The following is a 56,643-nucleotide window of genomic DNA, read 5'->3' as shown; positions in this document are numbered from 1 at the left end:
GGGGCCTACGTACGGATTCGCCACAGTTTTCGTACGTAGCCCCCACACTCGCGGCGCCCACAGGAGAACCCATGCGAATGGCCGCCGCGGTCGCGGTGCTGGTCTGGCTGGCCGCGCTGAGCGGCTGCGACGTCCGGCGGCGCCGGTTGCCGAACGCGCTGACGCTGCCCGGGGCCGCGGTGATCCTGTCGGCGGCCGCGGTGGCCGGGCGCGGCTGGCCCGCACTGGCCGGGGCGACGGCGCTGACCGCGATCTATCTGCTGGTGCACTCGCTCGCCCCGGCCGGGATGGGTGCCGGGGACGTCAAGCTGGCTATCGGCCTGGGGGCGCTGGCCGGCTGTTTCGGCGCCGGGGTGTGGTTCCTCGCGGCGGTGGCGGCACCGCTGCTGACGACGGTGTTCGCGGCGCTGTGCGGTGCGCGGACGGTGCCCCATGGTCCGTCGATGTGCCTGGCCACCGCCGCCGCGATCGGCCTGGTTCTCGGGATTTAAGCCCGCGCCGGGCCCCGTGGGAGAATGTCCGGGTGTTGCGTTGGATCACCGCCGGGGAGTCGCACGGCCGTGCGTTGGTGGCCATGCTCGAAGGCATGGTCGCCGGCGTGGAGGTCACCTCCACCGATATCGCCGACCAATTGGCCCGCCGCCGGCTCGGTTACGGCCGCGGCGCCCGGATGAAGTTCGAGCGCGACGCGGTGACCGTGCTGTCCGGGGTGCGCCACGGCATCACGCTGGGTGGCCCCATCGCCATCGAGATCGGCAACACCGAGTGGCCCAAGTGGGAGACCGTGATGGCCGCCGACCCGGTCGACCCGGCCGAGCTGGCCAACATCGCGCGCAACGAACCGCTCACCCGGCCGCGGCCGGGCCACGCCGACTACGCCGGCATGCTCAAGTACGGCTTCGACGACGCCCGGCCGGTGCTGGAGCGGGCCAGCGCCCGGGAGACCGCCGCCCGCGTCGCGGTGGGTACGGTCGCGCGGACCTTCCTGCGCCAGGCGCTGGGCGTGGAGGTGCTCTCCCACGTCATCGCGATCGGCCCGTCGGCGCCCTACGACGGCCCCCCGCCGCGCCCGGAGGACCTGCCCGCGATCGACGGCAGCCCCGTGCGCGCCTTCGACAAGGGCGCCGAGGAAGCGATGATCGCCGAGATCGAGGCGGCCAAGAAGGACGGTGACACCCTCGGCGGCGTGGTCGAGGTGGTGGCGCTGGGCCTGCCGGTGGGCCTGGGCTCGTTCACCAGCGGCGACAACCGGCTCGACAGCCAGCTCGCCGCCGCCGTGATGGGCATCCAGGCCATCAAGGGCGTGGAGATCGGCGACGGCTTCGAGACGGCGCGCCGGCGGGGCAGCCGCGCGCACGACGAGATGTATCCCGGCCCCGACGGCGTGGTCCGCTCGACGAACCGCGCCGGCGGCCTGGAGGGCGGCATGACCAACGGCCAGCCGCTGCGGGTGCGCGCCGCGATGAAGCCCATCTCCACCGTGCCACGCGCGTTGGCCACCGTCGACATGACGACCGGCGACGAGGCCGTCGCCATCCACCAGCGCTCGGACGTGTGCGCGGTGCCCGCCGCCGGCGTGGTGGTCGAGGCCATGGTCGCGTTGGTCCTCGCCCGCGCGGCGCTGGAGAAATTCGGCGGAGACTCGCTCACCGAGACCCGCCGCAACATCGAGGCGTATCAGCGCGCGGTCGCCGACCGGGAAGCGCCGGCGGCCCGGGGGACCGCGTAATGGCGCCCAGGGCCGTGCTCGTCGGGCTCCCGGGCTCGGGCAAGTCCACGATCGGGCGGCGACTGGCCAAGGCGCTCGGCGTCGAGTTCCTCGACACCGACGCGGCGATCGAGCAGCGGACCGGGCGCAGCATCGCCGACATCTTCGCCACCGACGGCGAGCAGGAGTTCCGCCGCATCGAGGAGGACGCGGTGCGTGCCGCGTTGGACGACCACGACGGCGTCGTGTCGCTCGGCGGCGGCGCGGTCACCAGCCCGGGCGTCTGCGAGGCGCTCGCCGGCCACACGGTCATCTATTTGGAGATCAGCGCCACCGAAGGCGTGCGTCGCACCGGGGGCAGCACCGTGCGCCCGCTGCTCGCCGGCCCAGACCGCGCGGAGAAATTCCGCGCGCTGATGGCCTCGCGGGCCCCGCTGTACCGGCGCGTGTCGACGATCCGTGTCGACACCAACCGCCGCAATCCCGGTGCGGTTGTGCGCTACATCGTGTCTCGGCTGCAGACGCCGGAGAACGCTCACGCGGAGGCCGCCACATGAGCGCCCCAGTCACCGTCGAGGTGGCCGTCGACCCGCCCTACCCGGTGGTCATCGGCACCGACCTGGGCGACCAGCTCGTCGAACTGCTCTGCGACCGGCACCGGGTGGCGGTCGTGCACCAACCGGTGCTGGCGCACACCGCGGAAGCGATCCGAAGCCGCTTGGCGGACAAGGGCGTTGACGCGCATCGCATCGAAATCCCGGACGCCGAAGCCGGCAAGGACCTGCCGGTCGTCGGATTCCTCTGGGAAGTGCTCGGCCGCATCGGCATCGACCGCAAAGACGCGGTGGTGAGCCTGGGCGGCGGGGCGGCCACCGACGTCGCCGGATTCGCGGCGGCCACCTGGCTGCGCGGCGTCGACATCGTGCACATCCCCACCACGCTGCTCGGCATGGTCGACGCGGCCGTCGGCGGCAAGACCGGCATCAACACCGACGCGGGCAAGAACCTGGTCGGCGCCTTCCACCAGCCGCTGGCGGTGCTGGTCGACCTGGCGACCCTGGAAACGTTGCCGCACAACGAACTCGTCGCCGGAATGGCCGAGGTCGTCAAGGCCGGGTTCATCGCCGACCCGGTGATCCTCGACCTGATCGAGGCCGACCCGCACGCCGCCGTGGACCCCACCGGTGACGTGCTGCCGGAACTGGTCCGGCGCTCCATCGCCGTCAAGGCGAAGGTGGTCGCCGCCGACGAGAAAGAGTCGGAGCTGCGCGAAATCCTCAACTACGGCCACACATTGGCGCACGCGATCGAACGCAGGGAACGCTACGAGTGGCGCCACGGCGCCGCGGTGTCGGTGGGCCTGGTCTTCGCCGCGGAGCTGGCCCGCCTCGCGGGCCGGCTCGACGACGCGACCGCGCAACGCCACCGCACCGTCCTGTCGGCGCTGGGCCTGCCCGTCGCCTACGACGCCGACGCGTTGCCGCAACTGCTGGAATACATGGCCCAGGACAAGAAGTCGCGGGCCGGTGTGCTCCGCTTCGTGGTGCTCGACGGGCTGGCGAAGCCGGGGCGGCTGGCCGGGCCCGACCCGTCGCTGCTGGCGGCGGCGTACGCGGGGCTGTCGGAGGAAGAAGGGGCCCGATGACCACCACCGTCAACGTCATCAACGGTCCGAACCTGGGCCGCCTCGGCCGCCGCGAACCCGAGGTCTACGGGGACACCACGCATGACGAACTGGCCGCGCTCGTCGAGCGGGAGGCCACCACTCTCGGCCTGAAAGCCGTTGTGCGCCAAAGCGATAGCGAAGGGCAGCTGCTGGACTGGATCCACGCGGCCGCCGACGCGGGCGAACCGGTGATCCTGAACGCCGGGGGCCTCACCCACACATCGGTGGCGCTGCGCGACGCGTGCGCCGAGCTGCGCGCGCCCCTGATCGAGGTGCACATCTCCAATGTGCATGCCCGCGAGGAGTTTCGGCGCCACTCATACCTGAGCCCCGTCGCGACGGGAGTGATCGTCGGGCTGGGAATCCAGGGCTACCTGCTCGCCCTGCGCTACCTGGCGGAAGCGGCCACGGGCTAGTCCTTCTTCGGTGCCCCGCCCAGCTGCGTGGCGTCGTCACCGGCGTCGGTGCGTATCACCTCGGTCTTCGGCTCGTGGTCGGCCGCGGTGTGGATCGTCTCGGTCGGCGCGTCGCGCTCGGCCGTGGCGACCGAAGCGGTCCGCTCCTCGTGCTGGGCTCCCGCGGCGGGAATTTCACCGGTCGGCGCGTCGTCACCGCGCACCGCGGAGAACACGTCGGTGTCGGCGCGCTCGTCGTCCGTCCCCTTCTGCCGGGGCGGGGGATTGCGGTCCACCCGCCAGCGGCCGACGGTCACCCCGATGATCCCGGGCAGGAACACGCACAGGGCGGTGAACGCCGCGAACGTCGTCACCTCGTTGATCAGCCCACCCGTGTAGACGCCGTTGTACACCAGCGAGATGAGCCAGGAGACGGCCCCGCTGAGGATGCCGGCCACCAGGCCGGCCAGCAGCCACGTCATCGCCAGGTCGCGCCGCCGGTCCGGGTCGGGGTTCGCGATCGCGTCGGCCCGGCCGTCGAACACCCCCCACACGGCCACGCCGATGATGAACACCAGGAGCAGCACCACGCTGAAAAGCCCGGCCTGCGTCTGCCACGCGTTGATCAACGCGCCTTGGACCAAGCGAACGACAACCATCGCCGCGGCGTAGACCAATCCGCGCAGCATCCAGGACCTCATGGGCAATCAGCGTAGCGAGTACCGTCAAGGGTCGTGACACATTCTCAGCGTCGGGACAACCTGAAAGCGCAAATCAGTGCCAGCGGACTGGACGCGATGCTGGTCAGCGACCTCAACAACGTGCGGTACCTGTCGGGTTTCACCGGGTCGAACGGTGCGTTGCTGGTGTTCGCCGACGATCGCGAGCCAGTGCTGGCCACCGACGGCCGGTACCGCACCCAGGCCGCCGAACAGGCGGTGGGGCTCGAGATCGCCATCGAGCGAGCCCTCGGGCGCTATTTGGTCGGCCGCGCCGCCGCCGACGGGGTCGGAAAGCTGGGCTTCGAGAGCAACGTGGTGACCGTCGACGCATTCGACGCCCTGACCAGCGAACTCGGCGAGCGCAAGGCGGCCACCGAACTGATGCGTGCCGCCGGGACCGTCGAGGCGCTGCGGGAGATCAAGGACGACGGCGAGGTGGCGTTGCTGCGGCTGGCCTGCGAGGCGGCCGACGCCGCGCTCGCCGACCTGGTGGAGCGCGGCGGCCTGCGGCCGGGCCGCACGGAACGCGAGGTGAGCCGGGACCTGGAGGCGCTGATGCTCGACCACGGCGCCGACGCGATCTCGTTCGAGACGATCGTGGCCGCGGGGCCGAATTCGGCGATCCCGCATCACCGCCCCACCGACGCGGTGCTGGCCACCGGCGACTTCGTCAAGATCGACTTCGGCGCGCTGGTGGCCGGCTACCACTCCGACATGACCCGCACGTTCGTGCTGGGCAAGGCCGCCGACTGGCAGCTGGAGATCTACCAGCTGGTCGCCGACGCGCAGCGGGCCGGCCGCGAGGCGCTGCGGCCGGGCGCGAGCCTGCGGGACGTCGACGGCGCCGCGCGCCAGCTGATCGTCGACGCGGGCTATGGCGAGCAGTTCGGCCACGGTCTGGGACATGGCGTGGGGCTGCAGATCCACGAGGCGCCGGGAATCGGCGCCACCTCCACCGGCACGCTGCTCGCGGGTTCGGTGGTGACCGTCGAACCCGGCGTCTACCTACCGGGCCGCGGCGGCGTGCGCATCGAGGACACCCTGGTCGTTCCCGACGAGGCGGCGGCGGCCCGCGGGCACGAGCCGGAACTGCTGACCAGGTTCCCCAAGGAGTTGGCGGTCCTCGGCTAGGTCACGCGCGGCGTCGGGCGGGCCGGCGCCCAGGGGTAAAGTCGGGTGGCGTGAACGGGGTGGAGCCAATCGAACGTGGCCTGGCGCGCCTGCGGGACTTTCGGTGGGACTTGAACGCCCAGCCGTTGCGGGAGCTGCGGCTCGAGGTCGACATCGTGTATTTCACCGTCCCGGTGCCGTTTTCCGGCGGGAGGAAGCTCAGCGTTCCCTTCTTGACGATGATCAAGCGGGTGCCCCCTCCGCCCCCCGGACCGGCCGAGACCGGCCCCTAACGCGGGAGCGGAAGGCGGGCTCCCCGCCCGCCACCCGACGCGCGGGCACCGGCCGCCTCCCGCTCTAGACTGACGAACAAATTGCAGACAGTCGGCAAACGACTGTCCATCCTCTAGGAGATACACCGAACCGTGGCAAGCACCGCCGATTTCAAGAACGGACTGGTGCTGGTGATCGATGGCCAGCTCTGGCAGATCGTCGAGTTCCAGCACGTCAAACCCGGCAAGGGACCCGCCTTCGTGCGCACCAAGCTCAAGAACGTGCTCTCCGGCAAGGTCGTCGACAAGACCTACAACGCTGGCGTGAAGGTGGAGACGGCCACGGTCGACCGGCGCGACACCACCTACCTGTACCGCGACGGCTCGGATTTCGTGTTCATGGACAGCCAGGACTACGAGCAGCATCCGCTGCCGGAGTCGCTGGTCGGCGACGCCGCCCGGTTCCTACTCGAGGGCCTTCCGGTGCAGGTGGCGTTCCACAACGGGGCGCCGCTGTACATCGAGTTGCCGGTGTCCGTCGAGATGGAGGTCACCCACACCGAGCCGGGCCTGCAGGGCGACCGGTCCAGCGCCGGCACCAAGCCCGCCACCGTGGAGACCGGGGCGGAGATCCAGGTGCCGCTGTTCATCAACACCGGCGACAAGCTGAAGGTGGACACGCGCGACGGCAGCTACTTGGGGCGCGTCAACGCGTGAGCAGGCCCGTCAGGGGACGCCATCACGCCCGCAAGCGCGCCGTTGACCTGCTGTTCGAGGCCGAGGCCCGCGGGCTGGGCGCGGCCGAGGTCGTCGACGTGCGCACCGCGCTGGCCGAAGCCAACCCGGACGTGGCGCAGCTGCAGCCCTACACGGTCGCGGCGGCCCGCGGGGTCGGCGAGCACGCGGCCCATATCGACGACCTGATCAGCTCGCACCTGCAGGGCTGGACGCTGGACCGGCTGCCCGCCGTGGACCGCGCGATCCTGCGGGTCGCGGTGTGGGAACTGCTCTACGCCGACGACGTGCCGGAGCCGGTCGCCGTCGACGAGGCCGTGCAGCTCGCCAAGGAACTGTCCACCGACGACTCGCCGGCCTTCGTCAACGGCGTGCTGGGCCAGGTCATGCTGGTGACGCCGCAAATCCGGGCGGCCGCCGCGGCGGTCCGTTCCAGCGCGGCCGGCGCGCCGGAGAACGAGGAACCCCAGGGGTGACCCGGCTGGAGCTGCGCGCCGTCATCGCGGGCTTGCTGGCCGCGACCGTCGTGCTGGGCGCCGTCGTCTGCGCCGCCCTCGGGTGGACGATCGTCGCGTCGGCCCTGTCGATCTACGCGCTCGCGGTGGGCGCCTGGCTGTACCACTGCGTCGAACGGCTGGTCGTGGCCCGCCGCATCAGCACGGTGCGCGGCGCGGCAAAGCCGCTGCAGCCCCTGCTGCCGGTGATGGCGGCCCTCATGGGCCTGACGCAGGCCGTGGTGCGATCGCTGTCCGATGTCACCGAGTTGCCTGCCCGGCGCTGGGATCTTCCGGTGCTGCGCTGGGTGGACGGCACGCGCGCCAACCGGCGGGTGGTCGACGCCGACGAGGTTGACGACACCGATCACTGAATCGACCTGAGGCGAAACGATCACGTGGGCCGGGCGGCGGGGTGAGAATACAAGTCGCTCAGAAGAACAGGTGAGATCATGACTCGATACACCACCCAGCCGCGGCGACTCCGCGTCTCCGCGCTGGCGGCGGTGGCCAACCCGTCCTACGCCCGCATCGATACCTGGAACCTGCTCGACGACGCGTGCCGGCACCTCGCCGAGGTCGACCTGGCCGGGCACGACAAGACCCACGACGTGGCACGGGTGAGACGGCTGATGGACCGCATCGCCGCCTACGAGCGGTACTGGCTGTACCCCGGCGCGGCGAACCTGGCGACCTTCCGCGCACACCTGGAGAGCCTGTCCACGGTGCGGCTCACCGAAGAGGTTTCCATGGCCGTGCGGCTGTTGAGTGAATACGGCGACCGCGCTGGGCTTTTCGATACCTCCGCGCCGCTGGGCGATCAGGAGCTGGTGGCCCAGGCCAAAAAACAGCACTTCTATACCGTGCTGCTCGCCGACGACGCGCCCGCGACGGCCCCCGACTGCCTGGCCGAATGCCTGCGGGCGCTGCGCAACCCCTCCGACGACGTGCAGTTCGAGATTTTGGTGGCCCCGAGCGTCGAGGATGCGATCGCCGCGGTCGCGCTGAACGGCGAGATCCAGGCCGCGATCATCCGCGACGACCTGCCGCTGCGGTCCCGAGACCGGCTGCCGCTGATGAACACGCTGCTCGGGCCCAATGAGGCCGCCGAGGGCGCGGTCATCCCCGACCGCGCCAACGACTGGGTGGAGTGCGGCGAATGGATCCGCGAGCTGCGGCCCCACATCGATCTGTACCTGCTCACCGACGAGTCGATCGCGGCGGGCGACGACACCGAGCCCGACGTCTACGACCGAACGTTCTACCGCCTCAACGACGTCACCGACCTCTACAGCACGGTGCTCGCGGGGCTGCGAAACCGGTTCTCCACACCGTTTTTCGACGCGCTGCGCGCGTACGCGGCGGCGCCGGTGGGGCAGTTCCACGCGCTGCCCGTCGCGCGCGGCGCCAGCATCTTCAACTCGAAGTCGTTGCAGGATATGGGCGAGTTCTACGGCCGCAACATCTTCATGGCCGAGACCTCGACCACCTCCGGCGGCCTGGACTCGTTGCTCGACCCGCACGGCAACATCAAGAAGGCGATGGACAAGGCCGCGCACACGTGGAATTCCAACCACACGTATTTCGTCACCAACGGCACCTCGACCGCCAACAAGATCGTCGTGCAGTCCCTGACCCGGCCGGGCGACATCGTGCTGATCGACCGCAACTGCCACAAGTCGCACCACTACGGGCTGGTGCTGGCCGGCGCGTACCCGCTATACCTGGACGCGTATCCGTTGCCGCAGTTCGCCATCTACGGGGCGGTGTCGCTGCGCACCGTCAAGCAGACGCTGCTCGACCTCGAGGCGGCCGGCCAACTGCACCGCGTGCGCATGCTGCTGCTGACCAACTGCACCTTCGACGGGGTGGTCTACAACCCGTTGCAGGTCATGCAGGAGGTCCTGGCGATCAAGCCGGACATCTGCTTCTTGTGGGACGAGGCGTGGTACGCCTTCGCCACGGCGGTGCCGTGGGCCCGGCAGCGAACCGCGATGGTGTCGGCCGAACGCCTCGAGAAGATGCTGGCCGCGCCGGAATACGCCGCGGAATACCGGAAATGGGCCGCGGAGATGGAAGGGGTCGACCGGTCCGAGTGGATCGACCGCCCGCTGCTGCCCGACCCCGCCAAGGCTCGGGTGCGCGTCTATGCGACGCACTCGACGCACAAGTCGCTCTCGGCACTGCGGCAGGCGTCGATGATCCACGTGCGCGACCAGGACTTCAACGCGTTGAACCGGGATGCCTTCGGTGAGGCGTTCTTGACCCACACCTCGACGTCGCCGAACCAGCAGCTGCTGGCGTCGCTGGACCTGGCGCGCCGGCAGGTCGACATCGAGGGTTTCCAGCTGGTCCGGCAGACCTACGACATGGCGCTGGTGTTCCGGCATCGGGTGCGCCGAGACCGGTTGATCAGCAAGTGGTTCCGCATCCTCGACGAGTCCGACCTGGTGCCCGAGGAATTCCGGGCGTCGTCGGTGAGCTCGTATCGCGAGGTCAGGCAGGGGGCGCTGGCCGAGTGGAACGAGGCGTGGCGGTCCGATCAGTTCGTGCTGGACGCGACGCGGGTGACCCTGTTCGTCGGCAAGACCGGGATGAACGGGTACGACTTTCGCGAGAAGATCCTGATGGAACGGTTCGGCATCCAGATCAACAAGACCTCGATCAACAGCGTGCTGTTGATCTTCACCATCGGCGTCACCTGGTCCAGCGTGCACTACTTGCTGGACGTATTGCGCAGGGTGGCAACCGATTTCGACCGCGCCGAGGACGCGGCCAGCGTCGCCGACCGGGCGTTGCAGGAGCGTCGCGTCGAGGAGATCACCCAGGACCTGCCGCACCTGCCGGATTTCAGCGAGTTCGACGTCGCCTTCCGGCCCGTCGACGCGTGCGTCTTCGGGGACATGCGGTCGGCCTTCTACGCCGGCTACGAGGAGTCCGATCGCGAGCATGTCCTCATCGGCATGGCGGGGCGGCGGTTGGCCGAGGGCAAGACGCTGGTGTCCACCACGTTTGTCGTGCCCTACCCGCCGGGCTTCCCGGTGCTGGTGCCCGGGCAGGTGGTTTCCAAGGAGATCATCTACTTCCTGGCCCAGCTCGACGTCAAGGAGATCCACGGGTACAACCCGGACCTCGGGCTGTCGGTGTTCACCGAGTCCGCGCTGGCGCGCATGGAGGCGCAGCGCAACGCGGCGCTGGCTGCGGTCGGTACCGCCTATCCCTCGTTCGAGTTGCCGTCGGACGCCTCCGGCATGAACGGGGCCCGCAACGGTGACCGGGCGGCGGTGAGCGAAGAGGCCTGAGCCGTCAGGCCCCTTCGTCGGCGGCGCCGGGGTGCCGGCCCGGACGCTGCGGCAGGACGATGAGCAATGCCACGATGATCGCCGCGATCACCGCCGAGGCCAGCGGGCGGCTCCAAGCCAGGCCGCCGTCGGCGACCGGCTTGTCGATGAAGTCGCCGACGGTCGCGCCGAGAGGCCGGGTCAGGATGAACGCGACCCAGAACAACGTGACCCGCGATACGCCGGTCCAGTAGTACAGCGCTACCACCACGGCCAGTCCGGCCGCGAACACCAACGCGCCTCGCTCGTAACCGAATCCGCGGGTGTCGGCGAGCCAATCGCCCAGCGCGGTACCCAGGGTCTGCGAGAAAGTGATCGTCGCCCAATAGAACGCCTCGACTTTGGGCGTCGAGACGGTGGTGACCGATACGGTCCCCTCGGACCAACGCCAGAGGCCCAAGGTGACCAGGAGGCAACCCAGGAGCAGCAGCGATCCGCCCGTATACCCGATGCCGAGCGATCGGTCGGCGAAGTCGGCCAGTGTCGTGCCGAACGTCGTCGACGCCACGATCGTCGCCCAGTACAACGCCGCATGGAAGCGCTTGGCCAGGATCTGAGCCGCCACCAGCGCCACCAGCGCGGCGCCGAAGAGCGCGACCCCGGCCGCATACCCCCAGTTCAGGGTCATGGTGACGGTGTCGCCCCCGGTCTCGCCCAAGGTGGTGGCCAAGATCTTGATGATCCAGAATCCCAGGGTGACCGCCGGGACCTTGGTCAACGCCTGCGGCGAAACGTCACTCATCCACTGTCATCTTCCGATGTCGTTGTTCATGCATTTGTAGGGTAGTCGCGTTCGGAAAACGCTGAGTACGCGCATAAGAAAATGTTCGTGCTGTGAATCGGCGTCTCGCCGTGGCCGTTCCGCCGCGCGAGTAATTCGTCACGTGCAGAACAATATTCGCAGTTCGGTCTTGCCTGGAGCGGGTGCGGATGCTGAGCGCTTATTATCAAAACCCTTGGCGTTCAATAAGTTACAGGTCCGCCGCGGGGTCACGGTGGCCGGTGAACGACGAAGGCCGTGCCACCATGGAACGCATGATCACCGAGTTCGCCGGACCGTTCTGGAGCGGGCGGGCGCTGGGCCTGCACAACACGACCCAACGGTTGACCGCCGCCGCCGGGCCCCCGCTCTTCGGTGCGCTGATCGTGGCCTCCGGATACCCGGCGGCCTGGGCGCTGTGCGCGTTGTTCCCGCTGGCGGCCGTACCACTGGTGCCGACGCCGTCGCACCCGCCGGGGCCGTACGATGCGCCGCCGGGGCCCGGCCGCGATCCCGGGCTTCTCGGTGTTTCCTGATCACCCGTGCCCCAACGGTTCGGCTCACCACGATCGGAAAAACCACGACGGCGCCCGGGTGGCGCAATACCGCGCCGGCCCCTGGTTTTGGCTGGTCGCCGCTGAATAGGGCCCGGCGCAATGCGCCGGGGCGCCGTTGCTGGCCCCCGTCGCTCGACCGAAAAGCGCCGATGAGCTGCGTTAGCGTGGCCGCGTGGCGCAACCGATCAACACTGGACCCCGGGCCGACCGCGCCCGCCGGGTGGCCGACGTGTTGCGCCAGCAGATCCACGCCGACGCCTATCCCGACGGGTTGCCGGGCGAGCAGGATTTAGCGGCCGAATTCTTGGTGTCGCGCAACACGATTCGCGAGGCGCTCGCGGTGCTGAAGCACGAAGGACTGATCGACCGCGGGCCCAAGGTCGGCACGCACGTCGCCCAGCGCAAGTACTCGCACGGGCTAGACGCGTTGCTGGGGCTGAAGGAGACATTCAAGAACCTGGGTGAGGTGCGCAACGAGGTGCGCGCCGCGATGCCCGTCACCGCGCCGCCGTCGGTGGCCCGCCGGTTGGGGCTGGCGCCCGGCGAACACGCCGTCTTCATCGAGCGCCTGCGCTACCTCGGCGACCTGCCGCTCAGTCTTGATCTGACCTACCTGGCCCCGGATATCGGGGAACAGGTACTGCGCCACCCGCTGGAGACCAACGATGTGTTCGCGCTCATCGAAGAGGTCAGCGGGCAGCGGCTGGGCTCGGCGTCGCTCGCGCTGGAGGCCATCCCCGCCGACGCGCATTCGGCGGCCACCCTGCAGGTGCCCGACGGGGCGGCGCTGCTCATGCTGGAGCGGCTCACCAGTCTCGCCGACGGCACACCCGTTGACTTGGAATACATCCGGATGCGTGGCGATCGAATCACCATGCGCGGCAGCCTGATAAGGAGCGATGCATGACGCTGGTCAACAACACCCGGGCCGACGTGCCGGTGACGATCGACGAGTCGTTGTGTATCGATGGCTGCACCCTGTGCGTCGAGGTCTGTCCGCTGGACGCGCTGGCGATCAACCCCGACACCGGCAAGGCGTTCATGCACGTCGACGAGTGCTGGTACTGCGGCCCCTGCGCGGCCCGCTGTCCGACCGGCGCCGTCACCGTGAACATGCCCTACCTCCTCCGCTGAAACCCGAAGCCATCATGAAAAAGCAAGTCTTCCGGCTGCTTTCGGTGGCGCTCACGCTCGCCGTGTTCGCCACCGGGTGCTCGCTGGAATCGTTCTCGCAATCCTCCGGCGTGGTCAACGTCGTGGTGGGATACCAGTCCAAAACCATCAACACCGTCACCGCCGGCACGCTGCTGCGTGCGCAGGGCTACCTCGAGCGCCGGCTCGCCGACATCACCACCCGCACCGGCACCAAGTACGCGGTGCGCTGGCAGGATTACGACACCGGCGCCCCGATCACCGCCCAGATGCTTGCCGAGAAGATCGACATCGGCTCGATGGGCGATTACCCGATGCTGATCAACGGGTCCAAGACCCAGGCCAACCCGCTGGCCCGCACGGAGATGGTCTCGATCACCGGCTACAACCCCAAGGGCGCGCTGAACATGGTTGTGGTGGCGCCGGATTCGTCGGCGACCGTGCTCGCGGACCTGGCCGGCGCGAAGGTGTCGGCCAGTGTGGGCTCGGCGGGCCACGGCACGTTGGTGCGCGCACTGGGTAGGGCCGGCATCACCGGCGTCGAGGTGCTCAACCAGCAGCCCCAGGTCGGCGCGTCCGCGCTGGAATCGGGTCAGGTGAACGGGCTTTCGCAGTTCGTCGCGTGGCCCGGGCTGCTGGTGTACCAGGGCAAGGCCAAACTGCTGTACGACGGGGCCGAGCTGAACCTGCCCACGTTGCACGGCGTGGTGGTGCGGCGCTCGTATGCGTCCGCACATCCCGAGGTGCTGGCGGCGTTCCTGCAGGCGCAACTGGACGCCACCGACTTCCTCAACGACAAGCCACTGGAGGCGGCGCGCATCGTCGCCCAGGCCAGCGGGCTGCCCCAGGAGGTGGTGTACCTCTACAACGGTCCCGGCGGGACGTCGTTCGACGCCACGCTCAAGCCGTCGCTGATCGACGCGCTGAAAAGCGATGTGCCCTACCTGAAGTCGATCGGCGACTTCGCCGACCTCGACGTCGGGAAGTTCGCGGTGGACGATCCGCTGCGCGCGGTGTTCGCCGCCCGCGGGCTGGATTACGCCGCCACCCGGGCGCGGGCGGCGAACCCGTCCCTGCTCGCCGGTGACCCGGCGCTGGCCAGCGAGCTGTGGCTGGACGGGGCCGACACGACGCAGACGGTCGCCAGCCCCACCGGCTTGCTGCGGGCGGTCGCCGACGCCACCGCCCGCGGCCAAAAGGTCCGCGCGGCCTACGTTCCCGACGCCGAGCTCGGCACCCGGTGGTTCGCCGACAAGGCGGTCTGGGTGAAAGACGGCCAGAACTATCTGCCGTTCGGCACGCAGGCCGGCGCGCGCCGGTACCTGGTGGCCCACCCGGGCGGCGTCGTCATGAATTACCAGCAGGCACTGGGAGGTTCGGTATGACCGTCGAAGCAGTGGCCGACCAGGTCCCCGGCGTGATCGCGACGCCCGCGCTCACGCAACCGCGGCGACGCGCCTCGCCCTGGGGTTCGCGCCTGCTGCGGCTCGCGTCGGTGCTCGCCGCAATCGGGTTGTGGCAGTTGCTCACCGCGGGCAAGGTGCGGCTGCTGTTGCGGTTCGACACGTTGCCCACCGTCACGCAGATCGTGCACGCGCTGCAGCGCCGGCTCGGCTCCTACGAGTACTGGCTTGACCTGGCGCAGTCGTTGATCCGCATCCTGACCGGCTTCGGGCTGGCGGCCGTGATCGGCGTGGCGACCGGTGTGCTGCTGGGCCGTTCGCGCCTGTTCGCCGACCTGTTCGGTCCGCTGGCCGAGTTGGCGCGACCCATCCCCGCGATCGCGATCGTGCCGGTGGCGATCCTGCTGTTCCCGACCGACGAGGCGGGCATCGTGTTCATCACTTTCCTGGCCGCCTACTTCCCGATCATGGTCAGCACCCGGCACGCCGTGCGGGCGCTGCCCACCCTGTGGGAGGACTCGGTGCGCACGCTGGGCGGCGGCCGCCGGGAGGTGCTGACCCAGGTGGTGCTGCCCGGCATCCTGCCGGGCGTGTTCGGGGGGCTGTCGGTCGGCATGGGCGTGGCCTGGATCTGCGTGATCTCCGCCGAGATGATCTCGGGCCGTCTCGGCGTCGGCTACCGCACCTGGCAGGACTACACGGTGCTGGCCTACCCGCAAGTGTTCGTCGGCATCATCACCATCGGCGTCCTCGGGTTCGCCACGTCGGCGGCCGTCGAGCTGGTGGGCCGTCGGGTGACTCGCTGGTTGCCTCGCGCACAGGAAGGTTTGCGATGACCACTGCGACACAAATCGGAACCAGCCTTGAGCTCGAATCGGTTCGGTTGTCCTACACCGGAACTCCGGTGATCGACGGGTTGACCCTGACGGTGCGCCCGGGGGAGATCCTGGTCGTGACCGGGCCGTCGGGTTGCGGCAAGTCGACCCTGCTGCGTGCCCTGGCGGGGCTGCTGCGCCCCGACGAGGGCCGGGTGCTGGCCGACGCCGTCGAGGTCACCACCACGTCGGGTGACCGGGGCATGGTGTTCCAGGACAACGCGCTGCTGCCGTGGCGGACCGTGCGGTCCAACATCGAACTGGCGCTGCGGCTGCGCGGCGAACCCCGCGCCACCCGGCGCGCGCAGGCCGAGCGCTGGATCGAGGAACTGGGGCTCGCCGGTTTCGGCCACTTCCTGCCCAAGAGCCTGTCCGGCGGGATGCGGCAACGGGTTCAGCTGGCCCGCGGCCTGGCGGGGGCGCCCCGCGCGGTGATGATGGACGAGCCGTTCGGCGCGCTGGACACCCAGACCCGGGCCGCCATGCAGCGGCTGTTGATCGACACCTGGCGCACCCATCCGACGACGATCGTCTTCGTCACCCACGACGTCGACGAAGCGCTCGCGCTGGGCGACAGGATCGTCGTGCTCGGTCGCGCCGGCGAGCCGGTCCGCGCGTCGATCGACGTGCCCGATCCGCGCGGCGACCTGCCAAGGGACGGGTTGCGTGCCGAAATCATTGCCGCCCTTGGTCATGTGGTGGCGGCATGATGGAGATCCCGGACCCGGCGACCCCCATCCGCCTCGACTGCGACGTGCTGGTCATCGGCGGCGGCACCGCCGGCACGATGGCCGCACTGTCCGCGGCCGAGAATGGCGCCCAGGTGCTGCTGTTGGAGAAGGCCCACGTGCGCCACTCCGGCGCGCTGGCGATGGGGATGGACGGCGTGAACAACGCCGTCATCCCGGGCAAGGCCGAGCCCGAGGACTACGTCGCCGAGATCACCCGCGCCAACGACGGAATCGTCAACCAGCGCACCATCTATCAGACCGCCAGCCGCGGATTCGCGATGGTGCAGCGGCTGGAACGCTACGGCGTGAAATTCGAGAAGGACGAACACGGCGAGTACGCGGTGCGCCGGGTGCACCGTTCCGGCTCCTACGTGCTGCCAATGCCGGAAGGCAAGGACGTCAAGAAGGCGCTGTACCGGGTGCTGCGGCAACGGTCGATGCGCGAGAAGATCCGCATCGAGAACCGGCTGATGCCGGTGCGGGTGCTGACCTCCGGCGGTCGGGCCGTCGGCGCGGCCGCTTTGCACACGCGCACCGGCGAATTCGTCGCGGTCGGGGCCAAGGCGGTGATCCTGGCCACCGGCGCGTGCGGTCGGCTGGGCTTGCCCGCCTCGGGATATCTGTACGGCACGTATGAGAATCCGACGAATGCCGGTGACGGGTACGCGATGGCCCTGCACGCCGGCGCGGAATTGTCGGGAATCGAATGTTTCCAGGTCAATCCGTTGATCAAGGACTACAACGGCCCGGCGTGCGCGTACGTGGCCAACCCGTTCGGCGGCTACCAGGTCAACGCGCTCGGTGAGCGGTTCGTGGACTCCGATTATTGGTCGGGTCAGATGATGTCGGAGGTGAAGAGCGAGATCGACTCCGCCCGCGGACCGATCTACCTCAAGGTCTCCCACCTGCCCGACGAGACGCTGACCGCGCTGGAGAGCATCCTGCACACCACCGAACGGCCGACGCGGGGCACCTTCCACGCCAACCGCGGCCACGACTACCGCACCCACGACATCGAGATGCACATCTCCGAAATCGGGTTGTGTAGCGGGCATTCGGCGTCCGGGGTCTGGGTCGACGAACACGCCCGCACCACGGTGCCCGGGCTGTACGCCGCCGGCGACCTGGCCTGCGTCCCGCACAACTACATGATCGGGGCATTCGTCTTCGGCGACCTCGCCGGCACCGACGCGGCGGCCGCCTGCGCGGAAACCGCTGCGCCGCAAGACCTCCCGAACGACCAGCTGCACGAGGCGCACGAGCTGATCTACCGGCCCCTGCGGCATCCCGACGGGCCGCCCCAGCCGCAGGTCGAGTACAAGCTGCGCCGGTTCGTCAACGACTACGTGGCGCCGCCCAAGTCGGCGGCCAAGCTGTCCATCGCCGTGCGCACCTTCGAGCGCATGCGGGCCGAGATCGCGGAGATGGGTGCGCGAAACCCCCACGAGTTGATGCGCGCCCTCGAGGTGTCCTTCATCCGCGACTGTGCCGAGATGGCCGCCCGCTCCTCGCTCACTAGGACCGAATCGCGCTGGGGCCTCTACCACGACCGCGCCGACCTGCCCAGCCGCGACGACGCTCAATGGGGCTATCACCTCAACCTGCGCAAGGGCGCCGACGGTGCGATGGTGTTCCTGAAACGGCCGGTCGCCCCGTATTTCGTGCCGGTCCCGGAGCTGGACGGCCTGCCGCCGACGGACCAGACCGTGCGTGCGGTGGAGCAGCCGCCGCTGGTCGGCGGGCAGGCCCCGGCCACCGCCCGGTCCCGGATCGCCCCGGCCGCAGCGTCATTCGAACCGCCGTCGCCGCGCATCGCCGAGGTCCTGGCCCTCGAGGAGCCGACGATCGCCGGGCTGCGGCCGTATCTGATCGACGCCGACCCCGGCGTGCGCCGCACGGCGGTGGCCACGCTCACCGAACACATCCCCGACGGATACGCTCCCGCCCTGCTCGCCGCGCTGGACGACGCCGACGCCGCCGTGCGGCGCACGGGCGCCGAGGGGATCCGCGAGCTGGTCGAGGTGTTACCCGAGCCCGCCGGCGTCCAGCCGCGCTTGAGCTCGCGGGACGTGGTGGTGCGGGCGGCCGCGCTCTACGTGCTGGCCGCACGGCGGGTCGGCGACCCGGAGGACTACCGCCGCGCGCTCACCGATCCCGACCATCGGATGCGTATCGAGGCCGTGCGGGCGCTGGTGTCGGTCGACGACGTGGCCGGGGTGGTCACCGCGACCGGCGACGAGAGCCGCGAGGTGCGGATCGCGGCGGCCGCCGGCCTGGCCACGCTGCGCGGCGGCGGCGAGGCGGTCAGCGCGCTGATCGCCGACCCGGACCCGTTGGTGCGCGCGGCCGCCCTGGCAGCACTGGGCGAGCTCGGGTGCCGCCCAGCGGATTTCGCCAACGTGAAAGCGGCGCTGCGGGCCCCGGCGTGGCAGGTGCGGGAGGGTGCGGCGCGCGCGCTGGCGGGCGCGCCGGCCGACGTCGCGGTGCCGGCGCTGGCCGAGGCGCTCGCCGACGCGCACCTCGACGTGCGCAAGGCGGCCGTGCTGAGCCTGACCCGCTGGGCCGGCGAACCCGCCGCGCGCGACGCGCTGAGCATCGCCCTCAAGGACGGCGACGCCGACGTGCGGGCCTACGCCCGCCGCGCGGTGGACCGCGCGCGATCGGGTGTGCGCTGAGGGCTTCCGGTGTGTGTCCTGGGCGGCGACGCGCCGGTGAGTCGCGCCGTGAACGCACACTGGAAGCGGTACGGACCGGGACAACGCCCGTGCCGGCGCCCTAGTGTCCCGCGCTCTGGCCACCATCGATGTGGAGAACTTCGCCGGTGACGAACGGCGCCCCCTCCAAGTATTGGACGCCCCGGACGATGTCGGCGATGGCGCCGACCCGCCCCTGCGGATGCATGTCGGCGAAGACGCCGGCGACGTCAACTCCCGCGTGCATCGGGGTGTCGATGACGCCGGGGGAGATCGCGTTGACCCGCACACCGCTGCGGGCGTATTCGATCGCCAGCGCTTTGGTGACCGCGGCAAGGCCGCCCTTGGAGAGCGCGGTCAACGCCGACGGAATGCGAGCGTCCGGCCGCTCCACCAGGGCTGTCGTCACGTTGATGACGTGGCCGCCTGTCCCCTGGGCGAGCATTTGACCGAATACTCGTTGCGATAGGTGAAAGAAGCCGCTCACGTTCGTTCCCATGACCTGGCCGAAGTCCTCGCACGTGTACTCGGTGAACGGCTTCGCGAGGAAGATCCCGGCGTTGTTGACGAGGGTATCGATGCGCCCAAAGCGGGACATGGTCTCGCCGACGATCCGTTCGGCGGTCGACGGGTCCGCGACGTCACCGGGGACCGCGAGGACTTCATGCGTCGACGATGTCCCGATGCTCCTGGAGTTGGCCGTTACGGCGTAGCCCATCGCGCAGTATGTTTCGACCAGTGCCGCGCCGATTCCGCGGGAGGCGCCGGTGATGACCGCAACCTTCTTCTCTTGATCAGGCATCTGCCCTTCAATCCTTTCTCGCGGGAATGCTCCGACACGGCGCGAATAGGGTGCTCATGCTTCACGGCATCAGATCGGCCAGGATGTCCTTAGCTGAGCCGGATTTCGCTTCGTGGAAGGCGGCGCCGGCCCATAGGCTCGTCCCGTGCGGGTCCGCGATCGTCACGGCGGCGGCCTGGATCGGCAAGGTCAGGTGCGCGACCTCTGGGAACCCGAATACCGCGTGGTGGTCGTGATCCTTGATGAAACGGTTCTTGAGCGATCGGGCGTAGCGCCCGGTAAACGCCCGTGTGAGGACCGTTTCGGTGAACTGCGGATCACGCAGCGCCGCACGGTGCACGGGGTTGGTCCCGGCTTCATCGGCCAGCAGGAGCGCCGTTCCGAATTGGGCCGCGGTGGCGCCAAGCTCAAGGATTCGGGCGACGTCGGTGGCTCTCGCCAGCCCGCCCGCGGCCACGACGTGGCAATCGACCGCGGCCGACACTTCGCGCAGAAGGTGCTCTAGGGGTAGGGAACTCGGGATGGCGCGCGCGTCGAATGTCGCCCGGTGGCCGCCGGCGTTCGGCCCCTGCGCCACCACGGCGTCGACACCGCAAGCAACGGCCAGCGACGCCTCGTCGACGCTGGTAACCGTGCCGAGCACAAAGATGCCGGCTTGGCGGAGCCTGCGGCACACGTCCGGGCCCGGTAGACCGAACGTGAACGACACCGCCTCCGGCCGCAGCTCACACAGCAGGTCCAACTTCGCCTGCCAACCGAAGTCGTCGTGGCGCGGGACGCCGAGATGCGTGGCATAACGTCCGACCTCCGGCGACAGTCGGCGGGCGTATGCGGCCACCCCGCCGGGATCGCAACAGGCCTGTTGCGGCACAAAGATATTGATGCCCAGGGCACCGGACGTCCGGCGCCGCGCCGCGGTGAACGCCTGCTCCAGAGCAGTGGCCGAAACCATGCCGCCGGCCAGGAATCCGAGGCCGCCGCTGTTGGAGACCGCAGCAGCCAGCGCCGGTGTCGAAGGACCGCCTGCCATCGGCGCCGAGACGGCGGGAATCCGCAGATCGGTCAGAGCGAAACGATTTGTCACGGGTGTGTCCCTTCGGCGCCCAGCGCGGCTAGACCCGATGCTCGGATCTCAGCAATTGAGCGGCACGTTCGCCGATGATCACGCACGGCGCCATTGTGTTTCCCGTCGTAATGCGAGGCATGACGGACGCGTCGGCGATGCGCAGGTTCTCAACGCCGTGCACCTTCAGTTCGCCGTCGACCACCGACATCGGATCGCGCCCCATCTTCGCGGTGCCGCATTGATGCCAGAAGGTCCGGGTTGCGTTGCGCACGAACGATTCCAGCTGATCGCCGTGCAGGTCGCCCGGCATGACCTCGCGCTTGACATAAGGCCTCAATTCCGCGGAGTTGCCGATCTCGCGGGACAGCGCGATGCAGGCCAGCGCCGCGTCGACGTCGGCGCGTTCCGCCAGCGCGTTGGTGTGGATGCGCGGCGGGGACAGGGGATCGGCGCCCGACAGCCGGACCTGCCCGCGGCTGTGGGGGCGCGCGATCGCGGAGAACAACGTCCACCCGGATTCCGGAAGTCCGTATTGGGCGATGTTCTCCGGGGTGGACAGCGGCGCCTCGGCCTGCCAGATGAAGATGTCCGGGGCGTCGCTTGCGGCGCCGATCCGCTCGAACACCACCACTTCCGAGCCGTTATTGCGCAGGGGCAGTGCGCCATCGGGGTATTCCCAGACGCAGTCGAACGCGGTGTGATCCTGAAGATTCTTCCCGACTCCGGGCAAATGATGCTCGACGTCGACGCCGGATTCGCGGAGTTCATCACGGTCGCCCAGACCCGACAACATGAGAACCTTCGGCGTGTTGATCGCGCCCAGCGAGAGCACGACCTCCGCGGCCGCCGAGATTCGGTGCGTCTGCCCGCGGTAGATGATCTCTACGCCGCGTGCCCGGCGTCCCTCGACGATGACGCGGGTCACCATCGCACCGGGCAGCACGGTCAGGTTCGGGCGATCCATCAGCGGGTAGGTGTACGTGCGGAATGCTGACAGCCGCTGCCCGCCGCTGAGCCGCAAATCGCCCAGCGCCACACCGCGATCGGACTCCATCATCCGGCCGTTCGCGTTCTCGTAGTGCGGTACACCAATAGCCTTGGCTCCGTGCAGCATTGCCAGAGCGACTGGATGAGGATCGGGTGCCGGTTGAACGAATACCTCACCCCCGGTGCCCCGAAAAGCGGGATCGGGATCGCCGTGCCAGTCTTCGATCCGGCGATAGATGTCCAGAATCGACTGGTAGCTCCATCCCGGGTCACCGGACTCGGCCGCGAATAGATCCCAGTCTCGGGCGTGCCCGCGCGACCACACCATCGCGTTGATGCTGGACCCTCCGCCGAGCACCTTGCCCATTGACATCTGCAGGCGTCGGCCACCGAGGGCCGGTTCGGACTCGCTGGTATAACACCAGTCTCTGTCGGTGCCGATGTTCGTCGGCCAGGCGGTGGGGTCCACGACCGGCGGCCCGCTGTCCGCCCCGCCGGCTTCCACGAGAAGGACCCGAACAGCCGGGTTTTCGGCCAATCTGCGAGCAACCACCGAACCCCATGAACCCGAGCCACACACCACGAAGTCGTAGACGCCGCGCAACGCGGCGCGCAGGTTGCGCTGGTTGGCCTGCACCTTGCGATCGAATTCGCGATCGGTATAGCGGGCGACGTCTTCGGCGTCTGTCTCCGGGACGCTGAAACGTGTTGTCATCAAACGACTCCGTTCGTCGCGGCGACGCCTCGTCATGCCACTGCACTGGGTGGGCCGTTCGGTCCTTGAGTACCTTGCGAATCCAAAGCTAGGCATGCCGAAGACCTCCGTCACGCGTCTGTCCGCTCAGCGGACAGCGACCGCCCAAGAGGCCAAGGTTTGCCCAAATGCGGCTTGTCCGACGCCCGACACGGCGCGAAACAGACTTCCGCCGTTGGCTATCCGGTTACGCTGATAGCTGTTCGGCGACGCGGTCGGCGGCTCGGCGGATGAGGGTCGCGAACCGGCTGGAAGGCCGGTCGACCGGTGTCGAGATCTGCAGTGCGGCCTCGGTACGTCCGCCCACCCGAATGGCCGACGCATAACACGTCAATCCCGAATACACCCGCTCGTCGTCGTGGGCCCACCCGTCGACCGGGTTGGCGCGTTCGGGAGCGGGGCTGGGGTCGAAGACCAGGGCGGCCGCGGATGTGCTCGGCATCGCGATGCCGGAGTAGATCCGCGTGGGCAGAGCCAGTCGGCCCGGCACCACTTCGAGCGCTGTGCTGCCCTGTTCGGTGGGGACGACGAGCGAGATCGTCGCGCCGGTACGGTTGCGCAGCGCGTGCATCATCTGCAGGCCCTTCGCGCGGAGCGCGGCGTGTGGGTCCCCGCGGCGCGCGATGTCCGACAGTAAGGGGGCGGGCACGTAGTGTCCGTCGGGCAGGCGTTCGACCGCGCCGACGGCCTCCAGCTGGGACAGCAGACGGTAGACGGTCGATCGCGGAATCCCGGTGATACGCGCCAGGTCGCTGTGTTGGTGGCCGCGGCCGGTCTGCGGCAACGCCTGCAGGAGCCGGAATGCACCGTCGAGTACTCCGCGCCCAGCGCTCCAAGCTTCCCGGGGCTGCTCATCGGGCTTGCCGCCGCGCCGCGACGACGATCTCTCGCGATCCGTCACTTCACCTCACTAGGGACCTCACTAGGGGGCCATCATTTTGAGTGAACGCCACCAAGCCCCCGAATAGTTCGACATGCACTGGGCCAGCAGCGGCGATCAGCGCAAGATCCTCGCGTAGAGCAGGCTGTCCTGCGGCTCGAGCCCCAGGTTGGGGTAGACCGCGTGGCGGGCCAGCCGCCCCTCCAACACGAAGCCGGCGCGCTCCAGCAACTGCGCCGAGCGCTCGTTGTCCACGTTGCACGTGGCCCATACCCGGTACACCGCCCGGTCGCTGTCGAGCGCGGTCAGCAGCATGTCGAGCACCTCGGCCATCAATCCCTTGCCCCACCACCGTCGGCCCAGGCAGTAACCGATCTCGACCGAGTGCGGCACCGGGCGCCGGCAGCTGGTCAGCCCGACCACCTCACCGCTGTGCCGCAATTCGATCGCCCACGTCCGCTCGTCGGGGGTGGCGTTGAGCTTTTCGGTGATCACCCGCCGCGTCGCCGCCACGTCGGGATGCGGCGCCCACATCAGGTACCTGGTGACCTCGGGATCGCGGGCGACCCGCTGGAACAGCGCGCCGGCATCGTCGAGCACCGGCCGGCGCAGCACGAGGCGGGGTCCGGTGATCCGGTCGGGCGGGTAATCGGCCACGTCAGAGGCCGAGCGCTTGATAGGTGCGTCGGACGAATTTCGGTTGCGCCGATTGCAGTTTCGCCAGCGACGTGTTGCCGGCGACCGCCGCTGCCACGTCCGCGGACATGTCGGGCAGGTTCTGCACCAGGTACAGCAGCACCAGATCCGCCGTCGGGTCGGCCTGCCACCACGTCCCATAGGCGCCCGGCCAGCTGAACGTCCCGAGCCCGCCCGGGCCGAACAGCGGTGCGCTCCTGGCGGGGTCGGTGACCACCGACAGGTTCAGGCCGAAGCCGCGGCCGACCCAGTAGGGCGCCCCGAGGAAGTCGTGGCGCTTCTGCTCGTCGGTGAGCCGGTCGGTCCGCATCAGCCGGGCCGACTCGCGGGAGAGCACCCGCACGCCGTCGATCGTCCCGTCGCCGAGCAGCATCCGCACGAACCGCAGGTAGTCGTCGGCGGTCGACCACAACCCGCCGCCGGCGTTGCAGAACGAGGGCGGCTTGATGTGCGGCGGCCCCATCGCGTCGTGGTGCAGCTGGCCCTGCCCGTCGAGCCGGTACATGGTGGCCGCGCGGCGGCGCCCGTCGGGGGACACGAAGAATCCGGTGTCGGGCATGCCGACCGGGCCCAGGACGCGCTCGTCGAGTACCTGGTGGAACGGCTTGCCTTCGATGCGTGAGGCGATGACGCCCAGCAGGTCGATGGAGTGGCTGTAGGTGAGGCGGTCGCCCGGCTGATGCACCAGCGGCAGCTTGGCCAGCTCGGCGAGCCAGGCGTCCGGGCCTTGGTTGAACGGCAGCCGCACGTAGGCCTTGGCGATCGGCCCGGACACCGAGAAGCCGTAGGCCAGGCCGCTGGTGTGGGTGAGCAGGTCCTCGATCAGGATGGACCGCTGGGCGGGGTGGGTTCGATCCAGCGGGCCGTGTGGGTCGTCGAGCACCCGGACGTCGGCCAGCTCCGGCGCCCAGCGCACGACCGGGTCCTTCAGCGTGAGCTTCCCCTCGTCGACCAGGCTCATCACCGCCGCGACGGTGACCGGCTTGGTCATCGACGCGATTCGGAACAGCGTGTCGCGCCGCATCGGCAGGCCGGCGTCCACGTCGCGGTAACCGATTTCGTTGACCTGCAGGACTTCTCCGCGCTGCCAGACCATCGTCAGCGCGCCGGCGAGCAGGCCCGCATCGCACACTTCGCGAATGGAGGCCGCATTGACGTCGAGATTCACCCGGTCAGGTTAGCTCCGGACCGCGCGGGGCCCCGGCCAAGGCCTCGTCCACGGTGGGGTAGAGGTCGATGAACTGGTCGAGGCCGACGATGCGCAGCGGCCGGCTGGTGGCCGAGCCGTCGGCCGCCACCCGCAGCGAGGTCGGGCTGTTCTCGGTCAGGCGATGGACCTCGACCAGCACGGTGATGCCCGCGGAGGACAGAAAATCGACCTCGGTGAGGTCGATGACGAGCACCGCGGGCGTGCCGGCCAGGGCAGCGTCGATATGGGTGGCGAGCGACGGCGCGGTGATGATGTCCACCACGCCGCTGACCTGCAACACCACCGCATCCCCGGCATCGCGGCGGGTGACCCAGAATTCCTCGCTCACGAATCGAACGTACTTTCTTCTCCGCGGCGGCCGATTACCCGGGCCGAAATACCGCGGTCGCGGCGAGCGGCGGGTTCGGTCAGCTTGGTCAGCGCCGCTGCGCGCGGAGGTACCAGAACGCCATCTCGACTTCGGCGCCGTCCACGTCCCGGCGCATCGTCGCGGGCTCCAGCGACTCGATGTCCCAGCCCGCGCCGCCGAGGACGTCCCGCAGCGTCCGCTCCGAGACCGCCGGCCGCGGCCACCGCTCGTCGGGGGCGTTGGCGTCCGAGAAGCAGCTCATCAGCAGCGTGGCGCCGGGCCTGGTCGCGCGGTGTACCGCGGCGGCATAGCTGCGTTTGCCGTCGTCGTCGAGGCAGTGGAACATGCCGCTGTCGATGACGGTGTCGAAGGCCTCGGAGTAGCCCTCCAGCTTGGTGGAGTCGGCCACCGCGAACGTCACGTCGACTGCGGCCTCACGGGCGCGGCGCTCGGCGGTGACCAGCGCGGTGGGGGAGATGTCCAGCCCGGTGACGCTGAAGCCGTTTCGAGCCAGGTAGATGGCGTTGTCGCCGAGCCCGCAGCCGATGTCCAGGACCTCGCCGTGAACCCAGCCGCCGCCATGCCAAGCGACGACACTGTCTTTGGGCGCCTTGGTATCCCACGGCGGCGTTGCCATGGGTGGGATGCCTTCGCCGGGGCTCTCGCCGCGGTAGAGCGCGTCGAAGTCCATTCGTTGCAATCGGGAGAATCCGGAGCCCGTCACTTTCGCCAGCGTAGCGCGACGACGTGGCGCGGTATCAAGGCAAAATTTCGTGACGGTTTCGGTTGAGCAAAGGTACTGCAGCGCGCCGCGATGCGCGGGTCGATAACGCCTGCTTGGCTCTAATGTTGGCGGCATGGCCGAACTGAAGAACCACGTGAAGCGCTGGCGCACAGCCCTTCACGTATCCGTGTCGGCACTGATCATTGCCACCCTCGGACTCGCCGTCACCCCCGTGGCGCGTGCGGCCGCGCCCGCCGCGGCGACGCTGTCGGTGGAGCATGCGTGGCAGACCGGTTTCATCGCGAACTTCACCGTCACCAACTTGAGCCTGGTGCCGCTCACCGATTGGCGGATCGACTTCGACATGCCGGCGGGACAGTCCGTCCTGCACACCTGGAACAGCAACGTCACGCAATCGGGCACCCACTTCGTTCTCACCCCCGTGAACTGGAATCGCAGCATCGCACCCGGTGGGTCCGCCACGGGTGGCATGAGGGGCGCGCTGATCGGAGCCTTCACGCCGCCCTCGAATTGCGTGCTCAACGGGCAATACCCGTGCACCTAGAGGCGGCCGCGCACTAAGGCTCTCACCGAGATAGAGCGCGCCGACTCCCGGCGAGACGCCTGGGACCGGTGGGGCGCAGCGGCCTTCCGGCCCGGCCGCGCTCGTGCCCCGCGCCGACGCTGCACTGCAGAGGTGCTACGCTGCCGTGCAGTCGACATCCTTTAACGATCCGTCCCGCGAGGCGGAGAAGGAGGTCAAGTCTCGCATGGGTGCTGTGGACGAGGGCGGCTTGAGCCGCGGGTCCCGGGAACTGATGTCGGCGGCCGACGTGGGCCGCACCATTTCCCGTATCGCGCATCAGATCATCGAAAAGACGGCGTTGGACGGCCCCGACGCGCCGCGGGTGGTGCTGTTGGGCATCCCGACCCGCGGGGTGATCCTCGCCGAGCGGCTGGCCACCCACATCGCCGAATTCAGCGGCGTCGAAGTCGGCCACGGCGGGCTCGACATCACCTTGTACCGCGACGATTTGATGCAGAAGCCGCCGCGGCCGCTGGAGGCCACGTCGATCCCGGCCGGCGGCATCGACGACGCGCTGGTGATCCTCGTCGACGACGTCCTGTATTCCGGTCGCTCGGTGCGCTCCGCCCTGGACGCGCTGCGCGACGTCGGCCGGCCCCGGGCGGTCCAACTTGCCGTGCTGGTCGACCGGGGCCACCGCGAACTCCCGCTGCGCGCGGACTACGTCGGCAAAAACGTGCCGACATCGCGCACCGAGAGCGTGCACGTGCTGCTGAGCGAGCACGACGGCCGCGACGGGGTGGTGATCTCCCGATGACCCGCCACCTGCTGGCCGCCGGCGACCTGACCCGCGACGAGGCCACCGCCATCCTTGACGACGCCGACCGCTTCGCCCAGGCGCTGGTGGGCCGCGAGATCAAGAAGCTGCCCACCCTGCGCGGGCGCACCGTCATCACGATGTTCTACGAGAACTCCACCCGCACCCGGGTGTCGTTCGAGGTGGCGGGCAAGTGGATGAGCGCCGACGTGATCAACGTCAGCGCGGCGGGATCGTCGGTGGGCAAGGGCGAGTCGCTGCGCGACACGGCGTTGACGCTGCGGGCGGCCGGCGCCGACGCGCTGATCATCCGTCACCCGGCGTCGGGCGCGGCACACCTGCTCGCCGACTGGACGTGTGCCGACAACAACGCCGGCCCCTCGGTGATCAACGCCGGGGACGGCACCCACGAGCACCCGACGCAGGCGCTGCTGGACGCGCTGACCCTCCGCCAGCGCCTCGGCGGCATCGAGGGCCGGCGCGTCGTGATCGTCGGCGACATCCTGCACAGCCGGGTCGCCCGCTCCAACGTCATGCTGCTGAACACCCTGGGCGCCGAGGTGGTGCTGGTCGCGCCGCCCACGCTGTTGCCGGTCGGCGTCGACGGCTGGCCGGTCACCGTCACGGGCGACTTCGACGCCGAGCTGCCCGCCGCCGACGCGGTGCTGATGCTGCGGGTGCAGGCCGAACGCATGAACGGCGGCTTCTTCCCGTCGGTGCGCGAATACTCCTCGCGCTACGGTCTTTCCGATCGCCGGCAGGCGATGCTGCCCGGCCACGCCGTCGTGCTGCACCCGGGTCCGATGCTGCGCGGCATGGAGATCGCGTCGTCGGTGGCCGACTCGTCGCAATCGGCCGTGCTGCAACAGGTTTCCAACGGTGTGCATGTGCGCATGGCGGTGCTGTTCCATGTCCTCGTCGGCGCGGAGTCGGCCGGAAGTGAGGGGGCGGCGTGAGCGTGTTGATTCGCGGGGTCCGGTTGTACGGCGAGGGCGACCGGGTCGACGTGCTGGTCGATGACGGCCAGATCGCCGACATCGGCGCCGGCCTCGACGTCCCGGTCGATGCCGACGTCATCGACGCCACCGGGCAGGTGTTGCTGCCCGGGTTCGTCGACCTGCACACGCACCTGCGCGAGCCCGGCCGCGAATACGCCGAAGACATCGAAACCGGCTCGGCCGCAGCGGCTCTGGGCGGCTACACGGCCGTGTTCGCCATGGCCAACACCAATCCCGTCGCCGACAGCCCGGTGGTCACCGACCACGTGTGGCACCGCGGCCAGCAGGTCGGCCTGGTCGACGTCCACCCCGTCGGCGCCGTCACCGTCGGGCTCGCCGGCGCCGAGCTCACCGAGATGGGCATGATGGCCTCCGGCGCGGCGCAGGTGCGGATGTTCTCCGACGACGGTGTCTGCGTGCACGACCCGCTGGTGATGCGCCGCGCCCTCGAGTACGCCACCGGCCTGGGCGTGCTGATCGCCCAGCACGCCGAGGAACCCCGGCTGACCGTCGGCGCCGTCGCCCACGAGGGACCCACCGCCGCCCGGCTCGGGCTCTCGGGATGGCCGCGGGCCGCCGAGGAATCGATCGTCGCCCGCGACGCGCTGCTGGCGCGCGACGCCGGCGCCCGCGTGCACATCTGCCACGCGTCCACCGCGGGCACCGTCGAGCTGCTGAAATGGGCCAAGGATCAAGGCATCTCGATCACCGCCGAGGTCACCCCGCATCACCTGCTGCTCGACGACGGCAGGCTGGCCAGCTACGACGGGCGCAACCGCGTCAACCCGCCGCTGCGCGAGGCGGCCGACGCGGTGGCGTTGCGTCAGGCCCTGGCCGACGGCGTCATCGACTGCGTGGCCACCGACCACGCCCCGCACGCCGAGCACGAGAAGTGCGTGGAATTCGCCGCGGCGCGTCCCGGCATGCTGGGCCTGCAGACCGCCCTGTCGGTCGTGGTGCACACGATGGTGACGCCCGGGATGTTGACGTGGCGCGACGTCGCGCGGGTGATGAGCGAAAATCCCGCCCGCATCGTCGGGCTGCCCGATCACGGCCGCCCGCTGGAGGTGGGGGAGCCGGCCAACCTGACGGTGGTGGACCCCGAAGCCACCTGGACGGTGGCCGGGTCCGATCTGGCGAGTCGGTCGGCCAACACGCCGTTCGAGTCGATGGAGCTGCCCGCCACCGTGACGGCGACACTGCTGCGGGGCAAGGTCACCGCGCGAGACGGGAAGTGCCCGGCATGAATTCAGGCACGCTGGTGGGGTCGCTGATCTTCGCGGCCGTGCTGGTGGTGGTGATCGCGGTGGTGATCCAGCTGATGATGCGCAGCTGGCAGCGCCGCTCGGAGCGGCAGGCAGAGCTGATCGGCGACCTGCCCGGTGTGCCCGACGAGGTGGGTGCGGCGCTCATCACCACCCGCGGCCACTATTGCGGTTCCATGATGGCGCCGGGCTGGCACGACCGGATCGCCGCCGGTGATCTGGGTTTCCGCAGCAGGGCGGTGCTGACCCGTTATGTCGGTGGGATCATGGTGGAACGGCAACGGGCCCAACCGATCTGGATTCCCCAAGACTCGATCACCGGTATCCGCATCGAGCGCCGCATGGGCGGTCGGGCCGTGGCCCGGATCGGGGTATTGGCGATTCGGTGGCGGTTGCCGTCGGGGGTCGAGATCGACACCGGCTTCCGGGCGAATCACCGCGACGAATACACCGAGTGGCTGGAGTCCCAGCAGGAGGGAGCCGCGTGAACAAGAAAGCATTGCTCGTGCTCGAGGACGGGCGCGTCTTCACCGGCACGCCGTTCGGCAAGGTCGGCCAAACACTCGGTGAGGCCGTCTTTTCCACCGGCATGTCCGGCTACCAGGAGACGCTGACCGACCCCAGCTATCACCGGCAGATCGTGGTGGCCACCGCTCCGCAGATCGGCAACACCGGCTGGAACAACGAGGACGCGGAGAGCCGCGGCGACAAGATCTGGGTCGCCGGCTACGCGGTGCGCGACCCGTCGCCGCGGGCGTCCAACTGGCGCGCCACCGGCACCCTGGAAGACGAGCTGGTGCGCCAGCACATCGTCGGGATCGCCGGCATCGACACCCGCGCGGTGGTGCGCCACCTGCGCACCCGCGGCTCGATGAAGGCGGGGGTCTTCTCGGGTGAGGCGCTCGCCGACCCCGCCGAGCTGGTCGAGCGGGTGCGCGGACAGCAATCGATGCTCGGCGCCGATCTCGCGGGAGAGGTCAGCACGCCGGAGCGCTACATCGTGGAACCCGAAGGGCCACAACGCTTCACGGTTGTCGCGCTGGACCTGGGGATCAAGACCAACACGCCGCGCAACTTCGCCCGCCGCGGGGTTCGCAGCCACGTGTTGCCGTCATCGACCACCTTCTCCGAGATCGCCGACATCTCACCCGACGGCGTGTTCCTGTCCAACGGACCCGGCGACCCCGCCACCGCCGACCACGTCGTCGCGCTCACCCGCGAGGTGCTGAGCGCCGGGATTCCGTTGTTCGGCATCTGTTTCGGCAACCAGATCCTGGGCCGCGCGCTGGGCCTGTCCACCTACAAGATGGTGTTCGGCCACCGGGGCATCAACATCCCGGTGATGGACCACGCGACCGGGCGGGTGGCGGTGACCGCGCAGAACCACGGCTTCGCGCTGGAAGGCGAGGCCGGCCAGTCCTTCGACACCCCGTTCGGCCCGGCGGTCGTCAGCCACACCTGCGCCAACGACGGGGTGGTCGAGGGCGTCAAACTCGCCGACGGGCGGGCGTTCTCGGTGCAGTACCACCCCGAGGCCGCCGCCGGACCACACGACGCGGAATACCTGTTCGACCAATTCATCGAGCTGATGGCCGCCCAACAGAGCGAAGGGGGGCGCTAGTGCCGCGTCGCACCGACCTGCACCACGTGCTGGTGATCGGCTCGGGGCCGATCGTCATCGGCCAGGCGGCCGAATTCGACTACTCCGGCACCCAGGCCTGCCGGGTGCTGCGGGCGGAGGGGTTGCAGGTCAGCCTGATCAACTCCAACCCGGCCACCATCATGACCGACCCGGAGTACGCCGACCACACCTACGTCGAGCCGATCACCCCGGCCTTCGTGGAGCGGGTGATCGCCCAGCAGGCCGAGCGTGGCAACAAGATCGACGCGCTGCTGGCCACGCTGGGCGGCCAGACCGCGCTCAACACCGCGGTCGCGCTGCACGAGAACGGGGCGCTGGAGCGCCACGGCGTCGAGCTCATCGGGGCCGACATCGACGCCATCCAGCGCGGCGAGGACCGGCAGATGTTCAAGGACATCGTCGCCAAGGTGGGCGGTGAATCCGCCCGCAGCCGAGTGTGTTTCACGATGGAGGAGGTCCGCGAGACGGTCTCCGAGCTCGGCTTGCCGGTCGTGGTGCGGCCCAGCTTCACGATGGGCGGGCTGGGGTCGGGCATGGCGCGATCCGTCGAAGAGGTCGACCGAATGGCCGGCGCCGGCCTGGCGGAAAGCCCCAGCGCCAACGTGCTGATCGAGGAATCGATCTACGGCTGGAAGGAATTCGAGCTCGAGCTGATGCGCGACGGCAACGACAACGTCGTCGTGGTCTGCTCGATCGAGAACTTCGACCCGATGGGCGTGCACACCGGTGACTCGGTCACCGTCGCGCCGGCGATGACGCTGACCGACCGGGAATACCAGCGGATGCGCGACCTGGGCATCGCGATCCTGCGCGAGGTCGGGGTGGACACCGGCGGCTGCAACATCCAGTTCGCGATCAATCCGGTCGACGGCCGGCTGATCGTCATCGAGATGAACCCGCGCGTGTCGCGGTCCAGCGCGCTGGCCTCCAAGGCCACCGGCTTCCCGATCGCCAAGATCGCCGCGAAGCTGGCCATCGGGTACACCCTCGACGAGATCGTCAACGACATCACCAAGGAAACGCCGGCCTGCTTCGAACCCACCCTCGACTACGTCGTCGTCAAGGCGCCGAGGTTCGCGTTCGAGAAGTTCCCCGGGGCGGACGCAACCCTGACCACCACGATGAAGTCCGTCGGCGAGGCAATGTCGTTGGGCCGCAACTTCATCGAGGCGCTCGGCAAGGTGATGCGGTCGCTGGAGACCACCCGCGCGGGTTTCTGGACCAAGCCGGACGATCCGGCGGGGGTCGGAAACGGGCCGGCCGACGTGCTCGACCGGCTGCGCACCCCGACCGAGGGTCGGCTCTACGACATCGAGCTGGCGCTGCGGCTGGGCGCGTCGATCGAGCAGGTCGCCGAGGCCAGCGGGGTCGACCCGTGGTTCGTGGCCCAGATCGGCGAGCTGGGCACGCTGCGGGCCGAGCTGGTGGACGCCCCGGTGCTCGACACCGACCTGCTGCGGCGGGCCAAGCACAGCGGGCTGTCCGACCGCCAGATCGCCTCCCTGCGGCCGGAACTGGCGGGCGAGAACGGCGTGCGCTCGTTGCGCGAGCGGCTGGGCATCCACCCGGTGTACAAGACCGTCGACACCTGCGCGGCGGAATTCGAGGCCAAGACGCCCTACCACTACAGCAGCTACGAGCTCGACCCGGCCGCCGAGACGGAGGTCGCCCCGCAGGCCGAGCGGCCCAAGGTGCTGATCCTCGGGTCCGGGCCCAACCGCATCGGCCAGGGCATCGAATTCGACTACAGCTGCGTGCACGCCGCAACCACGTTGAGCCAGGCCGGATTCGAGACCGTGATGGTCAACTGCAACCCCGAGACGGTGTCCACCGACTACGACACCGCCGACCGGCTGTACTTCGAGCCGCTGACGTTCGAGGACGTCCTCGAGGTGTACCGCGCCGAACAGCAGTCGGCCGGTGCGGGGCCCGGCGTGGTCGGCGTCATCGTGCAACTGGGCGGCCAGACCCCGCTCGGGTTGGCGCAGCGCCTGGCCGACGCCGGGGTCCCTATCGTGGGCACCCCACCGGAGGCGATCGACCTGGCCGAGGACCGCGGCGCGTTCGGCGACGTGCTGGCCGGCGCCGGCCTACCGGCGCCGAAATACGGCATGGCAACGACTTTCGCGCAGGCCCGCCGGATCGCCGACGAGATCGGTTATCCGGTGCTGGTGCGGCCGTCGTACGTGCTGGGCGGCCGCGGGATGGAGATCGTCTACGACGACGAGACGCTGGAGGGCTACATCACCCGCGCCACCGCGCTGTCGCCCGAGCACCCGGTGCTGGTCGACCGCTTCCTCGAGGACGCGGTGGAGATCGACGTCGACGCGCTGTGCGACGGCGCGGAGGTCTACATCGGCGGCATCATGGAGCACATCGAGGAGGCCGGCATCCACTCCGGCGACTCCGCGTGCGCGCTGCCGCCGGTCACGTTGGGCCGCAGCGACATCGAGAAGGTGCGCCGCGCGACGGAGGCCATCGCCCACGGCATCGGGGTGATCGGCCTGCTCAATGTGCAATACGCCCTCAAGGACGACGTGCTCTACGTTTTGGAGGCCAACCCGAGGGCCAGCCGCACGGTTCCGTTCGTCTCGAAGGCCACCGCCGTCCCGCTCGCCAAGGCGTGCGCCCGGATCATGTTGGGCGCCACTATCGCCCAGCTGCGTGACGAAGGCATGCTGGCGGCCTCCGGGGACGGCGCCCACGCGGCCTGGAACGCCCCGATCGCGGTGAAGGAGGCGGTGCTGCCGTTCCACCGGTTCCGGCGGGCCGACGGGGCGGCGATCGATTCGCTGCTGGGCCCGGAGATGAAATCGACCGGCGAGGTGATGGGCATCGACCGGGACTTCGGCACCGCCTTCGCCAAGAGTCAGACGGCGGCCTACGGGTCCCTGCCGGCCGAGGGCACCGTATTCGTCTCGGTCGCCAACCGGGACAAGCGGTCGCTGGTGTTCCCGGTCAAGCGCCTGGCCGACCTGGGCTTCCGCGTCCTGGCCACCGAGGGCACCGCGGAGATGTTGCGGCGCAACGGGATTCCGTGTGACGAGGTGCGCAAGCACTTCGAGCCGCCGCAGCCCGGCCGCCCGGCCGTTTCGGCCGTCGACGCGATCAAGGCCGGCGAGGTCGACATGGTGATCAACACGCCGTACGGCAACTCCGGTCCGCGCATCGACGGCTACGAGATCCGTTCGGCCGCGGTGTCGGTCAACATCCCCTGCGTCACCACGGTGCAGGGCGCCTCCGCCGCCATCCAGGGCATCGAGGCGGGCATCCGCGGCGACATCGGCGTCCGGTCGCTGCAGGAACTGCACAGCCTGATGGGCCAGGGCGCCCGACCTGACGAAGGCGATCGATGACGGGTTTCGGCGTCCGGCTGGCCGAGGCGAAAGCGCAACGCGGCCCGCTGTGCCTGGGGATCGACCCGCATCCGGAGCTGCTCCGCGCCTGGGAGCTGCCGACGACCGCGGACGGGCTGGCCGCGTTCTGCGACATCTGCGTCGAGGCGTTCGCCGGCTTCGCCGTCGTGAAGCCGCAGGTGGCGTTCTTCGAGTCCTATGGCGCCGCCGGGTTCGCGGTGCTGGAACGCACCATCGCCGCCCTGCGTTCGGTCGGCGTGCTCGTGCTGGCGGACGCCAAGCGCGGCGACATCGGCACCACGATGGCGGCCTACGCCGCCGCCTGGGCGGGCGACTCGCCGCTGGCGGCCGACGCCGTCACGGCCTCGCCGTACCTGGGATTCGGGTCGCTGCGGCCGCTGCTGGAAGTCGCCGCCGCGCACGACCGGGGCGTGTTCGTGCTGGCGGCGACCTCCAACCCGGAGGGCGCAACCGTGCAGCGGGCCGCGTTCGACGGCCGCACGGTGGCCCAGCTGGTGGTCGACCAGGCGGCGGTGGTGAACAAGTCGGCGTCGCCGTCGGGGTCCGGGTACGTCGGCGTGGTGGTGGGCGCGACGGTGCTCGAGGCGCCCGACGTCAGCGCGCTGGGCGGGCCGGTGCTGGTCCCCGGGCTCGGTGTGCAGGGCGGACGGCCCGAGGCGCTCGCCGGGCTGGGCGGGGCGGCGCCAGGTCAGCTGTTGCCCGCGGTGGCCCGCGAGGTGCTGCGGGGCGGGCCGGGCGTGGCCGCACTGCGGGCGGCGGGCGAGCGGATGCTGGACGCCGTCGCCTACCTGGGCGCGCGGTAGGCCCGCGCAGTAGTCCCGCGCCGCCCGGTCGTCGCCGAGTGTGGGCCCTAGGGATCGAAAACGCTCCAGAATCGTGCGTAGGGCCCACGCTCGAGGCCCGCGGGGGTCCCGCGCCGGCCCTCAGTCGGACGCTATGGCCGCGCTGGGCCGCGCGGTCTCCACGATCACGGTGGTCGCCTTCACGACCGCCACGGCGACGCTGCCCGGCCGCAACTGCAGTTCCTCCGCGGCCTCGGTGCTCATCAGCGACACGACGGTGAACGGGCCGCACTGCATCTCGACCTGGGACATCACCTGGTCGCTGGTGACCCTGGTGACCAGCCCGACGAAGCGGTTCCGGGCCGAGCTGCCGATGCTGAGCGGGTCCGGCGGCGGGGCGGGGGCGTTGTTCCGGGAAAACCGGGCCAGGTCTTCGCTGGCGATGACCTTGCGGCCCGCCGCGTCGTGACTGACCGTCAGCGATCCTTGGTTGATCCAGCGCCGGACGGTGTCGTCGCTGACTCCGAGCAGCTCAGCGGCCTGACGGATCCGCAGGTTCGACACCGCTTGATGGTAACCCTCGGGGTATTAGCTGGCGGCCGTACCAGCGAAGGGGCGTACTCGCCGCGGCAGGACACGACGGGCGCGACACGCGCGACACGCAACGAAAAATGCGTGATCCCCGGCACGAGGCGTTTCGCCCCGCGGTGACCGGCCGTCGACGCCGCCCTGACGGCCGGCCGGGCATCTGATCCGGCCGATAAAACCGCAGCTCAGAGCTGATATCTGGGCCGCCGCCACGGCGCTCGCGCCGCGCCGGCGGCGCGCGCCCGGGTGGTCATCGCCGAGGCCGGGCGGACGCCTTTTTCGGACCACACGCGCAGCTCATGCTGGGACTTTGTCCCCTGAACCAGGGGGTCGGGTTAGATTTCGTCAGGAGGCCTGAGTACGGTCGTCTCCGCTGGCAGAAGAACCGGCGAGACAAAATGAGATCGATTGAAATTGATTGATCAGATACGGAGGAATCGTGGCCCTTCCCCAGTTGACCGACGAGCAGCGCGCGGCCGCGTTGGAGAAGGCGGCTGCCGCACGTCGAGCACGAGCAGAGCTCAAGGACCGGCTGAAGCGCGGCGGCACCAACCTCACCCAGGTGCTCAAGGACGCCGAGACCGACGAAGTCCTGGGCAAGATGAAGGTTTCTGCGCTTCTCGAGGCGTTGCCCAAGGTGGGCAAGGTCAAGGCGCAGGAGATCATGACTGAGCTGGAGATCGCCCCCACCCGCCGCCTGCGCGGCCTCGGCGACCGCCAGCGCAAGGCCCTGCTGGAAAAGTTCGGCTCCTAGCTCGGCCTCGGCCCTCCCGCGCTATGGGCGCACCGGCCCAGGAGCGCCAGTGAGCGCAAGCGGGGGACCGGACATCGGGCACGGCACGCGTCCCGCACCACCAGGTCAGGGGCGTGTGGTCGTGCTGTCCGGTCCCTCCGCGGTCGGCAAGTCGACGGTGGTCCGCTGCCTGCGCGAGCGAATCCCGGACCTGCATTTCAGCGTCTCGGCCACGACGCGGGCGCCCCGGCCGGGCGAGGTCGACGGTGTCGATTACCACTTCGTCAGCCCGGACCGCTTTCAGCAGCTCATCGACGACGGCGCGCTGCTGGAGTGGGCCGAGATCCACGGCGGACTGCACCGCTCGGGCACGCTGGCCGAGCCGGTGCGGACCGCCACCGCGGCCGGGATCCCGGTGCTCATCGAGGTCGACCTGGCCGGCGCCAGGGCGGTCAAGAGGGCGATGCCCGAGGCCATCACCGTGTTCCTCGCGCCGCCCAGTTGGCAGGACCTGGAGGCCAGGCTGGTCGGGCGCGGCACCGAAACTCCGGAGGCCATGCAGCGCCGCCTGGAGACCGCCCGCGTCGAAATGGCGGCCCAGGACGACTTCGACGAGGTCGTCGTGAACAGTCAATTGGAGTCTGCGTGCGCCGAATTGGTATCCTTGCTGCTAGGAACTGCGCCGAGTCCGCACGACCCGCCTGGCCAGGCCAAGAGCCAGACCAGATCCAATCGAGATTGAGCATTCGAATCATCAGCGGTAGCCAATCCGTTTCGGGGCTCTGACCGCCAAGGAGTTTGACCTAAGTGACTATTCCGCAGTCCGACGCGGCGCTGGCCGCCGTCCCCGACCGGTTCGATCCATCGGCTGGCGGGCAGGGCGCCTACGACACCCCGCTGGGCATCACCAACCCGCCGATCGACGAGCTGCTGGACCGGGTGTCGAGCAAGTACGCGCTGGTGATCTACGCCGCCAAGCGGGCCCGTCAGATCAACGATTACTACAACCAGCTCGGCGAGGGCATCCTCGAATACGTTGGGCCGCTGGTCGAGCCGGGGCTTCAGGAGAAGCCGCTGTCGATCGCGCTGCGCGAAATCCACGCCGACCTGCTCGAGCACACCGAGGGCGAGTAACAGGGCGCGGGGCCGGGCGAGCTGTGGACAACCGCGATCGGGTCGCGAAAAAAATCATCGTCGGCGTCTCCGGTGGCATCGCCGCCTACAAGGCGTGCACGGTCGTTCGTCAGCTCTCCGAGGCGGGCCATCAGGTCCGGGTCATCCCCACCGAATCCGCGCTGCGGTTCGTCGGGGCCGCCACGTTCGAGGCGCTCTCCGGCCAGCCGGTGCACACCGGCATCTTCGAGAACGTCCCGGAAGTGCCGCACGTCCAGCTCGGCCAGCGGGCCGACCTGGTGGTGGTGGCGCCGGCCACCGCGGACCTGCTCGCCCGCGCGGTGCACGGCCGCGCCGACGACCTGCTGACCGCCACCCTGCTCACCGCGCGGTGCCCGGTGCTGTTCGCGCCGGCCATGCACACCGAAATGTGGCTGCACCCGGCGACCGTGGACAACGTGGCCACCCTGCGGCGCCGCGGGGCGGTGGTGCTGGAACCCGCGTTCGGGCGGCTCACCGGCTCCGACAGCGGCTCCGGCCGGCTTCCCGAGGCCGAGGAGATCACCACGCTGGCCCAGCTGCTGCTCGAGCGCCACGACGCGCTCCCGTACGACCTCGCCGGCTGCAAGCTGCTGGTGACCGCCGGCGGCACCCGCGAACCGATCGACCCCGTGCGCTTCATCGGCAACCGCAGCTCCGGCAAGCAGGGCTACGCGGTGGCCCGCGTAGCCGCCCAGCGCGGCGCCGAGGTCACGCTGATCGCCGGGCACACCGCCGGCCTGATCGACCCGGCCGGCGTCGAGGTGGTCCACGTGAGCTCGGCTGCGCAACTCGGCGACGCGGTGGCCAAGCACGCGCCGGCGGCCGACGTGCTGGTGATGGCGGCTGCTGTCGCAGACTTCCGCCCGGCGCAGGTTTCCGCCGCCAAGATCAAAAAGGGCTCCAATGATCCGCCGACGATCGAGCTGGTCCGCAACGACGACGTGCTGGCCGGCGCGGTCCGGGCGCGCGCCAGCGGTGAGCTGCCCAACATGCGGGCCATCGTCGGGTTCGCGGCCGAAACGGGTGACGCCAACGGCGATGTGCTTTTTCACGCCCGGGCGAAGCTGCGCCGTAAGGGCTGCGACCTGTTGGTGGTCAACGCGGTGGGCGAGGGCAGGGCGTTCGAGGTGGACAGCAACGACGGCTGGCTGCTGGCCTCCGACGGCACCGAGTCGGCGCTGCAACACGGCTCCAAGACGCTGATGGCCAGTCGTATCGTGGATGCGATCGCCACGTTCCTGCACGGCGGCGGGTAATACGGTTCGATTCTGCTGTGGCGCGGGGCCAGGTGCCGGCCGGCCCGACGCCAGCCGATATAATTCGGTTAACTAACTATTCGGAAGGATTCGATTGTGAGCGAAAAGGGTCGCCTGTTTACCAGTGAGTCGGTGACTGAGGGACATCCCGACAAGATCTGTGACGCGATCAGCGACTCGGTGCTCGACGCGCTGCTGGCGCAGGACCCCCGCTCACGTGTCGCGGTCGAGACGCTGGTCACCACCGGTCAGGTGCACGTCGTGGGCGAGGTGACGACGACGGCGAAGGAGGCGTTCGCCGACATCACCAACACGGTGCGCGCGCGCATCCTCGACATCGGCTACGACTCCTCGGACAAGGGCTTCGATGGGGCGTCGTGCGGCGTGAACATCGGCATCGGCGCCCAATCGCCCGACATCGCCCAGGGCGTCGACACCGCCCACGAGGCGCGCGTCGAGGGCGCCGCGGACCCGCTGGACTCGCAGGGCGCCGGGGACCAGGGCCTGATGTTCGGCTACGCGATCGCCGACACCCCCGAGCTGATGCCGCTGCCCATCGCGCTGGCCCACCGGCTGTCGCGCAGGCTGACCGAGGTGCGCAAGGACGGCACGCTGGGATACCTGCGCCCGGACGGCAAGACGCAGGTCACCATCGCCTACGAGGACGACGTCCCGGTCCGCCTGGACACCGTGGTCGTCTCGACGCAGCACGCCGACGGCGTCGACCTGGAAAAGACGCTCGACCCCGACATCCGGGAGCACGTGCTCAACAGCGTGCTGACCGAGCTGGCGCACGACACCCTGGACTCGTCGTCCACCCGGGTGCTGGTCAACCCCACCGGCAAGTTTGTCCTCGGCGGTCCGATGGGCGACGCCGGCCTGACCGGCCGCAAGATCATCGTCGACACCTACGGCGGCTGGGCCCGCCACGGCGGCGGCGCCTTCTCCGGCAAGGATCCGTCCAAGGTGGACCGGTCGGCGGCGTACGCGATGCGCTGGGTGGCGAAAAACATCGTGGCCGCCGGGCTCGCGGAGCGCGTCGAGGTGCAGGTGGCCTACGCCATCGGCAAGGCGGCCCCGGTCGGCCTGTTCATCGAGACGTTCGGCACCGCGACGGTCGACCCGGTCAAGATCGAGAAGATCGTCCCCGAGGTGTTCGACCTGCGGCCCGGCGCCATCATCCGGGACCTGGACCTGCTGCGCCCGATCTACGCGCAGACTGCCGCGTACGGGCACTTCGGCCGCACCGATGTCGACCTGCCGTGGGAGCGGCTCGACAAGGTCGACGAGCTCAAGCGCGCGATCTAGGCAACGGGTGGTCGGCGTCCAGCGCCGGCAATCCGTCGATGCTTCGCCGGTTGCGCCCGACGAGCCGAACGTATGCCTCGTCGGGCGCCTTGCTGTGGTAGTCGTCCAGCACGGGCCGTTCGTCGACGAGTTCGTAGTACGGCACCGCGAACCCGCAGGCGTCGGCGATTCGCTCGAGATCGACGACGATGACGGCGCGGACGCCCGCGTGCGGATTGGCGAAATGGCCGACGAGTTCGCCGAACTCGGCGTCGTCGGGGCGGACCACCCGTCCCGTGCCGAACAGCCGCAGGATGCGCGAGTTGCGGGTGAACGAGCAGAACATGATGGTGATCCGGCCGTTGTCCCGCAGGTGCGCAATGGTTTCCACGCCGCTGCCGAACAGGTCCAGGTAGGCCACGGTGTGGTCGTCGAGCACCGCGAAGGTGTCCCGATACCCCTTGGGGGAGAGGTTGATTCGGCCTCCCTCCGACGGCGCGGTGGCGACGAAGAACATTGCCTGATCGTTGATGAACTCGGTGAGCGACTCGTCAAGACGCGGAAACTCCTTGGCCACGGGTGCAGCCTAGCGCCGGGCGGTGACAACCAGCACCGGGTTTTTCCGCGCGGCGGTGAGCGGAACTACCCGGTGAACCGGTAGTCGTCGAGGTCGAAGCGCCGGCTGCGCCAGTAGGCCTCCACCGTGGTGGTGGGGCGCAGCGGCACGTCGCCGTTCTTGTCGAAGTAGTAGCTGTTGGCCAGCCGGCAGCTGTCCTGCCAGAAGATCTGGCGGTGCCGCCGGCGCAGCATCTCGGCGAAGTAGCGGTCGTTGGCTTCCTCGGTGACCTCGACGCGCGTCGCGCCGTCGCGCTGCGCCCGTGTCAGGCACCGCACGATGTGGTGGGTCTGGGTTTCGATCAGCGCGAAATACGACGAGCCCACGTAGCCGTACGGGCCGATAACCGTGAACAGGTTGGGGAAGTCGGGCACGCTGACACCCTCGTAGGCCTGCAGCCGGTGCTCGTCCCAGAACCGGCTCAACGACTTGCCGCCGCTGCCGGTCACCGCGAACGTCGGGACGTCGTCGGGATCCATCACCTTGAAGCCGGTGGCCAGGATCAGCACGTCAACCTCGTGGTTTTCGCCGTCGGTGGTGGCCACGGCCGTCGGCGTGATCTTGTCGATCGGCTCGGTGACCAGCCGCACGTTGTCCCGGTTGAACGTGGCCAGGTACTCGTTGTGGAACCCGGGGCGCTTGCAGCCGACCGCGTAGCGCGGGGTGAGCTGGTCGCGCACCGTCGGGTCGTGCACCTGCTTGCGTAGGTAGGCCAGCCCGGCCGACTCCATCCGCTTGGCCAGCGGCAGGACGGTGAAGTAGTGCGCGGAGATCGGGAAGGTGACCTCGACGAAGGCCTGGCTGAGCAGCCGCTGCACGACCTTGCCGCCGGGAACCCGCATCAGCCAACGGGCCGGCGCGGGCAACGCGACGTCCAGCTTGGGGAAGCACCAGATCGGCGTGCGCTGAAAAACCGTGAGCTGCTTGACGATCGGCGCGATCTCGGGGATGACCTGGACGGCCGAGGCGCCGGTGCCGATGATGGCGACGCGCTTGCCGCTCAGGTCCTGGTCGTGATCCCAGCGCGCGGTGTGCATGGTGACGCCGCCGAAGCTGTCGACGCCGTCGATGTCGGGCAGGTTGGGGACGGTCAGGACGCCGCAGGCGCTGATCAGGAAGCGGGCGGTGACCGTGCCCCCCGGGTCGGTCTGCACCCGCCACAGAGAGCTTTCGTCGTCGAACTCGGCGGATTGCACCTTGGTGTTCAACCGGATTCGCGATCGGATGCCGTATTTGTCTACGCAGCGTTCGGCGTAGGCCTTGAGTTCGCGGCCCCGCGCGTAGGTGCGTGACCAGTCCGGGCTCTGCTCGAAGGAGAACTGGTAGGAAAACGACGGAATGTCCACGGCGATACCGGGATAGGTGTTCCAATGCCACGTCCCGCCGACCCCGTCGCCCGCCTCGACGACGAGATAGTCGGACAGCCCTGCGTTGTCGAGCTTGATGGCGGCGCCGATCCCGGAGAAGCCGGCGCCGACGATCAGCGTGTGGTAGTCGGGAGTGCTGCTCATCGGTGACCGCCTCAGGGGTGTAGCGCCTTTTTCAGCGCGGCCAGCCCGCGGTCGGTGGCCGCAGATGCCGCGGGGATCACCAGGGCGAAGCTGGCGTAGCCGTGCACCAGGTTGGGCTCGTTGCTCAGTTCGGCCGGCACGCCGGCGGCGTCCAGCAGCTGCGCGTAGCGGGCCCCGTCGTCGCGCAGCGGGTCGTGTTCGGCGGTCGCGATGAACGCGGGCGGCAACCCGGACAGGTCCGTCGCATTCGCCGGGGCCAGGGTGGTGGGCAGCGCCGTCGGGTCGCTGATGTCGATGTCGGGCAGATACCAGGACAGGAAGGCGTCGATCACGTCGCGGTCGAGGATGGGCGCGTTGGCGTTCTCGGCGTAGGACGGCAGCGACAGGTCGGCGGTGACGACCGGGTACCAGAGCAGCTGGAAGCTGAGTTCGGGGCCGGCGTTCGCGGCGGCCAGGTGCGCCATCACGGCGGCCAGGTTGCCGCCGGCCGAGTCGCCGGCGACGGCGATCCGGTTGGGGTCGCCGCCCAGCTCGGCGGCGTGCGCGGCGACCCACTGCAACGCCGCCCAGGAGTCGTGCACGCCGGCCGGGAACGGGTGCTCGGGGGCCAGCCGGTAGTCCACGGACACCACGATGGCCTCGGCGCCGACGGCGAGCGCGCGGGCGAGGGGGTCGTGGGTGTCGAGGTCGCCGAGGCAGAATCCGCCGCCGTGATAGAAGACGACGACGGGCAGCGGCTCCTCCGGTTCCAGGGGCGGCCAGTAGATGCGCACTCCGACGTCGCTGATGTCGCCGTGTCCGATCGTGCGCTCCTCGACGCGTAGGTCCGGCAGCATTTCGGGCGGCACCTTGAGCATCCGCAGCCGCGAGCGGGCGGCTTCCACGCCGTCGGCTGCGGTGAAGGTCATCGGGAAGGCGTCGAGCAACGCCTTGAACGTCGGGTCGATGCCCGGCCGGGTGAAGGTGGGCTCCGTCATGGACTCACCGTACGCTCCGGCCTCACCGGCGTAGCCCCATTCGCAGGGCCGCCAGACCGCGTTCCATCGCGGCGGTGGCCGCGGGCACCACGCCGCCGTAGCCGAGGTAGCCGTGCACCAGCGTCTCGGCGTTGTGCACCTCGACCGTCACGCCGGCGGCCGCCAGCCGTTCGCCGTATCGGATCCCGTCGTCGCGCAGCGGGTCGTAACCCGCGACGGCGATGTAGGCGGGCGGCAGGTTGGACACGTCGGGAGCGCGCCCGGGCGCCATGCCCGGCGGAGGGGCGGACAGGTCGACTTCGCCCGCGTACCAGCGTGAGAACTCGGCGACGGCCTTGACGTCGAGGATCGGCGCGCCGGCGTTCTCGGTGAAGGACGGCAGCGAGGCGTCCCACATCGTCGACGGGTACCACAACAGCTGGAAGGCGATGGCCGGCGCGCCGTGGTCGCGCGCCCGATGTGCCATCACCGCGCTGATCGTGCCGCCGGCCGAATCCCCGGCCACGCCCATCCGGTTCGGGTCACCGCCCAGCTCGGCGGCGTGGTCGGCGGCCCAAAGCGTTGCGGCCCAACCGTCTTCGATCGCGGCGGGGTAGGGGTGTTCGGGCGCCAACCGGTAGTCGACGGAGACCACGATGGCGTCGGCGCCGACCGCGTGCTGGCGGGCCGTGCCGTCGTAGCTGTCCAGGTCGCCGACGACGAAGCCGCCGCCGTGAAAGTACAGCACGACGGGCGTCGCGGCGCTCTCGGATTCGATTGGCGGCCAATAGATCCGGACGTCGATCGACCCTTCGGGACCGGGGATGGTGCGGTCCTCGACGCGCAACTCGGGGTGCAGCGGCCGGCGGGGCAGGTCACGGAACCGCTGCCGCGCCGCGTCGACGCCGTCCTCGGTGGATAGCCGGAATGGAACCGCATCCAGTACCTTCTGCAGGATGGGGTCGATAGCGGGCTTTTCGTCGGCTGTGTTGTCCAAGCTGGGCATGGACGTACCGTACGCACCTCGGCTGGTGTTCGGTGGCTGGGTGCTCGCCGGCTGGGCGGCCCTCGGCTACGGCGTGTACCTGACGGTGTTGGCATTGGGTTCTGTGCCGGGCGCCGAGCTGACCGGGCACTGGGTGGCGCAGCCGCTGTTCAAGGCGTCGATGGCGTTGTTGCTGACGGCCGCCGCGGCGGGCCACGCCGTCGTCCGTGAGCGGCGGTGGCTGATGCCGGCGTTGCTGGCGTCGGGCATCGGTGACTGGGCGCTGGCGATCCCGTGGTGGACCCAGTCGTTCGTCGTGGGCCTGGGCGCATTCCTGTTGGCGCACTTGTGTTTTCTGGGTGCGCTGCTGCCGCTGGCCGCCAGGCGCCCGTCGGGGTGGCGCATCGCCGCAGTGGTCGCCATGTGCCTGGCCACCATTGCGCTGCTGACCTGGTTCTGGCCGCACCTGGGCAAGCTGACGCTCCCGGTGACGGCCTACATCCTGGTGCTGACCGCGATGGTGTGCGCCGCCCTGGTGGCGAAGCTGCCGACGATCTGGACGGCGGTGGGGGCGGTCTGTTTCGCGGCGTCCGATTCGCTGATCGCCATCGGCCGCTTCATCCTGGACAACGAGGCGTTGGCGGTGCCGATCTGGTGGTCGTACGCCGCGGCGCTGATCCTGATGACGGCCGGGTTCTTCTTCGGTCGTGAGGCACCGGCCGACGCCGGCGCCCCGGATCCGGCCGAAAGCTGACCCGGACGGTACGGGATTGAGCACCAGCCGGGCGATGAGAGCGCCTTGAGCGGCACCGCGCGTACACCCGTTCAGGTCGAGCCCATCGCCCGGGTGCTGCCGATGCTCTCGGTGCCGCACCTGGACCGCGAGTTCGATTACCTGGTGTCGGCCGAGCAGTCCGACGACGCCCAGCCAGGGGTGCGGGTGCGGGTGCGGTTTCACGGCCGGCTGGTCGACGCGTTCCTGCTGGAGCGCCGCAACGACACCGACCATCAGGGCAAGCTCGGCTACCTGGACCGCGTTGGCTCCGCCGAACCGGTGCTGACCCCCGAGATCCGCCGGTTGGTCGACGCGGTGGCGGCGCGCTACGCCGGGACCCGCCCGGACGTGCTGCGCCTGGCGGTGCCGGCCCGGCATGCCCGGGTGGAGCGGGAACCGGCGGCCGCGGTGCGGCCGCCGCCGCCCGCGCCCGTCGACCCGTCGGCGTGGGCGGTCTACGGGCGGGGCGCCCAGTTCCTGGACGCGCTGGCCGAGTCCCGGGCCGCGCGGGCCGTCTGGCAGGCCCTGCCGGGGGAGTCGTGGGCGGACCGATTCGCCGAGGCCGCCGCGCAGACGATCCGCGCCGGCCGGGCGGTGCTGGCGATCGTGCCCGACCAGCGTGACCTGGACTCGCTGTTGCGGGCCGCGACCGCGCGGATCGACGAGGCCGGCGTGGTGGCGTTGTCGGCCGGACTGGGGCCGGCCGCCCGCTATCGGCGGTGGCTGGCGGCGCTGCGCGGGCAGGCCAGGCTGGTGATCGGCACGCGCAGTGCGGTTTTCGCGCCGCTGAGCGACCTGGGCCTGGTGATGGTGTGGGCCGACGCGGACGACAGCCTGGCCGAGCCGCGGGCGCCGTACCCGCACGCCCGCGAGGTGGCGATGCTGCGCGCCCACCAGGCGCGGTGCGCGGCCCTGATCGGCGGCTACGCGCGCACCGCCGAAGCGCAGGCGTTGGTGCGCAGCGGGTGGGCGCACGACATCGTCGCGGCCCGGGCGGTGGTGCGCGCCCGCACGCCGCGGGTGGTCGCCCTCGATGACACCGGTTACGCCGACGAACGCGACCCCGCCGCGCGGACCGCGCGCATCCCGTCGATCGCGCTGCGCGCTGCCCGCTCGTCGTTGGAGGCCGGGGCGCCGGTGCTGGTGCAGGTGCCGCGGCGCGGGTACGTCCCGTCGCTGGCCTGCGCCCGCTGCCGAACCATCGCCCGGTGCCGGCATTGCACCGGACCCCTGTCACTGGCCGAGTCGTTGCGGGAGGGCGGCCCGACGCTGGTCTGCCGGTGGTGCGGGCGGACCGAGCCGACGCGGCGCTGCGCGCGCTGCGGGTCGGACGCGGTGCGCGCCGTGGTCGTCGGGGCACGCCGCACCGCCGAGGAGCTCGGGCGCGCATTCCCCGGCACCGCGGTGGTGACCTCGTCGGGCGACGGCGTCGTGCCGCAGGTGGCCGCGGGCCCGGCGCTGGTGGTGGCCACCCCGGGGGCGGAACCCGCCGCGTCGGGCGGCTATGGGGCGGCGCTGCTGCTGGATACCTGGGCGCTGCTGGGCCGGCAGGACCTGCGCGCCGCGGAGGACGCGCTGTGGCGGTGGATGACCGCCGCGGCGCTCGTTCGTCACCGCGGCGACGGCGGGGTGGTGCTGGCGGTGGCCGAATCATCCATTCCCACGGTGCAATCGCTGATCCGCTGGGATCCAGTGGGTCACGCCGAGGCCGACCTGGCGGCCCGGTCGGAGGTGGGCCTGCCGCCGGCCGTGCACATGGCGGCGCTCGACGGCGCCGCGGACGCGGTGGCGGCGCTGCTCGAGGAGGCCGGGCTGCCGGAGGGCGCCGACGTGTTGGGGCCGGTGGATTTGCCGGCGGGCGTGCGGCGCCCGGCGGGCACCCCGGCCGGCGTGCCGGTGACCAGGATGCTGGTGCGCGCCCGCCGCGAGCAGGGTCTGGCGCTGGCCGCGGCGCTGCGCCGCGGGGTGAGCGTGCTGTCCGCCCGCCAGACCCACGAGCCGGTCCGGGTACAGATTGATCCGCTGCACATCGGATGACATCGCCAAATCCTGCCCGGGGCGATAGTATGCGTCGGAAATAATGCCTGAGTACGACATTGGAAGGTTGTTACACTTCCTGGTCTTCTGCCGCCGGTGGGCCGGAGACGATCCCGGAGAAGGGGCGAGATGGCAGCGGAGAATGTGACCACGGCGGACGACTCGCTGGACGTAATCACCGACGCTTTGCTGACGGCTTCCCGCTTGCTGGTCGCCATTTCGGCGCGGTCTATCGGGCAAGTGGACGAGACCATCACCATTCCGCAGTTCCGGACGCTGGTGATCCTGTCCAACCGGGGCCCGGTGAACCTCGCCACGCTGGCCGGCCTGCTCGGGGTGCAACCGTCGGCCACCGGGCGGATGGTCGACCGGCTGGTGGCGGCGGGGCTGATCGATCGCCTCCCGCACCCGACGTCGCGGCGCGAGCTGCTGGCCGCGCTGACGAAGCGGGGGCGGGAGGTCGTCCGGCAGGTCACCTCGTACCGGCGCGCCGAGATCGCCGCCATCGTGGAGAAGATGCCGCCGGCGGAGCGCCACGGGCTGGTGCGGGCCCTGACCGCGTTCACCGCCGCCGGCGGCGAGCCGGACGTGCACCTGGACACCGAGATCGATCTGTAGCGCCCGCTACCGCTTCTCGGCGGTGACCAGCAGGTATTCCCGGCTTCGCGCAGCACGGGCTTGAGCGCACGAGGAGCTGCCCCAGCTCGCTGACGGCGACCAGCAGGACAAGTCCCATCTCAGATGCGGTTCCGACAGCAGTGATCGGTCCCGGCGATCGGATCGATCGCGATTTGCCTCTTTTTCCGTTCGCCAATCTCGCGCAGTCTGGTTGTCGGCAGGTGACACCGGATCAAGGGAAGGACGCGAGCGGATGAATGAGTCCCGCCCACCGTTTCCGCCGTACGACCTACAGACGGCGCTCGCGAAGGTTCAGGCTGCCGAGGACGCCTGGAACACTTGCGACCCGCACCGGGTCAGTCTCGCCTACACCCCCGAGAGCGCCTGGCGGAACCGCGACCAGTTCATCACTGGACGGGACGAGATCGTCGAATTTCTCACCGCCAAATGGGACAGGGAACTCGATTACGCTCTGCGAAAGAGCCTGTGGAACTTCCACGGCAACCGGATCGCGGTGCGCTTCCAGTATGAGTGCCACGACGCCGCCGGCCAGTGGTGGCGCAGCTACGGCAACGAACTGTGGGAGTTCGACGACAGCGGACTGATGTTTCGTCGCGAGGCGAGCATCAACGACATTCCCATCGACGAATCCGAACGCCGCATCTTTGGCCCGCGCCCGGAAAGCGAATGGGGTTTGGGCCATGAGATTCCGCTGCGCTGAGCCGCGCCGCTCCATCGACCGCGTCTCGGTGCCTCGCGGAGTGGGCCACGACCCGACGGTCACCCCGCACGGCATGCCCACCACCGTCGCGGAGGCCATCAATGCCGACTTGCTGGACTTGATTCGACGATGACACCGCTGACATACAACCCCGCCGACACCGCGGTCGTGATCATAGATCCTCAGAACGACGTCCTGAGCCCCACGGGCAAGAACTGGGAAGTGTTGAAAGACAGCATTATCGCGAACCAGACGGTCGAGCATCTCGTCGACCTCTGCGCGGCGGCCAAGACCGGCGGCTTCAGCCTCTTCATCTCTCCGCACTACTTCTATCCCACCGACCGCGGGTGGCTGTTCAACGGTCCACTGGAATCAGACGAGTTGCGCACCAACACGTTTGCGCGCACCGGACCCCTGACATTGGACGGCTTCACCGGTTCGGGGGCCGACTGGCTCGATCGACTCAGGCCCTTCATCGAGGACTCGGCGACCGTCGTGGCCAGCCCCCACAAGGTGTGGGGCCCGCAATCCAATGACCTGGTCCTGCAGCTTCGGAAGCGACGGATCAACACGGTGATTCTGTGCGGCATGCTCGCCAACATGTGCGTGGAGTCCCACCTCCGGGATCTGCTCGAGCACGGGTTCCAGGTGGCCGTCGTCCGCGATGCAACCGCCGGCCCACGGCACCCGGCGCGTGGCGACGGTTACCAGGCCGCACTGGTGAACTACGCCTTCCTAGCTCACGCGGTTCCGTACACCGAAGAGATCGTTGGGGCAATGAAGTCGCCCCGGCCATAACATTTCTCGAGAGAGGATCACATGACTTCCCTGAAGATTCCCGGTGACGACACGGCAGATTTCACCGCGGGTGAAGTCTTCTTCATCGGCAACGCCACCACCCTGATCCGGTACGGCGGGCTGTCGATCTTGACTGATCCCGCCTTCCTGCACAAAGGCGAGCATGTGGACCTGGGACACGGCATCTGGGCGCGCCGCGAGGTCGAGCCCGCCTGCCAGATCGCGGACCTGCCGCCGATCGATCTCATCGTCTTATCGCATTATCACGGCGATCATTTCGATGACGTCGCCGCACGTGAGCTCGACAATACGCTGCCCATCGTGTCCACGGCCGACGCGGTCGGCAAGCTGCGAGCGCTCGGCTTTCAGCGTGGCTATCCCCTTGACACGTGGGAATCACTGGAGGTGTGCAAAGGCGACGCGACGCTGACGATCACCGCGATGCCGGCCAAGCACGCCGCGGACGACGCGGTTGAGGAACTGCTCATGCCCGTTAACGGGCACCTGCTTGACTTCAGCAGAAAGGGTGACTTGCTCTACCGGCTCTACATCACGGGTGACACCATGCTCGTCGATAGCCTTCAGGACATCCCCCGCCGCTACCCGGACATCGACCTTGGCCTCATTCACACAGGCGGCACCACCTTTCTCGTCACCATCGTCACGATGACGGGTGAGCAGGCGGTGCGTGCCGTCGAGATCACCAAGCCTCGAACTGCAATCCCGATCCATTACAACGACTTCTCGGTGTTCCTGTCCGGGCTGGACGACTTTAAAAGGGCGGCGGAGGCCTCAACGACGCCAACACAGTTCGTCTACCTCGCTCATGGTGAGTCTTATACCTTCACGCCTGACGCCTGACACGTCCGTTTTGGGCGTCGCCATCGGGCGCCACGCTGGCCGAACCCCGGAGCGGACCATCAGCGCCGGTGTCGCAAGTGATCGGGCAGGGTCACCCAGCCCAAGGGCACGTCTGCCGTGAGCGCCAGACGCACGAACCGACCCACCGCGGCGTTGGCGGCCCGGTTGGGATTCCACTGCAACGTGTACGGAATGACCTGGGCGGGCCGCACGGGCCGAACCGGAGTGGTCTGCACCCCCGCGGCCATAGCCGCCGTGGTCAAGATCCAATCAACCTCGCACTGCTCCGACCAGCGGCGGCTGAACAAATCGGTATCCGCGAGCTCGACCATCGCCGGAGACACTCCCGCCGCTTCGAGTGCCTGGAGCTGGGCCCTCGCCCAGGCCGGGAAGAGTGCCACGCTGTGGACGCCCAGCCGCTCGCCCTCCAGGTCGCTCAACGCGACCGCATCCCGTTCGGTGAGTGGGTGATCCGACCTCAGCGCCACCATCAACGGCTCGCCGCAGAACACCTCACCGACGACGCCGGCCGGTTCCTCGAACCAACCGCAGGTGATCGCGACATCGACCGTGCCGTCGGCCATGGCCCGGCCAAGGTCCGGGAGCCACAACCGTCGGGCGACCAGGTTGACGTCTGGCGCCGTGTTCTCCAGCGCGGCGGCGAGGTGGGGCGCCAGCACCTGGGCGACCGGGGGAGTGATGCCGAGTCGGACCGTGCCGGCCTGGCCCTGCGCCAACCGGTGCACCGCGGCACAGGCCGACCCCACTTCGTCGAGAATGACTTTGGCCCGGCCGAGGAGTTCGCTGCCGGCGCTGGTCAGGGCCACTCTTCGGGTGGTGCGCGTCATCAACTGCGCGCCCACCTCACGCTCCAGCCGGCGGATCAGGTCGCTGACTGTCGGCTGGCCCATGTGCAGTTTCTGGGCTGCGCGGCCAAAGTGCAGCTCGGTCGCAACCGCCACAAAAGCTTCCAGTTGGCGCAGCTCCACGCTGGCTCACCATCCTCCGTGCCAGGCTCTACCTATCGATAGGTAGATATCCCAATCTAAGAGCCAGCGCTAGAGTTGTCAAAACTTATCTACCGATAGGGAGGGTGATGAGCGACACTGCCGACCGGCTGATGGATCTCGCCGAGGCGCACATCAGCGACGCCGGATACAACGGCTACAGCTTTCGTGACCTGGCGTCCGAAGCCGGCATCAAGAGCTCCAGTGTCCATCACCACTTCCCCACCAAGGCTGCATTGACGGTCGCCGTGATGCACCGGTATACGGACAATGTCCTGTCAGCCGTCGCGGACGCGACGGCCGGCGGCGCCGATGTGGTCTCGGCCTACCTCGCGGTGTTTCGAAACGTGCTGCAGTCAACGGGGCGCATGTGCATGGGTGGGGCGCTAGGGGCCGAAACCGGCGGTCTGCCACCCGAGGTTGCCCAGGCGTCGCGCGACTTCTTCACCCGTGTCACCGGCGACATCGCCGAGCGAATCGGAGGACTGGAGCCGCGCGCACGTGCGCTGCGGATCTTCGCGACCTTGGAAGGTGCGATGATCCTCGCGCGCGCACTCGGTGACGTCGAGGTGTTCGACCAGGCGACCGCCGCATTGGCCTGACCCCGCCGGCGCTCTTGGCCGGCAACGGCATTGATTTCCGCCGGCGATCACAGCGATTAGGTATTGCCTCTTTTTCGGTCACCGGGCCGGACGCAGTCTGTAGGCAAGTCACCCACGCCTAATCCTGAGGGGAAGCATGACCCAGTTCAGCACGCGTTACCGCACCGCACCCATCGACGGCCTCGACGTCTTCTACCGCGAAGCCGGCGACCGCTCCAATCCCACATTGCTTCTACTGCACGGCTTCCCGTCCAGCTCGCACATGTTTCGCAATCTGATCGACTCTCTGGCAGATGCCTACCACCTGGTGGCGCCCGATCACATCGGCTTTGGGCGCTCTGCGATGCCCTCGGTCAACCAATTCACCTACAGCTTCGACCGGCTGACCGAGATCACCGAAAAGCTCATCACCTACTTGGGGCTGGAACGGTTCGCCATCTACATCCACGACTACGGTGCACCGATCGGACTGCGCATCGCAACCGCACGTCCGGAACGCATCACCGCGATCATCACCCAGAGCGGGAATGCCTATCTCGAGGGCTTCACGCCCTTCTGGGACAGGCTCTTCGCTCACGCCAAAGACCGTGCGGCCAACGAAGACTCGGTTCGCGAATACTTCACCCTCGAGACAACCCACTGGCAATACACCCACGGTGTCCTGGCCGACCGGCTCGACCGCATTGCACCGGAGACCTGGCTTCTCGACCAGGCCGGCCTCGACCGCAAGGGCAACGACGCGGTCCAGTTGCAGCTGTTCTGGGATTACCAGTTCAACCTGGACGGCTACCCCAAGTTCCAGGAGTACTTCCGCACTTACCAACCGCCACTGCTGGTGACCTGGGGCAAGAACGACGAAATTTTCGGGGCTCCCGGCGCCGAAGCGTTCCGCCGCGACCTGCCCAACGGGGAGTTTCACCTGCTCGACGCCGGGCATTTCGCGCTCGAGACACACGGAGAAGAGATCAGCGGCTACATCCGCGACTTCCTCGGCCGGCTCTAGTCGGTCCGGGCGACGGATTCGCCCGGACCAATGGTGTTCGCACCCAAAGTTGTTCCAAGCCACTGTCACAGGGCGGAAATCGGGCTCAACCTCCGGCTAGCGGGGCGGCCGGCTACGGCCGCCCCGCCCCGGCGAGAGAGAAGAGGTGTCCAATGGATTTCGCGGCGTTACCGCCGGAAGTCAACTCCGCCCGGATCTACGCCGGTCCCGGTGCCGGGCCGATGTTGGCCGCCGCGACGGCTTGGGAGGAGATCGCCTCTGAATTAGATTCGGCGGCAAGCGATTACGCTTCCGTCGTTGCCAGCCTTACCGCGGGGCCGTGGCGGGGCCGGGCCGCAGAGTCGATGGCTGCCGCGGTAACGACCCATATCGCGTGGCTGAGCGAAACCGCGGGGCTGGCCTCACGGACCGCGGGCCAGGCGGCGGCAGCGGCCAACGCCTTCGGCGTCGCTTTTTCGATGACGGTGCCACCGTTGGTCGTTGCGGCCAACCGCAGCCTGCAGGCTTCCTTGGTCGCAACCAACGTGTTGGGTCAGAACAGCCCGGCGATCGCGACCACCGACGCCGAGTATGCCGAGATGTGGGCTCAGGATGCTGCGGCGATGTCTGAATATGCCGAGGCCTCAGCAAGGGCGGCGACTTTGAGTCCGTTCGCTTCACCCACGCACGGTCAGGCCGCCCCTGCCCAGCCGTCGGTTCCCACGCTCCCTTCGACCAATCCCGCAGCGGGAATCGCAGCACTTTTGAAGGATCTTGGCATCACGCCGCCTTTGAATTTGTTGTCACCCGCCAATACGGTCATGGGGACCACGAGTCTGGGGAACGCCTATGCGGCCTCGGAATCCGCGTCGCAGGCGAGAACCGAGATTATCAACGTGGGATACGAGATCTCCGGCACTGAAGATGAGATTCTCGCGCGGCTGGACCAGTTCGGGGCGCCGCGCCTGGCCCTGGCCCCAGCCGATCGTGGACCGGTCACGGTGTCAGCCGCGATGGCCGAGGCGGGTGCGGTCGGCGGCTTGTCCGTACCCTCCGCGTGGGCGGCGGCACCGGCATTGCGCACCAGCGCGATTCCGCTCTCGAGCGCGTCGCTGGGCGCGTCCGAAGACGCGTTGGCGGTGGGAGGGGAAAGCCTCCCGGACCGCCTGGCTGTGCTCGCTGCGGCGACGGACGGATGCAGGGTTTCCGTCCCGAGTACGCGGCCGAAACGGAGCGCTGCGTCGACGGCAGACCGCAACGGAGCGTCTCCCCGGGACTCCACGTCCGCAACCTTCGCGGCTTTGGCGGCCGATCTCTACGAGCTGGCTCGGCTCCGCGAATCCGGAATCCTGACACACGAGGAGTTCGGCCGGCAGAAGCGCCGGCTACTTGGCGACTAGCGCATGGCACAAATGGTCATCGGCGGGTCAATGTTGGTGCAAGCGATGTGCCTGATGGCGGAAGGGGATCCATGAGCAAGCACTACGGCAGCATCGCGTTCACCGAAGAGGTCCGCGCGATCCAGCGGCACCACGGCAGCGACGCTTTCTACGACCGCAAGCGCGTCGCCGGAAAGGCATCACCGGGTTGCGACCCACTCACCGCGACTGAGCAGGACTACCTCGCCCAGCGCGACAGCTTCTACCTCGCCACCGTCGGCCAGTCGGGGTGGCCCTACGTCCAATTTCGCGGCGGCCCACAAGGTTTCCTTCGTGTGCTGGACGAACACCACGTGGGGTGGGCCGACTTTCGTGGCAACCTGCAATACATCAGCACGGGCAATCTGGCAGGCCGGGATCGCGTCGCCATCATCGCCGTCGACTACGCGCAGCGGCGGCGCCTGAAGATCTTCGGCCATGCTCGGGTCGTCACCGCCCAAGACGATCCCAAACTGGCCGCGACCGTGACAGCTCCCGAGTACGGCGGCGTCGTCGAGCGCGCCGTCGTAGTCGGCGTCGAGGCATTCGACTGGAACTGCCCGCAGCACATTACGCCCAGATACACCGCCGCCGAGTTGGAACCCGCGCTGGCGCCGCTGCGGGAAAGGCTGGCGGCACTGCACGCGGAAAACGACAGACTACACAATGAGATTCGCGCGTCGCAGTGACCGGCAGATCTTCCCGATGATGCCGCCCATAGCCCGGCTGTCCGCCGCCGTTTCGTGCCGGCCGCCCGAGCATCTCCGGTCTTCGGCCTTGCGCGCAGGCCTCACCGCCGCGGCGCTGGTCGCGATCGCGACACTGGCTCTACTCCTCGTCGAGCGGATCCGTCCGGCCGCTCCGGCCGGCGTGCCGGCTTGGCGCTGGCGACCCGCCACCTTCCTGCTCTGGACGATCGGCGACACCACCGAGCCGGGCTTCGCCCACTCCGCGTTCGGCGGGTTGCTGATGGTCTTGGGCGGGCTTGTAGCGCACTTGGGCCTCCGGGCCGGCAGGCGCTGGATGGGATTTCCAGTCAGCTCGGGAACGGGGTTGTATTTGTGGACGGTTGGCAGCGCCGGTCTGGGCTTGGTGCTCAGCAACCTCGTATGGGGCTGGACCATTGCCGTCTCCGGGGAGTGGCAACCCACCTTCGTGCCGTTCGCGTCGGTGCCAGCCGCTGTCGTCCTGATCTATGGTGGGCGACCGTCGGTGGCCCTCACCGGCGCGGTGCTCGGGGCCGGGTTGACCACACCGGTGGCGTTGGCCGCGGTGAACTTGGGGTGCAGGCCACTCGGGTTGCCTACCGTCATCGGTGCTACCACCGGCATGTGGATCAGCGCGCTGATCGGCTTCGCCTTGTGCCGGCGCTTGCCCTGGTTGCCCCAGTCCGAGCCGCTCGTGCCGGGGTGTGACACCGGGTGCGCGCACTGCCTGACGTGCCGGGCACCGCTAGGATCCCGCTGGCTGGCACGCCGCATGCTCGCCGACTTCACCGAGGCGCAGTTCATCGGCAACGAATGGGCGGGCGCGGGACTGCTCGTGGGCACCGTCACCAGTTACCTGGTTGACCCGGCCACCGCGAGCGGGGCCGGAAACCTTTTGCCGCGCCTACTGATCGCGCAGACGCTCAGTGCCGGGATGGCGGTCGCGGCGTGGCGTCGCCAGTGGGCCAAGCACGGCTGGTACCCCACCTTCGTCCCGGTCGTCTCCGTGGCACCCGCCACCGTGCTCGCCTTCGGCGGCACGGCCCAGGCCGTCGTCGCGGGAGCTGTACTAGGCGCCCTGACGGCGCCGCCGGTGGCCGCGGCGATAGCCCGGCGCCTGCCGACGGACTTCCATCCCTTCATCGGCAACGTCGTCTCCATGTGCGTGCTGACCGCGGTCACTGTCACCGGGTTATCAATTCTGCCCGGATTCTCGCCAGCGGCTGCGAACAACTAACGTTCCAGGAAGGATGTCAACGTGGCCAAGCTGGTGTCGGTGAACGTCGGTAGGCCGAAAAGTGTTTCCTGGCAGGGGCGTACGGTCTTCACCGGAATTTGGAAGACCCCGGTGGCGGGGCCGTGCGTGGTGCGCCGCCTCAACATCGACGGCGACGGCCAAGGCGACCTGGACGGCCACGGTGGGGAATACCGCGCTGTGCTCGTCTACCAGCTCGCCTCCTACGACCACTGGGCCGCCGAGCTCGGACGCGATGACCTGAAACCGGGCGCCTTCGGGGAGAATTTCACCGTCGACGGTTTGC

Annotated in this window: 59 protein-coding genes and 1 pseudogene (1 of these 60 cut by a window edge); 44 read left to right on the top strand and 16 right to left on the bottom strand. The window is 69.3% G+C overall.

Features of this window, described 5'->3' with window-relative positions; translation table 11 throughout:
- Positions 1–71 precede the first annotated feature (71 nt).
- Genes BRW65_RS07380 through aroQ form a run of 5 tightly spaced genes read left to right on the top strand, consistent with a single transcriptional unit; the run spans position 72 to position 3,790 of the window.
- Entirely contained in the window at positions 72–491 is a 420-nt protein-coding gene (locus BRW65_RS07380; RefSeq protein WP_073872908.1) for a prepilin peptidase, read from the top strand.
- Between the two features lie 32 nt (positions 492–523).
- Positions 524–1,729 (top strand): chorismate synthase, encoded by a 1,206-nt coding sequence (aroC, locus tag BRW65_RS07375; RefSeq protein ID WP_073872905.1) that lies wholly within the window; start codon positions 524–526, stop codon positions 1,727–1,729.
- The gene (locus BRW65_RS07370; protein WP_073872901.1) at positions 1,729–2,265 is read left to right on the top strand and encodes a shikimate kinase; all 537 of its coding nucleotides are present in this window, start codon (positions 1,729–1,731) and stop codon (positions 2,263–2,265) included. The genes aroC and BRW65_RS07370 overlap by 1 nt, the downstream gene beginning before the upstream one ends.
- Positions 2,262–3,353, top strand: coding sequence for a 3-dehydroquinate synthase (aroB, locus tag BRW65_RS07365; protein ID WP_073872898.1), 1,092 nt, complete (start codon positions 2,262–2,264; stop codon positions 3,351–3,353). Before BRW65_RS07370 ends, aroB begins: the two co-directional genes overlap by 4 nt.
- Entirely contained in the window at positions 3,350–3,790 is a 441-nt protein-coding gene (aroQ, locus tag BRW65_RS07360; RefSeq protein WP_073872894.1) for a type II 3-dehydroquinate dehydratase, read from the top strand. The genes aroB and aroQ overlap by 4 nt, the downstream gene beginning before the upstream one ends.
- On the opposite strand, the gene BRW65_RS07355 is transcribed toward aroQ, so the two are convergent.
- On the bottom strand, positions 3,787–4,470 hold the full coding sequence (locus BRW65_RS07355) for a B-4DMT family transporter (RefSeq protein WP_073872890.1): 684 nt from the start codon (positions 4,468–4,470) through the stop codon (positions 3,787–3,789). The two genes, aroQ and BRW65_RS07355, sit on opposite strands and share 4 nt — an antisense overlap.
- 33 nt (positions 4,471–4,503) lie before the next feature.
- On the opposite strand from BRW65_RS07355, the gene BRW65_RS07350 reads away from it, so the two are divergent.
- The 6 genes from BRW65_RS07350 (at position 4,504) to BRW65_RS07325 (ending at position 10,404) form a co-directional block, all read left to right on the top strand.
- Positions 4,504–5,622: a M24 family metallopeptidase gene (locus BRW65_RS07350; protein WP_073872877.1), complete on the top strand. Its 1,119-nt coding sequence runs from the start codon at positions 4,504–4,506 to the stop codon at positions 5,620–5,622.
- A gap of 50 nt (positions 5,623–5,672) precedes the next feature.
- A complete protein-coding gene (locus BRW65_RS07345; protein ID WP_073872874.1) occupies positions 5,673–5,894 on the top strand; it encodes a hypothetical protein in 222 nt (73 codons plus the stop codon).
- 132 nt (positions 5,895–6,026) lie between these two features.
- Positions 6,027–6,590 carry an elongation factor P gene (gene efp, locus BRW65_RS07340; protein WP_007171952.1) on the top strand — a complete coding sequence of 188 codons (564 nt, stop codon included), beginning with the start codon at positions 6,027–6,029 and terminating at the stop codon, positions 6,588–6,590.
- A complete protein-coding gene (gene nusB / locus BRW65_RS07335; RefSeq protein ID WP_073872870.1) occupies positions 6,587–7,084 on the top strand; it encodes a transcription antitermination factor NusB in 498 nt (165 codons plus the stop codon). The genes efp and nusB overlap by 4 nt, the downstream gene beginning before the upstream one ends.
- The gene (locus BRW65_RS07330; RefSeq protein WP_073872866.1) at positions 7,081–7,476 is read left to right on the top strand and encodes an antitermination protein NusB; all 396 of its coding nucleotides are present in this window, start codon (positions 7,081–7,083) and stop codon (positions 7,474–7,476) included. Before nusB ends, BRW65_RS07330 begins: the two co-directional genes overlap by 4 nt.
- A gap of 78 nt (positions 7,477–7,554) precedes the next feature.
- On the top strand, positions 7,555–10,404 hold the full coding sequence (locus BRW65_RS07325; RefSeq protein ID WP_073872863.1) for an aminotransferase class I/II-fold pyridoxal phosphate-dependent enzyme: 2,850 nt from the start codon (positions 7,555–7,557) through the stop codon (positions 10,402–10,404).
- A 4-nt stretch (positions 10,405–10,408) separates the two neighbouring features.
- Here BRW65_RS07325 and BRW65_RS07320 read toward each other — a convergent pair whose 3' ends face one another.
- Positions 10,409–11,185: a COG4705 family protein gene (locus BRW65_RS07320; RefSeq protein WP_073872859.1), complete on the bottom strand. Its 777-nt coding sequence runs from the start codon at positions 11,183–11,185 to the stop codon at positions 10,409–10,411.
- Between the two features lie 296 nt (positions 11,186–11,481).
- Here BRW65_RS07320 and BRW65_RS07315 point away from each other — a divergent pair.
- The 7 genes and pseudogenes from BRW65_RS07315 to BRW65_RS07285 all read left to right on the top strand — a co-directional run.
- Positions 11,482–11,739, top strand: a pseudogene (locus BRW65_RS07315) (MFS transporter); the annotation flags it as partial.
- A 193-nt stretch (positions 11,740–11,932) separates the two neighbouring features.
- Positions 11,933–12,667: a GntR family transcriptional regulator gene (locus tag BRW65_RS07310; protein ID WP_073872855.1), complete on the top strand. Its 735-nt coding sequence runs from the start codon at positions 11,933–11,935 to the stop codon at positions 12,665–12,667.
- Entirely contained in the window at positions 12,664–12,894 is a 231-nt protein-coding gene (locus BRW65_RS07305) for a 4Fe-4S dicluster domain-containing protein (RefSeq protein ID WP_067752861.1), read from the top strand. Before BRW65_RS07310 ends, BRW65_RS07305 begins: the two co-directional genes overlap by 4 nt.
- Before the next feature lie 14 nt (positions 12,895–12,908).
- A complete protein-coding gene (locus tag BRW65_RS07300) occupies positions 12,909–14,297 on the top strand; it encodes an ABC transporter substrate-binding protein (protein ID WP_073872851.1) in 1,389 nt (462 codons plus the stop codon).
- On the top strand, positions 14,294–15,151 hold the full coding sequence (locus BRW65_RS07295; RefSeq protein ID WP_073872847.1) for an ABC transporter permease: 858 nt from the start codon (positions 14,294–14,296) through the stop codon (positions 15,149–15,151). The genes BRW65_RS07300 and BRW65_RS07295 overlap by 4 nt, the downstream gene beginning before the upstream one ends.
- Complete coding sequence (locus tag BRW65_RS07290) at positions 15,148–15,900, top strand: ABC transporter ATP-binding protein (RefSeq protein ID WP_073872844.1); 753 nt, start codon at positions 15,148–15,150, stop codon at positions 15,898–15,900. The genes BRW65_RS07295 and BRW65_RS07290 overlap by 4 nt, the downstream gene beginning before the upstream one ends.
- Positions 15,897–18,596: a fumarate reductase/succinate dehydrogenase flavoprotein subunit gene (locus tag BRW65_RS07285; RefSeq protein WP_073872840.1), complete on the top strand. Its 2,700-nt coding sequence runs from the start codon at positions 15,897–15,899 to the stop codon at positions 18,594–18,596. The genes BRW65_RS07290 and BRW65_RS07285 overlap by 4 nt, the downstream gene beginning before the upstream one ends.
- Positions 18,597–18,696: 100 nt before the next feature.
- Here the strand turns inward: BRW65_RS07285 and BRW65_RS07280 are convergent, their stop codons facing one another.
- From BRW65_RS07280 to BRW65_RS07245, 8 genes are all read right to left on the bottom strand, one after another.
- A complete protein-coding gene (locus tag BRW65_RS07280) occupies positions 18,697–19,416 on the bottom strand; it encodes an SDR family NAD(P)-dependent oxidoreductase (RefSeq protein WP_073872836.1) in 720 nt (239 codons plus the stop codon).
- Between the two features lie 61 nt (positions 19,417–19,477).
- A complete protein-coding gene (locus tag BRW65_RS07275; protein ID WP_244168016.1) occupies positions 19,478–20,500 on the bottom strand; it encodes a nitronate monooxygenase in 1,023 nt (340 codons plus the stop codon).
- Between the two features lie 28 nt (positions 20,501–20,528).
- Positions 20,529–22,184: a GMC family oxidoreductase gene (locus tag BRW65_RS07270; RefSeq protein WP_084187741.1), complete on the bottom strand. Its 1,656-nt coding sequence runs from the start codon at positions 22,182–22,184 to the stop codon at positions 20,529–20,531.
- Positions 22,185–22,410: 226 nt separating this feature from the next.
- The gene (locus BRW65_RS07265; protein WP_073872832.1) at positions 22,411–23,124 is read right to left on the bottom strand and encodes a helix-turn-helix domain-containing protein; all 714 of its coding nucleotides are present in this window, start codon (positions 23,122–23,124) and stop codon (positions 22,411–22,413) included.
- Between the two features lie 96 nt (positions 23,125–23,220).
- On the bottom strand, positions 23,221–23,760 hold the full coding sequence (locus BRW65_RS07260; RefSeq protein WP_073872829.1) for a GNAT family N-acetyltransferase: 540 nt from the start codon (positions 23,758–23,760) through the stop codon (positions 23,221–23,223).
- Position 23,761: 1 nt separating this feature from the next.
- Complete coding sequence (locus BRW65_RS07255) at positions 23,762–24,967, bottom strand: serine hydrolase domain-containing protein (RefSeq protein ID WP_073872825.1); 1,206 nt, start codon at positions 24,965–24,967, stop codon at positions 23,762–23,764.
- A 4-nt stretch (positions 24,968–24,971) separates the two neighbouring features.
- Positions 24,972–25,337: an STAS domain-containing protein gene (locus tag BRW65_RS07250; RefSeq protein WP_073872822.1), complete on the bottom strand. Its 366-nt coding sequence runs from the start codon at positions 25,335–25,337 to the stop codon at positions 24,972–24,974.
- An 88-nt stretch (positions 25,338–25,425) separates the two neighbouring features.
- On the bottom strand, positions 25,426–26,058 hold the full coding sequence (locus BRW65_RS07245) for a class I SAM-dependent methyltransferase (RefSeq protein ID WP_139272915.1): 633 nt from the start codon (positions 26,056–26,058) through the stop codon (positions 25,426–25,428).
- 157 nt (positions 26,059–26,215) lie between these two features.
- Here BRW65_RS07245 and BRW65_RS07240 point away from each other — a divergent pair, with 157 nt between their 5' ends.
- The 8 genes from BRW65_RS07240 to pyrF all read left to right on the top strand — a co-directional run bounded on the left by BRW65_RS07240 (position 26,216) and on the right by pyrF (position 35,510).
- The gene (locus BRW65_RS07240; RefSeq protein ID WP_073872814.1) at positions 26,216–26,647 is read left to right on the top strand and encodes a cellulose-binding domain-containing protein; all 432 of its coding nucleotides are present in this window, start codon (positions 26,216–26,218) and stop codon (positions 26,645–26,647) included.
- Between the two features lie 205 nt (positions 26,648–26,852).
- Positions 26,853–27,425 carry a bifunctional pyr operon transcriptional regulator/uracil phosphoribosyltransferase PyrR gene (gene pyrR / locus BRW65_RS07235; RefSeq protein WP_073873041.1) on the top strand — a complete coding sequence of 191 codons (573 nt, stop codon included), beginning with the start codon at positions 26,853–26,855 and terminating at the stop codon, positions 27,423–27,425.
- Positions 27,422–28,381, top strand: coding sequence for an aspartate carbamoyltransferase catalytic subunit (locus tag BRW65_RS07230; protein WP_073872810.1), 960 nt, complete (start codon positions 27,422–27,424; stop codon positions 28,379–28,381). The genes pyrR and BRW65_RS07230 overlap by 4 nt, the downstream gene beginning before the upstream one ends.
- Positions 28,378–29,670, top strand: coding sequence for a dihydroorotase (locus BRW65_RS07225; RefSeq protein ID WP_073872806.1), 1,293 nt, complete (start codon positions 28,378–28,380; stop codon positions 29,668–29,670). Before BRW65_RS07230 ends, BRW65_RS07225 begins: the two co-directional genes overlap by 4 nt.
- Positions 29,667–30,176 (top strand): transporter, encoded by a 510-nt coding sequence (locus BRW65_RS07220; RefSeq protein WP_073873044.1) that lies wholly within the window; start codon positions 29,667–29,669, stop codon positions 30,174–30,176. Before BRW65_RS07225 ends, BRW65_RS07220 begins: the two co-directional genes overlap by 4 nt.
- Complete coding sequence (carA, locus tag BRW65_RS07215; protein WP_073872802.1) at positions 30,173–31,309, top strand: glutamine-hydrolyzing carbamoyl-phosphate synthase small subunit; 1,137 nt, start codon at positions 30,173–30,175, stop codon at positions 31,307–31,309. Before BRW65_RS07220 ends, carA begins: the two co-directional genes overlap by 4 nt.
- Positions 31,309–34,686 (top strand): carbamoyl-phosphate synthase large subunit, encoded by a 3,378-nt coding sequence (carB, locus tag BRW65_RS07210; protein ID WP_073872798.1) that lies wholly within the window; start codon positions 31,309–31,311, stop codon positions 34,684–34,686. The genes carA and carB overlap by 1 nt, the downstream gene beginning before the upstream one ends.
- On the top strand, positions 34,683–35,510 hold the full coding sequence (gene pyrF, locus BRW65_RS07205) for an orotidine-5'-phosphate decarboxylase (RefSeq protein ID WP_073872794.1): 828 nt from the start codon (positions 34,683–34,685) through the stop codon (positions 35,508–35,510). The genes carB and pyrF overlap by 4 nt, the downstream gene beginning before the upstream one ends.
- A 120-nt stretch (positions 35,511–35,630) precedes the next feature.
- On the opposite strand, the gene BRW65_RS07200 is transcribed toward pyrF, so the two are convergent.
- Positions 35,631–36,053, bottom strand: a complete 423-nt coding sequence (locus BRW65_RS07200; RefSeq protein WP_073872791.1) for a TOBE domain-containing protein — start codon at positions 36,051–36,053, stop codon at positions 35,631–35,633.
- A 463-nt stretch (positions 36,054–36,516) separates the two neighbouring features.
- Here BRW65_RS07200 and mihF point away from each other — a divergent pair, with 463 nt between their 5' ends.
- From mihF to metK, 5 genes are all read left to right on the top strand, one after another.
- Complete coding sequence (mihF, locus tag BRW65_RS07195; protein ID WP_007171927.1) at positions 36,517–36,831, top strand: integration host factor, actinobacterial type; 315 nt, start codon at positions 36,517–36,519, stop codon at positions 36,829–36,831.
- Between the two features lie 49 nt (positions 36,832–36,880).
- Complete coding sequence (gmk, locus tag BRW65_RS07190) at positions 36,881–37,552, top strand: guanylate kinase (RefSeq protein WP_244168015.1); 672 nt, start codon at positions 36,881–36,883, stop codon at positions 37,550–37,552.
- Between the two features lie 65 nt (positions 37,553–37,617).
- Entirely contained in the window at positions 37,618–37,944 is a 327-nt protein-coding gene (gene rpoZ, locus BRW65_RS07185) for a DNA-directed RNA polymerase subunit omega (protein WP_055403752.1), read from the top strand.
- 23 nt (positions 37,945–37,967) lie between these two features.
- Complete coding sequence (gene coaBC / locus BRW65_RS07180; RefSeq protein WP_073872783.1) at positions 37,968–39,221, top strand: bifunctional phosphopantothenoylcysteine decarboxylase/phosphopantothenate--cysteine ligase CoaBC; 1,254 nt, start codon at positions 37,968–37,970, stop codon at positions 39,219–39,221.
- A gap of 96 nt (positions 39,222–39,317) precedes the next feature.
- A complete protein-coding gene (metK, locus tag BRW65_RS07175) occupies positions 39,318–40,529 on the top strand; it encodes a methionine adenosyltransferase (protein ID WP_073872779.1) in 1,212 nt (403 codons plus the stop codon).
- Here metK and BRW65_RS07170 read toward each other — a convergent pair.
- The 4 genes from BRW65_RS07170 to BRW65_RS07155 form a co-directional block, all read right to left on the bottom strand.
- Positions 40,513–41,085, bottom strand: coding sequence for a pyridoxamine 5'-phosphate oxidase family protein (locus BRW65_RS07170; protein ID WP_073872776.1), 573 nt, complete (start codon positions 41,083–41,085; stop codon positions 40,513–40,515). The genes metK and BRW65_RS07170 overlap by 17 nt on opposite strands.
- Before the next feature lie 65 nt (positions 41,086–41,150).
- Positions 41,151–42,635, bottom strand: coding sequence for a flavin-containing monooxygenase (locus tag BRW65_RS07165; protein ID WP_073872772.1), 1,485 nt, complete (start codon positions 42,633–42,635; stop codon positions 41,151–41,153).
- A gap of 11 nt (positions 42,636–42,646) precedes the next feature.
- Positions 42,647–43,612, bottom strand: a complete 966-nt coding sequence (locus BRW65_RS07160) for an alpha/beta hydrolase (protein ID WP_073872768.1) — start codon at positions 43,610–43,612, stop codon at positions 42,647–42,649.
- A 22-nt stretch (positions 43,613–43,634) separates the two neighbouring features.
- Complete coding sequence (locus BRW65_RS07155) at positions 43,635–44,597, bottom strand: alpha/beta hydrolase (protein WP_073872764.1); 963 nt, start codon at positions 44,595–44,597, stop codon at positions 43,635–43,637.
- On the opposite strand from BRW65_RS07155, the gene BRW65_RS07150 reads away from it, so the two are divergent.
- The 7 genes from BRW65_RS07150 (at position 44,596) to BRW65_RS07125 (ending at position 50,386) form a co-directional block, all read left to right on the top strand.
- Positions 44,596–45,330: a lysoplasmalogenase gene (locus BRW65_RS07150; protein ID WP_073872761.1), complete on the top strand. Its 735-nt coding sequence runs from the start codon at positions 44,596–44,598 to the stop codon at positions 45,328–45,330. The genes BRW65_RS07155 and BRW65_RS07150 overlap by 2 nt on opposite strands.
- A 45-nt stretch (positions 45,331–45,375) precedes the next feature.
- Complete coding sequence (locus BRW65_RS07145; RefSeq protein ID WP_244168014.1) at positions 45,376–47,388, top strand: primosomal protein N'; 2,013 nt, start codon at positions 45,376–45,378, stop codon at positions 47,386–47,388.
- A 129-nt stretch (positions 47,389–47,517) separates the two neighbouring features.
- Positions 47,518–48,006: a MarR family winged helix-turn-helix transcriptional regulator gene (locus BRW65_RS07140; RefSeq protein WP_073872757.1), complete on the top strand. Its 489-nt coding sequence runs from the start codon at positions 47,518–47,520 to the stop codon at positions 48,004–48,006.
- Positions 48,007–48,259: 253 nt separating this feature from the next.
- A complete protein-coding gene (locus BRW65_RS07135) occupies positions 48,260–48,727 on the top strand; it encodes a nuclear transport factor 2 family protein (protein WP_073872753.1) in 468 nt (155 codons plus the stop codon).
- On the top strand, positions 48,708–48,860 hold the full coding sequence (locus tag BRW65_RS31995) for a hypothetical protein (protein ID WP_208611762.1): 153 nt from the start codon (positions 48,708–48,710) through the stop codon (positions 48,858–48,860). Before BRW65_RS07135 ends, BRW65_RS31995 begins: the two co-directional genes overlap by 20 nt.
- The gene (locus BRW65_RS07130; RefSeq protein WP_073872750.1) at positions 48,857–49,525 is read left to right on the top strand and encodes a cysteine hydrolase; all 669 of its coding nucleotides are present in this window, start codon (positions 48,857–48,859) and stop codon (positions 49,523–49,525) included. Before BRW65_RS31995 ends, BRW65_RS07130 begins: the two co-directional genes overlap by 4 nt.
- A gap of 21 nt (positions 49,526–49,546) precedes the next feature.
- On the top strand, positions 49,547–50,386 hold the full coding sequence (locus BRW65_RS07125; protein ID WP_073872747.1) for an MBL fold metallo-hydrolase: 840 nt from the start codon (positions 49,547–49,549) through the stop codon (positions 50,384–50,386).
- A gap of 59 nt (positions 50,387–50,445) precedes the next feature.
- Here the strand turns inward: BRW65_RS07125 and BRW65_RS07120 are convergent, their stop codons facing one another.
- Positions 50,446–51,375 carry a LysR family transcriptional regulator gene (locus BRW65_RS07120; RefSeq protein ID WP_073872744.1) on the bottom strand — a complete coding sequence of 310 codons (930 nt, stop codon included), beginning with the start codon at positions 51,373–51,375 and terminating at the stop codon, positions 50,446–50,448.
- A 107-nt stretch (positions 51,376–51,482) separates the two neighbouring features.
- Here BRW65_RS07120 and BRW65_RS07115 point away from each other — a divergent pair, with 107 nt between their 5' ends.
- The 6 genes from BRW65_RS07115 to BRW65_RS07090 all read left to right on the top strand — a co-directional run.
- Positions 51,483–51,995, top strand: a complete 513-nt coding sequence (locus tag BRW65_RS07115) for a TetR/AcrR family transcriptional regulator (protein ID WP_073872741.1) — start codon at positions 51,483–51,485, stop codon at positions 51,993–51,995.
- Positions 51,996–52,131: 136 nt separating this feature from the next.
- A complete protein-coding gene (locus tag BRW65_RS07110) occupies positions 52,132–52,998 on the top strand; it encodes an alpha/beta fold hydrolase (RefSeq protein WP_073872738.1) in 867 nt (288 codons plus the stop codon).
- A 152-nt stretch (positions 52,999–53,150) separates the two neighbouring features.
- Entirely contained in the window at positions 53,151–54,377 is a 1,227-nt protein-coding gene (locus BRW65_RS07105; RefSeq protein WP_073872734.1) for a PPE family protein, SVP subgroup, read from the top strand.
- A 71-nt stretch (positions 54,378–54,448) separates the two neighbouring features.
- Positions 54,449–55,084, top strand: a complete 636-nt coding sequence (locus tag BRW65_RS07100; protein WP_073872725.1) for a pyridoxamine 5'-phosphate oxidase family protein — start codon at positions 54,449–54,451, stop codon at positions 55,082–55,084.
- Positions 55,062–56,339, top strand: a complete 1,278-nt coding sequence (locus BRW65_RS07095) for a hypothetical protein (RefSeq protein WP_084187740.1) — start codon at positions 55,062–55,064, stop codon at positions 56,337–56,339. Before BRW65_RS07100 ends, BRW65_RS07095 begins: the two co-directional genes overlap by 23 nt.
- Positions 56,340–56,360: 21 nt before the next feature.
- Positions 56,361–56,643 carry the 5' end (the start) of an MOSC and FAD-binding oxidoreductase domain-containing protein gene (locus BRW65_RS07090; protein WP_073872721.1) on the top strand. The gene runs 1,481 nt beyond the window's last position, so only the first 283 of its 1,764 coding nucleotides appear in the window; its start codon is at positions 56,361–56,363; its stop codon lies beyond the right edge, outside the window.

The sequence above is a fragment of the Mycobacterium paraffinicum genome, from assembly GCF_001907675.1.
GTDB lineage: Bacteria > Actinomycetota > Actinomycetes > Mycobacteriales > Mycobacteriaceae > Mycobacterium > Mycobacterium paraffinicum_A.
Note: the sequence above shows the minus strand (reverse complement) of the source record. Positions and strands in the feature narration are given on the sequence as shown.

Bases quoted from the DNA above. Each gene is read 5' to 3' on its own strand.
- BRW65_RS07140 (WP_073872757.1), top strand. From the start codon at position 47,518: ATGGCAGCGGAGAATGTGACCACGGCGGACGACTCGCTGGACGTAATC.
- BRW65_RS07125 (WP_073872747.1), top strand. From the start codon at position 49,547: ATGACTTCCCTGAAGATTCCCGGTGACGACACGGCAGATTTCACCGCG.
- BRW65_RS07100 (WP_073872725.1), top strand. From the start codon at position 54,449: ATGAGCAAGCACTACGGCAGCATCGCGTTCACCGAAGAGGTCCGCGCG.
- aroB (WP_073872898.1), top strand. From the start codon at position 2,262: ATGAGCGCCCCAGTCACCGTCGAGGTGGCCGTCGACCCGCCCTACCCG.
- BRW65_RS07095 (WP_084187740.1), top strand. From the start codon at position 55,062: ATGAGATTCGCGCGTCGCAGTGACCGGCAGATCTTCCCGATGATGCCG.
- pyrR (WP_073873041.1), top strand. From the start codon at position 26,853: ATGGGTGCTGTGGACGAGGGCGGCTTGAGCCGCGGGTCCCGGGAACTG.
- BRW65_RS07130 (WP_073872750.1), top strand. From the start codon at position 48,857: ATGACACCGCTGACATACAACCCCGCCGACACCGCGGTCGTGATCATA.
- BRW65_RS07150 (WP_073872761.1), top strand. From the start codon at position 44,596: ATGGACGTACCGTACGCACCTCGGCTGGTGTTCGGTGGCTGGGTGCTC.
- BRW65_RS07280 (WP_073872836.1), bottom strand. From the start codon at position 19,416: ATGCCTGATCAAGAGAAGAAGGTTGCGGTCATCACCGGCGCCTCCCGC.
- BRW65_RS07270 (WP_084187741.1), bottom strand. From the start codon at position 22,184: ATGACAACACGTTTCAGCGTCCCGGAGACAGACGCCGAAGACGTCGCC.
- BRW65_RS31995 (WP_208611762.1), top strand. From the start codon at position 48,708: ATGAGATTCCGCTGCGCTGAGCCGCGCCGCTCCATCGACCGCGTCTCG.
- BRW65_RS07135 (WP_073872753.1), top strand. From the start codon at position 48,260: ATGAATGAGTCCCGCCCACCGTTTCCGCCGTACGACCTACAGACGGCG.
- BRW65_RS07105 (WP_073872734.1), top strand. From the start codon at position 53,151: ATGGATTTCGCGGCGTTACCGCCGGAAGTCAACTCCGCCCGGATCTAC.
- BRW65_RS07370 (WP_073872901.1), top strand. From the start codon at position 1,729: ATGGCGCCCAGGGCCGTGCTCGTCGGGCTCCCGGGCTCGGGCAAGTCC.
- BRW65_RS07240 (WP_073872814.1), top strand. From the start codon at position 26,216: ATGGCCGAACTGAAGAACCACGTGAAGCGCTGGCGCACAGCCCTTCAC.
- BRW65_RS07160 (WP_073872768.1), bottom strand. From the start codon at position 43,612: ATGACGGAGCCCACCTTCACCCGGCCGGGCATCGACCCGACGTTCAAG.
- pyrF (WP_073872794.1), top strand. From the start codon at position 34,683: ATGACGGGTTTCGGCGTCCGGCTGGCCGAGGCGAAAGCGCAACGCGGC.
- BRW65_RS07290 (WP_073872844.1), top strand. From the start codon at position 15,148: ATGACCACTGCGACACAAATCGGAACCAGCCTTGAGCTCGAATCGGTT.
- BRW65_RS07300 (WP_073872851.1), top strand. From the start codon at position 12,909: ATGAAAAAGCAAGTCTTCCGGCTGCTTTCGGTGGCGCTCACGCTCGCC.
- BRW65_RS07110 (WP_073872738.1), top strand. From the start codon at position 52,132: ATGACCCAGTTCAGCACGCGTTACCGCACCGCACCCATCGACGGCCTC.
- BRW65_RS07320 (WP_073872859.1), bottom strand. From the start codon at position 11,185: ATGAGTGACGTTTCGCCGCAGGCGTTGACCAAGGTCCCGGCGGTCACC.
- BRW65_RS07230 (WP_073872810.1), top strand. From the start codon at position 27,422: ATGACCCGCCACCTGCTGGCCGCCGGCGACCTGACCCGCGACGAGGCC.
- BRW65_RS07325 (WP_073872863.1), top strand. From the start codon at position 7,555: ATGACTCGATACACCACCCAGCCGCGGCGACTCCGCGTCTCCGCGCTG.
- BRW65_RS07165 (WP_073872772.1), bottom strand. From the start codon at position 42,635: ATGAGCAGCACTCCCGACTACCACACGCTGATCGTCGGCGCCGGCTTC.
- aroQ (WP_073872894.1), top strand. From the start codon at position 3,350: ATGACCACCACCGTCAACGTCATCAACGGTCCGAACCTGGGCCGCCTC.
- BRW65_RS07155 (WP_073872764.1), bottom strand. From the start codon at position 44,597: ATGCCCAGCTTGGACAACACAGCCGACGAAAAGCCCGCTATCGACCCC.
- BRW65_RS07380 (WP_073872908.1), top strand. From the start codon at position 72: ATGCGAATGGCCGCCGCGGTCGCGGTGCTGGTCTGGCTGGCCGCGCTG.
- BRW65_RS07285 (WP_073872840.1), top strand. From the start codon at position 15,897: ATGATGGAGATCCCGGACCCGGCGACCCCCATCCGCCTCGACTGCGAC.
- BRW65_RS07115 (WP_073872741.1), top strand. From the start codon at position 51,483: ATGAGCGACACTGCCGACCGGCTGATGGATCTCGCCGAGGCGCACATC.
- BRW65_RS07220 (WP_073873044.1), top strand. From the start codon at position 29,667: ATGAATTCAGGCACGCTGGTGGGGTCGCTGATCTTCGCGGCCGTGCTG.
- BRW65_RS07355 (WP_073872890.1), bottom strand. From the start codon at position 4,470: ATGAGGTCCTGGATGCTGCGCGGATTGGTCTACGCCGCGGCGATGGTT.
- BRW65_RS07295 (WP_073872847.1), top strand. From the start codon at position 14,294: ATGACCGTCGAAGCAGTGGCCGACCAGGTCCCCGGCGTGATCGCGACG.
- BRW65_RS07305 (WP_067752861.1), top strand. From the start codon at position 12,664: ATGACGCTGGTCAACAACACCCGGGCCGACGTGCCGGTGACGATCGAC.